This window comes from Sphingobacterium sp. UBA7249, from assembly GCF_002472835.1.
GTDB lineage: Bacteria > Bacteroidota > Bacteroidia > Sphingobacteriales > Sphingobacteriaceae > Sphingobacterium > Sphingobacterium prati.
Genome location: NZ_DKST01000026.1, coordinates 1 through 57,671, shown reverse-complemented (window position 1 = coordinate 57,671; position 57,671 = coordinate 1). Strand labels below are relative to the sequence as shown.

The window sequence follows — 57,671 nt, the reverse complement described above, 5'->3', positions numbered from 1 at the left end:
GCTCCCAAACCATCCCATAAATTATCGAGTGAAAAAATACCTTTTCTATTATCAATTGCCGGCTGATATCGAGGCTGAACGAACGATCGCCCCAGCTCAATTGTAAAGGGTAAATAATCTTTAGCAAACTGGTCAGAAAATTGGAAATAATGAGCTGTAGATAAATTAGGAATACCCTTTGATTCCCCAGCATTAGCACATTTAATGACCCGATAGCCCGCAACAACTTCTTCATCTTCGGGATTCCACGCGATCAATTGATCATAACAATCCTCACATGTATCATTCTCGTCAATATCAATTGAAAGTCCTGTACCTCCTCCTGCGCTACGGAATGTCAACTCTCGTAACCGACCAATTTCACGCATAACATTTGGCGAGTTATGATAATTGATTAAGTATATCTCGTTATTTCCATTGTTGGTATAGCGTAAGAAAACTTCTTTATTCAATTCGGCTTTCAATAGTTCTCTATCAACTGGAGGTATAATTTCTTGCATAAATTCTATTTTTCTTGAGCTAATCCATAAACCCTTCTTTTCACTTCTTCAGCCCAAGTCTTTTCGTTTTTTGATTGATCAAACGCTGTATAAGGGATTCTCTTTCCTACTATAATGTTAACGGTGTGCCCGCGTTGGGCAAACATTTCATCGGGTAAATATAACATTTCAATGTTTACCTTGAGACCTATTTTTTGTCTAAGCCTTGCAAAATTATAAAAAAACTTAGAGTTTTTGCCGTCAATCAGTACCGGAATGATATCTTTTTTATATTTTTTCGCTTTGCTAATAAAACTTTTTTTCCATTCTAGATCTTCGATACGTCCATTATTTTGCTTTCTTGAAACCAATCCTGCCGGAAATACAAGCAGTGCATCATCTGCCCCATACGCTTCCTCAATTGCAGAAATAGCCTGTTTCCCCTGACTTCCCAATTTATTCACCCCCACAAATAAAGGTCTTAAATTACCGATATTTAACAAGATATCATTAACCAAAAATTTCACATCTCGACGGTGCTTACCAATGGCATGCATAAACGCAATGCCGTCCAATCCCCCCAAAGGATGGTTGGAAGCAAAAATTACAGGATCAGACACCGGAATATTTTCCGCACCATATAGGTTGACCTTTACCCCCAAATCATTGATGAGTGCATCCACAAAATCCAATCCTTGCAAATCAGCAAAGCGTGTCATAATATCATTGATTTCATCCTCGTGAATAATTCTCTTCAAATAATTTAGCAGGAAGGATGGAATCCATTTCGCTAGCGTCGCATTTTTTTTGTAGATAACTTCGCGTATATCAATAAATTTTTTATTCTCACTCGTAATCATCAATCTTATTTTTCTGACTAAAAAATCCCTACCTACCCTTTGTAAGCATATATCAAATTGCTGACAAAAATACTAACAGAATACTAATAAAAGTACAATTTTAAACATTAAAATTGTACTTATTTGCAATAATGTGATTACTTACTTTTATTTTATCTGTCAAACTAAAAAAGTCTTTCCCCATTTTAGACAGCTCATCTACAAAAATTTCCCTTTTACATCATTTTTTTTATTAAGTTTGAGTATGTTAATAGGACAATTTCTTTCAAACGCAGATTTCAGCATTCAAAAGACTGATTCAATACAGCTGGCATTGGAAAAACTACAAGACATGCTTTGCAAAGAATTGGTGGTTTTAAATGGCGATGAATATATTGGATTCGTCAATGAATCCAATTTATTGGATGCCGACGATGAACAAGCTCCTATTTCCACCATTAAGATTAATACAGCTCCGATACAGCTTAAATTTAACCAACACCCTTATGATGCGCTGGTAATGACTACCGTATACAATAGTTCATTGGTTCCTATCTTGGATCAAGATAACAAATATATTGGCGTTTCTACACTATTGGATATATTAAAAGCCATCGCTTTAATTCAATCTCAAAACGAATCTGGAGCCATTATTGTATTGTCCATTGGACTACATGACTTTTCGCTCTCCCAAATCGCACATTTAGTCGAGAGTGACAATTGTAGAATTCTTAATTGTGCAACGAAAATAAATCTTGAAAGCGACTCGATTGAAGTCACTTTAAAAGTAGATAAAACCAATATTAATTCATTGCTCAATTCATTCCTAAGGCATAATTATATCGTCATGGAAACACATAATACCGTTGCCGCATTTGATGACACAGCCGAACGCTATCAGCAGCTTATGAATTACATCAATATTTAATGAATTAAGAATAGTTTTTTTCTCATCTTTGCCCCATAAATTCAAAAAAATATGAGAATTGCGATATATGGACGAGAGTTTCAACCCTCCGTTATAGCACATGTGAAGCACTTATTTAAATATCTCGTTGGCAAAAAAGTCGACATTTGGGTTTATGACCCTTTTTATAAGTTCTTGACAACGCAGTTTGAATGTGGATTTAATTTCCTCACCTATCATACGTATGAGGAAATTAAAGACAATATTGATGTCATGCTCAGCTTGGGCGGAGATGGAACAATGCTTTCTGCGGTTTCGCTCATCAAAGACTCCGGCATTCCCATTGCGGGTATTAATTTTGGGCGATTGGGCTTTTTGGCCTCTATCAACAAAAATGATTTTGAATATGCAATAGAAGACATACTAAATCACCGTTACGATATCCAAAAGCGTGTTCTACTATCAGTGGAGTCCGAACAGATCAATTTATTCGAAGGGAACCATTATGCCCTTAATGATATTACGGTATTTAGATATGATAGCTCGGCCATGATTACCGTCAATGCGCAAATCAATGGTGAGCTTCTCAATTCCTATTGGGCTGATGGATTGATTATTGCCACCCCTACTGGATCTACGGCTTACTCATTGAGCTGCGGAGGACCAATCATTATGCCCGAAAGCGGAAATTTTGTCATTACACCAATTTCGCCCCACAACTTGAATGTGAGGCCCATAGTTATCTCAAATCAGTTCACTCTTGAACTTGAAATTGAAAGCCGAAGTGATCAATATATACTTAGCTGTGACTCAAAAAACACGTCTATAGATACGTCCGTTAAATTGACAATCAAGCAAGCACCGTTTGCGATCAACCTAATTCGTCTTCCGCAAGAAAGTTTTTTCAGTACCCTCAGAGAGAAGCTGCTTTGGGGTATTGACGTCAGAAACTATTAATCTTTATCATATTGTACTTCTGAATTTCCAATTAAAAATCGATATTTGGAACAAATAGAGACAGTAACGATACAAAAGGTATCCATGAGGAAGTTTCAAAATAATCAAACGAATCAACCTTTCAAGGTCAAACATTCGCTTGAAGATAATATATAGAAATCAGTAATCTGGTTTTTAACACTCAAATAGGCTGTAACTAGGCTAAAAGTGTTAATTTATTGAAAATAGCAACAATGAGCTTTTTAGATCAAATTGATAAAATTAAATTACCCCAGCATATTGCCATTATCATGGATGGTAATGGCCGTTGGGCAAAACAAAAAGGTAAACTCCGTGTATTCGGACACCAAAATGGTGTGAAAGCAGTGAGAGAGGCATTAGAGGGCTGTGTTCAGGCCAACATCAAATTTCTAACACTCTACGCATTCTCGGCGGAAAACTGGAATCGGCCAAAACTAGAAGTAATCGCATTGATGGAACTTTTGGTCTCCTCCTTAAAAAAAGAAATCAAGACATTTCAGGAAAATGGTGTTAGATTAAATGCAATCGGAGATATCAGCAAACTCCCAACAAATGCACAAAAAAAACTTCAGGAAACTATTGACGCCACCAAAGACAATACACATTGTACATTAACCCTTGCCCTGAGCTATAGTTCACGTCAGGAAATTGTGGAGGCCACCCGAAATTTGGTTAAAAAAGTAAATGCAGGTGAAATAGCTATTGAAGATATCAACGATGATGTCTTTTCCGCTAATCTCTATACCCGAGATCTACCAGATCCGGATTTATTGATCCGAACCAGCGGAGAACTTCGAATAAGCAATTTTCTTCTTTGGCAAATCGCTTATTCCGAACTATGCTTCTTAGATAAGATGTGGCCAGAGTTTACGAAGGAAGATTTATTTAAATCAATTGTAGAATATCAACAAAGAGAAAGAAGGTTTGGAAAAACAAGTGAGCAGTTATAAATGATTTTATTAAATTTGTCAACTGATTTGAATAAAAAGCAAGCTGGTTAAATTTTCTTAATTAACAAAAATTAACAACTGATTGGTGTACTTTAGCGCCAATAATTCAAGATAAATGAAGCGTATACTACCCGTAATACTATTTTTTGGTCTCTCATCAATGCAACTTGTCTACGGACAAGAAAAAGGTGCGTTCAACTTAAATGACCCCGAAAAAATCAGTTATCTCAACCCTAAAAACTATGTAATTAGTGCTGTTGATGTAACCGGAACACAATTTTTGGATAAAAACGTATTAATTACCATATCTAAATTGTCGGTAGGTCAATATTTGGAAGTGCCAAGTGAAGCGACTGCAAAAGTAGTAAAAGATATGATGGCTCAAGGCCTCTTCGATGATGTCGAATTATGGGCAGACAAAATTGAAGGCGAAAACATCTTTTTGACCATCCGCGTAGTAGAACGTCCTCGTTTGACCCGTATTGATATTAATGGACTAAGCAAGAGCCAAACTGAAGAAGTCCGTAAACGTTTAAATAGCAATACCGGTAAAATCGTCAATGAGAATTTGATGAACACCACACGAGCAACAATCCAACGCTTTTTGAAAGAAAAAGCATATTTATATCCGGAGATTAAACTTAAAACAGTCAAGGATTCGGCACAGGCCAACAACGAAATCCTGATTGCTGATGTGGATAAAAAACATAAGGTAAGGGTAAAAAAGATGACCTTTACGGGCAACGAGCATTTTTCACAAAAAGAGCTGCGGAAAATGGCCAAACCAATCAAACAAAAAATGTGGTACCGCATCTTTGGTCCAGGTAAATTCAAGGAAGAGAAATATAAAGAAGGTAAAGAGAACCTAATCAAAAAACTAGCGGCCAAAGGTTATCGCGATGCGGAAATCTTAAAAGATACTATCATCCGAGATGGTGAGAAAAATGTGTTGGTAAATTTTGATATTTATGAAGGCCCTAAATATTACGTTGGTAATATTGTATGGACAGGAAATGCAAAGTATTCGGACACCTTATTAAATAAGATTTTAGGAATCAAACGTGGGGATGTGTTCTCGGAAGAGAAACTAAATACTAAATTATTGGGTGGAGGTCGCAATGCAGATGATATTTCATCTATCTATATGAACGATGGTTACCTAACATTCTCTGTAGATCCTGAGCAGACACGTGTATATAATGATACCATTGATTTAAATTTACGTGTATACGAAGGTGCACAATATACAATTAACAACGTTATTGTGAAAGGTAACGATGTTACTAATGATCGGGTTGTGTTACGTTCCATTTATACCAAACCAGGACAAAAATTCTCAAAAGAACAAATTATGCGAAGTGTTCGCGAAATTGCTCAATTAGGAAATTTTGACGAACAAAAAACAAACCCTGTTCCGACCAACTTAAATTATGCAGAAGGAACGGTAGATATTGTTTACAATGTGACAGAGAAACCCTCTGATCAAGTGGAGCTTTCGGGAGGTTATGGAGCTGGACAGATCATCGGTACGCTTGGATTAACTTTCAATAACTTCTCTACAAGTAACTTCTTTGATAAAAGTTCATGGAAGCCTCTACCTCGTGGTGATGGTCAAAAATTAAGTGTACGTGGTCAGACTTCTGGTAAACGTTACCAATCGTATAGCTTCTCATTCTCTGAACCCTGGTTAGGTGGAAAAAAACCGATCTATTTTGGTTTGAGTGCCTATACCTCAAGTTCATCTTATGGAGGATTTAACTATTATACAGGTGAGCAAATTGTAAAAGATTCGGAGCTTAACCGGATTTGGATGACGGGTATAACCGCGACTTTAGGTAAGCGCTTGCAATGGCCAGACAACTGGTTCCAAGCCAATACTTCATTGTCTTTCCAACGGTATAAGCTTCAAAATTATGGCAATTACTTCTTGTTCGACAACGGTACTGCATATAATATCAACTTGACACAAGAATTTAGCCGTAACTCGATCGATGCTCCAATCTACCCTACATCAGGTTCGAACATCAAGTTCTCGGTACAATTGACACCGCCTTATTCATTGTTCAATAACGTTGACTATAAAAACGGTACACCGCAAGATCGTTACCGCTGGACTGAATACCACAAATGGAAATTCGATTCGCAATGGTATGCAAAAATTGTAGGAAAATTAGTTTTCAAAGCACAGGCACAGTTTGGTTTCTTGGGCAAATATTCCAACAAAACTGAAATTTCAACGTTTGAACGTTTCAAACTGGGAGGTGATGGTATGCAGGGATTTGATTACCTTCAAGGTTCAGAGATTATCGCTATGCGCGGTTATGCAAATGGTGTAATTATTCCAGAGGGTACTCAAAATGTAAACGTAGCACGAAACTCCGGTAGCCCAATCTATACGAAGTATCAAATGGAATTACGTCACCCTGTCATGTTAAATGATCAAGCAACCGTATACGTATTGGCATTTGCCGAAGCAGGTAACACTTGGAACAAATTCACTGAATACAATCCATTTAAGGTACGCCGTTCAGCCGGTGTAGGTGCCCGTATCTTCTTACCGATCTTTGGTATGTTGGGAATAGATTATGGACACGCATTTGACCCTATCCCTGGATTACCGAGCAGTACTTGGAAACAAAACTTCACATTTAGTATTATGCAAAATATGGGGGGATTTTAACCTAGGTGATCCCATCACGAATATAGTCTTAAACGATTTAAAAGCTATCTGCAATTTCTGCGATAGCTTTTTTGTTTACTAAATTTGTCAAATTAATTTTCAGGATTAAGATGGATGTATTATAAATCTTCTTATATTGGAGATAGCTTATTCTAAGTAGCAAAAGTTAGCTATACCGCTCCCTTTAGAAATACATGACCAGAATCGGCCAACAAGTTAAATAGTGTTAAACCCGAGAAATATCTGTTAGATTGCATCTTTTTTGTTATTTTTGAGCCGTAAATTTATGTAGGACGGTTTGCCAGATTAAACTTTTGAGCTTATCCATTGTCATAAAGTAAATTAATGTTAAATAATAAATTATAGTCTATAAAACTTACAGGAAATATGAAAAAAATATTGTTAGTTATAGCTTTTGTAGTCGTAAGTGCTACAGCGACATTTGCGCAGCAGCTTGCATATGTAGATTCAGAATATATCCTAAAACATGTCCCAGAATATACCACTGCACAAAAACAGTTAGATGATCTTTCTAAACAATGGCAGGCGGAGGTAGATCAAAAATATGCTGAAATAGAAAAGTTATATCAGGCTTATCAAAAAGATCAGGTCCTATTAAATGAAGATATGCGTCGTCGCCGCGAAGACGAAATCGTTACTAGAGAAAAAGAGGTAAAAGATTATCAAAAACAAAAATTCGGATTTGAAGGTGAACTTTTCAAAAGACGCGTGCAATTGGTAAAACCTATTCAAGACCGTGTTGCTAAAGCAATACAGGATGTTGCTTCTGCACAAAATCTAGATTTCATTATGGATAAAGGAAACGAGTCAACTTTCTTATATGCGAACCCAAAATTGAATAAAAGTAATGAAGTCATTACAAAATTAGGCTACAAACCCAATCCTAGTCTTGCAAACTAAGCTAGAGTTTGTTATCATTGTGGACACAAGTAATACAAATAGTAATTAATTAGAAAACTAAAAAAATTGCCATAGAGATGGCTTATTAGATTAAAATGAAAAGCATGAAAAATTTATTAAAAGGTGCGGTTGCTATAGTGGCAGTATTTTTCTCAACTCAATTCGCAAATGCGCAGCAAAAGCTTGGTCACATCAATTTTGCTGAAATCATTCAATCCACTTCAGATTATAAAACAGCTGAGGGTCAGTTGAAAACGTTGAGCGACGGTAAAACAAAAGAAATTCAAGATATGGTTACCATTTATCAAACCAAACAAAAAGAGGCTAATGATAAATTGCGTAACAGAAGTGAAGCGAATAAAGAAACTGTTGATCCTGAAATCAACAAACTAGGTCAAGAATTGCAAGATATTCAATCACGTATTCAAACTGCACAACAAGCTGCACAAGAAGAATTGGGCAAAAAAGAAGATGAATTAATTAGCCCTATTCAGAGAAAAGTAGCTGAAGCAGTAAGCGTAGTATCTAAAGAGAAGGGTATGGCTTATGTATTTGATATCTCAAGCACAAACATTCCTTATTTCCAAGGCGGTGAAGATCTAACTGCAGCTGTGAAAACAAAATTAGGTATTTCTGCTACGGCAGCGCCTACAGCACCAGCGAAAAAATAATAACATTATAAAAGATATAAAAAAAGGGANNTCCCTTTTTTTATATCTTTTACCATAATTCAGACCCAACGTAAACAGCTAAGAAAGCTTCCGACCGGCCCCCGAAGACATACTTTAATAGTATGTCAACACGAATAAAAATCTACAACACGATTTACTTGCTTTTACCAGCTAAAATTAAGATATTGTACAAGAAAATACATATCTACCTAATGAAAACTTCATGGGCGTAAATTTGTTTACTAACGAACGAATATGACATCTAATGAAGCTTCGTTGCTAAAAATGTTTAATTGCATGAAATTATCGTGGAGTTAAATCGCCTCAAAGGCTTATACAATTTAATCTATGGTAACTTCAGTGGTATTAAAACCGCCGAAGGCGGCATAATTAATGCCTTTGATAACAAATTGGTAATGAATAAACAAATTATTCTAATGAAAAAGAAAGTAATTGAGGATCATCCAAAGAAACAAAGAAAAGTGACATCTGGCCCTATCCGGGACAAAGAACGTACCAAGGCACGGATGATCGCTGCAGTAGGAAAAGTCATCCAAAAGAAAGGCTACCATGCATTAAACGGCCCCAATATTGCCCTGGAATGTGGCTTGAATAAAGCGCTAATCTGGAATTATTTTGGAGGTCTTGATCAATTGGTGGAAGCGTACCTAACACAAAAAGACTTTTGGCAAATTGGAGACAAAGGCGTGTTGGAGCAAATGATATCAAATCCAGAAGATATTGATGTTGCTTTGATCAACGAACTACTTAAATCACAGTTGAACACATTTTTAAAAGATAAAACCAAACAGAAAATCATCCATTGGGGACTGGGTGAGAAAACAAAAGCACTCAAAAATATAGCTGATCGCCGAGAAGTTCTTGGCGAAGAATTGTTCAAGCACATTGATCCAAAATTTGAAAATTCTGAAACTGATTTAAGGGCTACACTAGCCTTATTGGTTAGTGGGATCTATTATTTAAGTTTGCAAGCTAAATCGACAGGCAGCACGTTCTGCGGTATCGATATCAATACAGAAGAAGGAAAAGCCCGTATTGAAAAAGCAGTTGAAAAGATTCTCAAGCAAACATTTGCGAACGTAGAATAGTTATACAAATGATCTCAGCTTCCAAGAACCACGACAATTCTTGGAAGTTTCCTACACAGCATTTCCCATCTCGGTCAATAAATTCCGACAGAAATGACGTAATAAATCTCATTTTTTGATTTATTTTTATTATGTTAGCATAACAAAAATAATATGGTATATTTGTTATATAACCAATAGTCTAGCATATGATAGGTCAACTAATATTTGCAATTTGTTTTTTTGGTGCACTATTCTTCTTCGCTAAGAATGCACGCCAGATCTATAATAATATCAAATTGGGTAGAGATGTAGATCGTTCAGACAGGCCGGCAGAACGTTGGAAGACAATGATTTTAGTTGCTTTTGGACAAAAAAAGATGTTCAAAAGGGTTACCCCCGCCATTCTACACCTATTTGTCTATTTAGGCTTCGTAATTATCAATATTGAAATGTTGGAAATTATTATCGATGGCTTATTCGGAACCCATCGGATATTTTCGTTTTTGGGAAGTTTTTATAATTTTTTGATTGGTTCATTTGAGTGGCTGGCCCTCGGGGTATTATTATCCTGTCTGGTATTCCTTATTCGAAGAAATGTCATTAAGATAAATCGTTTAAAGAGTAAAGAACTTAATAATTGGCCTAAAACAGACGCTAACATTATTCTAGTTACTGAAATCCTGCTCATGTCGGCTTTCCTTTTAATGAATGCAACTGATCTAAAATTGCAGCTTTATGGTTTTGAACATTTTAAATCGGTTGGTTCGTTTCCAGTGAGTCATTATTTGTTACCTTATCTCCCGACCGCCACAGCTACATTATATACCATTGAAAGATGTTGTTGGTGGTTCCATATTTTAGGTGTATTGGCATTTTTAAATTACCTCCCCTATTCGAAACACCTGCATATTATTCTTGCTTTCCCAAACACATATTTTTCAAGTTTGGATGCCAAGGGAAAATTATCAAATATGGCCGCTGTAACCAACGAAGTTAAAGCCATGCTTGATCCAGCTTTTACTCCACCAAACTCAGATGCAATAGCTCGCTTTGGCGCTAAAGATGTTCAAGATTTAACATGGAAAAACCTGTTGGATGCCTACACATGTACCGAATGTGGCCGATGTACTTCCTCGTGCCCAGCCAATATCACGGGAAAACTATTGTCTCCTCGAAAAATAATGATGGATACAAGGGATAGAGTAACAGAAGTGGGTAACAATATTAAGGTAAATGGCGCCTTTGTAGCCGATGGCAAATCGCTTATTGACACCTATATCAGTAGAGAAGAATTATGGGCGTGCACAAGCTGTAATGCCTGTGTAGAACAATGTCCAGTCAATATTAATCCATTAGATATTATCATAGAACTTCGCCGCTTTGCAGTAATGGAGGAATCTCAGGCGCCAACAAGTATTAATAATATGTTTGGAAATATTGAGAATAATGGCGCTCCGTGGAAGTATGCTCAAATGGATCGTGCAAATTGGACGCAACAACAATAGTTTAATGATGGAAAATGAATTAAAAGTTCCAACAGTCGCCGAACTGTTAGCTAAAGGAGAAACTCCTGATATCTTATTTTGGGTGGGTTGTGCTGGTAGTTTTGACGAGCGTGCCAAAAAAATAACACGTGACATTTGTCGAATTCTCCAACATGTTGGGATCAACTATGCAATCCTTGGAACTGAAGAAAGTTGCACGGGCGATCCTGCCAAACGAAGCGGGAATGAATTTTTATTTCAAATGCAAGCCATGATGAATATCGAGGTATTGAATGGCTATGAAATCAAAAAGATTGTCACCGCTTGTCCGCACTGTTTTAACACGCTTAAAAATGAATACCCTGCTTTGGGAGGCAATTATGAGGTCATCCATCACACACAGTTGATCCAGAGTCTCATCGACGAGGGCAAATTAAAACCAGCTGATAACAACGTATTCAAGGGTAAAAAGATCACCTATCATGATCCATGCTATTTAGGTCGTGCAAACGAAGTTTATGAAGCACCTCGCAAAGTGCTTGAAAGTTTAGATGCACAACTGGTTGAATTGAAACGTTGTAAAAGCAATGGATTGTGTTGTGGCGCTGGAGGCGGCCAAATGTTTAAAGAGCCCGAACCTGGTAAGAAAGATATTAATATTGAACGTATTGAAGAGGTAATTTCGGTACAGCCTCAAGTTGTAGCAGCAGCGTGTCCTTTCTGTATGACGATGTTGAAGGACGGTGTGAAAATAAAAGACAAAGAGTCCGAAATAGAGGTGCTCGATATCGCTGAAATAACAGCCCGCGCAAATAAACTTTAAAATTTTAGTTCGGAAGTTACTATATAACGAAAGAAAGGCTTGATCCGTAGATCAAGCCTTTTTTTTGCTAAAAGAAGACTCCTTTAACATTGGTAAAAAGCTAGCCGCCATAGCTACCCTGCCGGTTAAAATATGGGTGCTATGTACGGCTAGCGACGGACGATATCCACTATCATCCATGCATTAACCATCACCAACCATTTCAAAGGTAGGACTCATATTTTACAAATCAATTGTTCATTTCATATAAAACATTGTTCAAATCATCACTTTTTCAAAATTTACGTCAACTTGCTGTTCATACGCTATTTCTCGACATACGTCCTACGCTGGAACCATCTCAATACATGCTGATTCCTTATACACACTCCATAATGGATTCGCTGATTCTAAGGAATTAATACTCAGATATCATCTTTGCCGATCCACTTGGTTGTTTGCGGTGCTTTATAAAGCTCCATTTTATCTAAGAGTTCCTCTATTGTATTCCCAACCAATAGCATATCCTTGTTTACTTGTTTTAGAAGACCTTCTTGGACCATATGTTCTATAAAATCAAGCAGATGGTCATAGAAACCATCCATATTCAATATTCCTACGGGCTTCTTATGTAACCCCAATTGCGCCCAAGTAATCATTTCAAAAAGCTCCTCAAGTGTTCCAAATCCGCCCGGGAGAGCTATCGCTCCATCTGCATAATCGTTCATGATTCTCTTACGGTCATGCATGTTGTCTACTGTTATCAATTCAGTTATGCCGGTATGTTCCCGTTCCTTCGAATTTAAAAAATGTGGAATTACACCAACCACTTTCCCGCCACTATCCAATACAGCATTTGCTAAAGCGCCCATCAATCCGACCCGGCCGCCACCGTACACGAGACGAACCCCCCGCTGTACGAAAATGTGCCCAACATGTTTCGCCTGTTTCTCATATAAACCAGAGCGACCTAAACTAGAAGCACAAAAAACTACAATACTTTTAATTTTATTCATGTACAAGTATAAAGAATATGGGACTTAAATCCTCACCGATTGAATGGCTCCTGATATATGATTTTTCTTGTCTTATGCAAAGAATAAAAAAACAAAAATGCGTTATAATTGTAAAAGTAAAGTGACATTAAACAATTAAAAAAATATAACTATGCACCGGATTATAAATATGATAGCGATTGCTGGCATCAGTGCCGCACTCCTATCGACAGCCCCAGCAAAACAACAAACTGGACTTCGAAACAATCCTATTGAAGCAATTGAGCGTACTTCGTTCACAGCTGGCCAAGGTACAGATTCTCTATTGCAGTACTTCGATCAAACGACCAAAGAACTCGAAAAACAAATCGCAGGACTTAGTGAGGCTCAGTTACAATTCAAACCTGCTCCAGACAAATGGTCTATCAGTCAATGCCTGGAACATATCATATTGTCTGAACGCATGATATTTGATATGGCAAAGACAGCCTTGACAAAGGCACCTCAGCCCGAGAGAAAAAGTGAAGTAAAAATGACGGATGACAATTTAAAAACGACACTTACGGATCGAAGTCACAAATTTCAGGCCCCTAAAGAACTTCAGCCCAGTGGCGTGTATAAAGACACAAAAACTGCTTTAGCTGATTTTCATGCTGCGCGACAACCAGTCATTGATTACATTAAGAAATCGGATGCTAAAGATCTACGCAACCATATCAACGATTATCCAACAGGCGTCGTAGATGGTTACCAAGGCTTGATGTTTATTGCCGCACATTGTGCCCGACACACCAAACAGATTGCAGAGGTAAAAGCAGATCCTAACTTTCCAAAACAATAAGAAGATGAAAAAAATGAATTATCAGATCACCATCGACGCTCCCGTTGATCAGGTATTTAAAACCATGCTTGGAAAAGAAACATACAAACAATGGACAACCGCTTTTAATCCAACTTCCGATTTCGAGGGCAGTTGGGACAAAGGAGCGAAGATTTATTTTACGGGCATCAACCAAGATGGTGAAAAAGAAGGTATGGTCGCGGAGATAGCCGAAAATATTCCCAATAAATACCTATCTATTCGTCACTACGGCATATTAGACAAGGGCAAAGAAGTTACGGAAGGCCCGGCAGTTGAAGGATGGGCTGGTTCATTTGAAAATTACACCTTTGAGGATCTTGGCAGTAAAACATTATTAAAGGTCGATGTCGATACCAATGAGGAATATTTGGAGTATTTTGACGAAGCCTGGCCAAAAGCTTTACAAATTCTGAAAGAAATCAGTGAAAAATAATTATTGGCAGCACCCATTTATTACACAAGAGCGGATATAATGCTAAAAATGAAAAAAAGGCTAAATCTCCAACTGAGATTTAGCCTTTTTATTTTTAAAGTGCCCAGGAGCAGATTCGAACTGCCACGCCCATACGAGCGCCACCCCCTCAAGATGGTGCGTCTACCAATTTCGCCACCTGGGCGCATATTCGCCTTTGGTACCACAAAAATAAAGATTTTTACTTCTTTTGCAAGGCGAAAAATACTTTTTAATGCTTTATTTCACTAAATTCCTATTGATCAAGGTTCTAATTACACCATCAACCAAACCAACCCGGGGTACAATGATCTGTTTTAGTCTGCCATGCTTCATAATTGTCAAAAAAATCTCACTTGCCGGAATAATGACATCAGCCCTGTCTTCATTGAGCCCCAACAAAATAATACGTTCTTTTAAAGAGAATGAAGCCAAATGCTCATAAACAGCTTTTAATTTAGCATATGACAACGGCTTATCAACTTTTTCATCAGATAGTCGTGCTAGTTTATTGATATTTCCTCCAGTCCCGATGCCAATAACCTGTTTATACATATGGGTATTGCTCCGAACCCACTCCTTGAGTTCATCCCAGGTTTCGGGATTATCCTGATTGTCCAAAATGCGTATTGTACCTAGATTAAAGGACCTGGAATTCACCAAGACACCATTGGCAAATAAAGACAATTCTGTACTTCCGCCGCCTACATCAATATAAAGGTATACCTTGTCCTTTTCAATCTTATTATCCCAATGGCTATTGTAGATAATTTCCGCCTCCTTAGCGCCCTCGATGATATCTATATTGATTCCATTCTTCCGAACTTCCGCAACAATATCAGCTCCGTTTTTAGCGTCGCGCATCGCCGACGTCGCACAGGCCATATAATCTTCCACCTGATATACATCCATCAATTCACGAAATGCTTTCATGGTTTTTATCAAACTCTCTGCCTTTCTAGGGGAAATTTCCTGATGTATAAATGCATCATCGCCCAAACGTAATGGAACCCGCAAAAGTGTATTCTTTTTAAAATTATATTGCTCTTTGTGCCCAATGATATCAGCAATCAAAAGGCGGACCGCATTGGACCCTATATCTATAGCAGCGTATCTCACGTTTTTGTTTCTTTCTATTAGTTGATTAAATCATGCTAAAATAAACACAGTAATTAATAACTGTATTATACGAATGTTAAGTTATTATTAATTTAACAACTCGACAAATCTTTCTTTTCAATTCTTGTATTTCACAAAGCATCTTTCTCTTCTCAAAATAAAGGTCAATTTAAGCATACAGCTAAAGGATAAACTTTGGAGCGACTGCCATTCACGATGATAATTAGGAAAACGAAAGCATAAAAAAAGGAATATTTACTAAGTAAATATTCCTTTTCCAGTATATTAGTTTTACTTAGTGATGGCCATGTTCTTCAACTTTCCCACCAGCCAATTTATAGATTTCTTCAACCTTCTTCAAAGATTCCTCTGAAATATGAATTACCGCTTTGTTCGTATTATGCTCTTCATGAGATAATCTGCTGTTGATCTCACCTTGTTTTTCTACGACCAATGCCAAGAATGCTTTATCATTGAATACCGCAGTACTATCTGATCCTGCAATTGAAACCGGAACTTGAAGCGCTGGTACCCCACGTTGTGCCTCGCCTACATGTAATTCTTTTGCCAAACCATCTAACTCAGGCAATACAGTAGCATAAGCTTCTTTAATTTTAGCTGCTACATTCTTCACCTCTGTTGATGCGGATTGCTTTGCAGCCACATCAGCAAGATTTACTAAATAGTTGCCATTCTCTCCAACGAATTTAATCATGGCAAAGGCATCGCCATCTGCTAAAGATGCATTGGCATATTGACGCTGTCTATTTGCAGCTGTTTCACCGCAAGACGCAAATAAAGTACTCGCACAAGCAGCTACAATAAATAACTTATTAATCTTCATATCAATTTTGTTAATTATACAAAAGTAGATAAAATATACATTCTTCGAAACCTAATCCGTGAAAAGAAACGAAAATTAAGCAACATTTCTTCCTGCATTAATCACACCGAATATTGTTCGGGCAATCAGTTTTGAATAATCCTCACGCTGTGCCTCATCTAATTTATCCGAATTGAGTGCACGAATCGCATAATGTTGGATCACCAGCAAAGGCAATACGATGCTTTCTCGCGCCAAAATGGAAGCACGGTCTACAGGATAATTTTCCATCAATTTAGATGTGCCACTAAGCTTTAATAGATACTCTTTGGTAATCTGGTATTCAGCATAGAGGTTTTTCCAAAATTCACCATACACTTTATCTTCCTTCATATAGGCTGTAATATCAAAATTAGATTTGGTCATGGACATCATACAGTTGTCGATCAAAGTCTGGAAGAATCCCGAGGAAATATACAATTGTTGCACATCCTTCCATAGATTATTTTTCTCGGCCCATTGCAAGGCAGTCCCTACCCCATAAAATCCAGGAATATTCTGCTTCAACTGACTCCACGAAGTGACGAAACTTATCGCGCGTAAATCTTCCAGTCGTAACTCCCGTCCAGAATTCCGTTTTACAGGCCGACTTGAAATATTGATGGATGAAAGTGCTTTCAATGGTGACATCGTTTCCAAATAGGGTAAAAACAACTTATTGGTACGAAGACCCATAAATTTTTGATGACTTAATTCGGCCAATTTATCGATAATCTCTTGTTGATGCTTCGTCAATGTATCGCCTACACGTTGTTTTAAATCGGAAATAATCCCCGCATGCAGAAGCTGTTCTATATTAAAACGGGCTGTATCCAACGAGCCATATTGACTACTGATTGTTTGTCCCTGGATCGTCAATTGGATATGATCATTTGCAATTTCTTTACCCATGGAAGCATAAAAACGCTGCGTTTTACCACCACCACGCGCTGGAGGCCCACCTCTACCATCAAAAAAGACAAGATCAACATCGTATTCTCGGGAAATCGCCGTCAACTCTATTTTCGCTCTATAAATTGACCAATTGGCCATCAAATAACCACCATCTTTTGTACTATCCGAATAGCCCAACATAATGGTCTGTTTATTTCCTCTACGTTTTAAATGTGCCTTATATTCTTTATTGCTGTACAAGGTCTTCATCACATCTGCCGCTCTGGTCAAATCATCCACTGTTTCAAATAATGGAACAAAATCGATCGTCAACGCATCTTTCTTCCAACCGGACCACAAAAATAACTGGCGTAAACCCAGGATATCGCTTGCTTGTTGACAATTACTAATAATAAAACGCTGTGCTGCACGTTCAGAACCTGAACGTTGGATTTGTTTAAGCAATTTGATTACACCCGAAGTATCTTTCGTCAACGGATCTGCATCCTCGCCTACCGTGAGATCCAATTCCTTAAACTTCAACGCCTTCTGCTTATCGACTTCACTCAGTTCCAAATAATTCAATGGCAAGCCAGTAGCCTCCTGATTCCGTTGAATCAGGTAATTCGTTGCTTCCCGGAGGATACGGCTATCCTGCCTGATATCCAATGTCGTGAAGAAACAACCAAATGTCATTACTTTACGAAGCAAATCATCCACAATCTCAACAAAGAGACCATTGTGATATTCTTCCAGCACATTTTTGATTGCCTTTAAGTTTGTAATGATATTATCTGTTTCATCCTCGGGGTTTTCAATAGGATTAAAGCTATTTTCATAAAATAAGGTCTGCAAGTTATCCATATATTCCTCAACCCCTCTGAACGTAATACGGCGTCTAACAATACGAAAATCTCGGTAATAACATCTAAACAAAATAGTACGCAATAAAGCCGCGACTTTCTTGGTACTTTCAACACTGACATTCGGGTTTCCATCACGATCCCCACCTGGCCAAAAGCCCAACTCGATCAGCTGTTTTACCTCCTCCGTATCGACATCCAATTCGTCGTCAATAAAAGACTGTATTTCCGAAGCTACCTTATAAAATACATTTTCCAAAAACCAGGCTAAACTAGCCGCTTCATCTACTGGAGTGGGTTTATTTTTATTGATGAATGGCGTTTTGCCAAGCTGTTGCAATAATAAATGTATACTGTGAAGGTCATTAGTCTTTATCGCATCAATCAAATCATTGATAATCCCCAATACTGGCCCTGGATAAAATTGAGTAGGGTGTGCCGTAAGTACCAAACGAACTGAAAAATCCTTTAATTTAGACACGATTTTCCGTCGCATATCACCGTTGCCTTCGGCATTTTTGATCAATGCACCCAATACATTTTCATCGTCGCCCCGACCAACCATCTGAAATGACGAATCCTCTATTGCATCAAACAATACGACTTGACGCTCTATATATTGGACAAAACGAAACAATAAATCAATACGTTGTTCTTCCGAAGAAAACTCTTCATGCTGATCAAAAAAGCTCTTTATGATCTCATCTGGAGTCAAATGTTGGTCAACACCCTTCTCGCATTGCTTTGCAAAAAATGGCAATAAAGTTCCTGTATCTTTAACACGTTGAAATGGCAATGTTAAAAACAAACTTTTGAAAAGCTCAAAGCGTGTCAATACCTCGTCCTGAAAGACGGCTTCATTTTTACTTTGCTTCATATTTAAATCTTTGAAAATGGTCAAGAGAGTTTAGGTGACTCTTGAATTTTTGTAATATATCTGAAATTACCCTATGCACCAAATATAACAATATTATATTTAAACAAATAAAAATATATAAATTAATCAAAAAAAACATCAAAATATTATAAAGATATTAATGAAATTTCGTATTTTTTTGTTTTTAACATATTATTACCGCAACTCTGGAAACCACGGGCTAATATAGCCTTATCTATGTATATTTGTGCTATACAATATGAAACAGATACAAGAAATAAAAAGTTTTTTCTACAGTCAATATTTTGCAGATGGGCTCCGAATTACCATTGGATGTATCGTACCTGTCCTCATCTTTGCCACCATTGGTCAATTTACCAATGGTACAATCGTTTCCTTAGGTGCCCTTTTAGTTGGACTATCTGATACTCCCGGAGCTCCAAGTCACAGACGCACAGGGATGTTTGCAGGAGCAATACTGACTACGCTGACATTTATTCTGACCAATATTGTCAATCAAAATGTATATCTCCTAGCTATTTTTATTGGAATAGCCTGTTTTATCTTTGCCATGTTTGCAGTATTCAATAGCCGGGCAGCCAATGTTGGCTTAATGTGCATATTGATGATGCTAATCCACGTGCAGACACACTATCCCCTGGATCAAGCCATCAGTTATCTAGGCTTTTACACCCTTGGTGGACTCTGGTATATTGCGATCAGTCTTTCTATTACACAGGCACGCCCCTATCGATTAGCCGAACAGGAACTTGCAGAAACCATTCGTTATGTTGCCGATTATATTCGATTGAAAGCTAATTTTTACGATGCGAAAATTGATAATGACAAAAATTACCTGAAATTGATTGACAAACAAGTTGAAGTGAACCAACATCAGGAAAATGTAAGGGACCTATTATTCCAAAGTAAGAGATCCATTAAAGATACGACTAAAGTAGGCCGATACCTCACCCTGATTTTTAATGATATTGTCGATCTATTTGAACAAAGTATGGCTGCGCATTATGACTACAACACAATCAGCGAACGCTTTGGCCCAACAGGTATCCTGGATGATTTTAAAAATGTTATTTTAAAGTATACAAACGAGTTAGACAATTTAGCCTATCAGCTCAATACCAATATTCAACCCAAACCGCTGTATAATTTTGATGATGACCTCACGGGTCTTCATGCAAAAATTGACCAGCTTGACAAGGATAATCAATATAGTACCTTTGCGCTACGCAAAGTGTTGATCAATTTACGTGATTTAGTCCGTCGCATAAAAAACATTTATGGCTACTCGCACCTGCAGCCTGACGATGTTAAAAGGAAAGAAATTGATGATGCCAAACGTTTCGTCCAAAGCTCTGCAATTGACCTAAAAAAGTTCCGCGAAAACCTAACCTTAAAATCAACGATCTTTAGACACGCCTGCCGTATGGCAATCGTTATGTCAGTCACATATTATATCTTCGAGACCACCAATATCACCAACAACGTCTATTGGATACTATTGACGATCATGGTGATCTTGAAACCAGGATTTGGTCTTACAAAGGAGCGAAATATACAACGTCTTATCGGGACTACCATCGGCGGATTAATCGGCGCCTTTATTCTGCTGACTATACACGATCCGACGATACTGTTCGTATTGCTGGTTTTTTTCTTCCTAACAGCCTACAGTTTATTCAGGGTCAATTATGTCGTTGCTGTTCTTTTCATGACGCCGTATGTATTGATCATGTTCAGTTTCATCAGTTCCAATACCCTAGAAGTAACCAAAGAACGCATCTTGGACACATTTATTGGGGGAATGATTGCTTTCCTCTCTAGCTATATTATTTTCCCGAATTGGGAAAGCATGCAAGTGAAGGAATCTATGCGCAAGCTTTTGATCGCCAATTATAATTATATCTTTCAGGCATTAAAAGAAATTGCGGGCCAAGCCCCATCGATAACAGACTATAAATTAGCCAGGAAAGCCGTGTATGTCGAAACCGCAAATATGGGATCCACCTTTCAACGCATGCTGACTGAACCAAAAAAAAGACAGAAATACAGCAAGGAGGTCAATAAATTTGTGATATTTAACCATATTCTCGCTTCATTTTCCGTCACATTAATGAATCATTTGGACGAAATGGATAACAATTACCTCAACAAAGACCATGTGCGTGCCATTAGAAAAATATTAAACAGTCTGGATCAATCTATTCAACTACTTTATTCTCCGGATTCCAGCGCGGCCTTTTTGCCCATGGAAATCGAAATATCAAATCACCGATTTGACAACAGTGACATTAATTCTGCGGATGGAAAGCTACTGGAGGAACAATTGGAATTCTTGTATAAAATTGCTCAGGACTTAAACAAGATCGTTCAGGATCTCCACGATAAAAGTGCCGCAGAGCAGGCCGCAGAATTATCGAGAATAATAAGCTAATATCCCAAAAATTCACGAAATTTACATGTATGAGTGAAAACATGACAACCTCTTATGACATTATCATCGTGGGAGGCGGCCCCATCGGCCTCGCCTGTGCCCTTGAAGCAAAACAGGCCAATCTCAGTTATCTTATTATCGAGAAAGGATGTTTGGTAAATTCGCTGTATAACTATCCACAAAATATGACTTTTTTTTCCTCTTCTGAGCGGCTGGAAATCGGGGGTATCCCTTTTGTGACAACCAATCCAAAACCTCGAAGAACGGAAGCCCTAGAATATTACAGACGTATCCAACAAAAATTTGAATTGGATACCCACCTCTTCGAAGAAGTATTGGGTATCGAGAAAAATGAATCTGCATATTTTAACGTCAAAACCAGCAAACGAAGCTACCTAACTAAAAAAGTGATTATCGCTACCGGTTTTTACGATATCCCCATGCTACTTCATATCCCCGGCGAAGAACTTAGCAAGGTAAGACATTATTACGATGATCCTCATTATTACAGTGGTCAAAAGGTTATTGTCGTGGGAGCAAGCAATTCATCCATAGATGCTGCATTAGAAACCTTTCGAAAAGGTGCTAAAGTTACATTGATCATACGGAGCAATGAAATCAGCCCTAGAGTTAAGTATTGGGTCAAACCGGATATTGAAAATAGAATTTCAGCGGGAGAAATCGATGTGCTTTATAACAGTCAACTAACAGCTGTTACTGAAACAACTGCGACTGTTCAAACGCCAACAGGTACTCTCGAACTCGAAAATGATTTTGTACTCGCGCTAACCGGATATCGGCCGAATTTTGATTTTCTGAGAAAGATAGGAATTGAAATCCCAAACCAGGCTCCTTGCATCCCTTCTCATAACGAACAGACAATGGAAACAAATATAAAAGGCTTATATTTAGCAGGAGTGGTATGTGGTGGATTAAATACCCATCTTTGGTTTATCGAAAATTCAAGAATTCACGCCAAGCAAATTATTGAACATATAGAGTCCACACCGAATTAACGATATTGATAGCGAAGGCCATTTAAGAAAATTTTCATCATTTTCTTTTGTAAACTAAGGATATGATCAAATTCCTCTTTGGTAGGAAACAGCATATTTTTCATATCTTTCAATATGCCCATACGCATACCAAACAGCGAATACAATAAAATGCGCGCTGTCTCATTCAGATCGTCCACCCGGATTTCCTGGGCATTTATACCAATCTGAAGAATTTTTTCAATGATTTCAACCTCACGCAGATATGATTCTTTGAATACCTGCTCCAACTCATCTGGAAGTTCCTTGACCATCTTCATGGTATACTCAAACAAATTATAGTATTGATTGATTGCTTTGACACGCATATCGATGGAATACATCATAATCTCCTCAAAGTTGCCACCTTTGTCGATGACCGCTTCAATTTCCTCAATCATTTTGTCAATCACATACTCGAATACGGCAGAATACAAACTGTTTTTATCGGGGAAATAATAATAAAGCAGCGCTTTTGAAAAATTAAGATCTTTAGCTATCTCCGACATCGTGGTTTTAGCCATACCAAAGTGTGCAAAACGCCTTGTTGCAGCTTCTAGAATTTTGATCCTTTTTACATCTGCATTACCCATTAAACTTATATTTTTTATCGTTAAATAAACGGTTTATACTATCTTTACCGAATATCAGGCTAAAGATAGCTGATTTTTTTGAATTTCTGAAAACTAAAGTCAATATGGAGTTAAACATTCAATCGAATATTTCGTTGAAACCTTTCAATACATTTGGAATAGAAGAAAAGACAAATTTCTTAATCGAAGTGAATGATAATGAAACACTGACCAAAATTTTTAAAAAAGGACTTTTTAAAGAAAATTTCTTCATTCTCGGAGCAGGCAGCAATGTGCTGTTTACAAAACCATTTAATGGATATATAATCCGAATAACGAGTAAAGGAATTACGGTAAAAATTGAATCGGAGAAAGTCTATGTCAGCGCCAAAGCTGGTGAGGTATGGAACGATTTTGTTTGGTATTGTATCGAACACAATTACGCTGGGATAGAAAATATGGCTCTTATTCCCGGCACTGTTGGCGCTTCCCCTGTACAGAATATAGGTGCTTATGGCACTGAATTAATGGATGTCTTCTATGCTTGTGAGGCCTTTGACACCCTATCGGGTACATTTAATACATTCAAAAAGGAAGATTGTAATTTCTCCTATCGGGACAGTATTTTTAAGACAGCACACAAGGGCCGTTTTATAATTACTGAGGTGACCTATAAACTTAGCCTTACACCCAAAATCAATACAAGTTATGGCGCAATTGCAACGCAGCTCATTAAAGAAAATATAACCCAACCTTCTATCGCCGATATAGCAACCATCGTATCAAAAATTCGCGTAGAAAAATTGCCGGATCCAAGTACCGTTGGCAATGCAGGGAGTTTCTTTAAAAATCCCGTGATCTCTACGAATGACTTTGAACGATTATTGACATTGTATCCAGCGATCCCACATTACCCGATGCAAGACCAACAAATAAAACTTGCAGCTGGCTGGTTAATAGAACAGTGTGGCTGGAAAGGTAAAGAATACGGACAAGCTGGTGTCTGGAAAAATCAGGCACTTGTACTAATAAATAGACAAAACGCTAGTGGACAAGAAATTTATGAACTTTCTGTCCAAATTATTGAAGATGTGAAAAATAAATTTGGGATTGTACTCGAGCGCGAAGTTAATTTATTGTAAAGGATCAAAAAAATAGCTGTGTCTTTTCAGCAATCAAAATAGCAATATTACAGCCTCCATATGGTTTAGATCTCGTATAGACCAAACTTATTTTACTTACGGTTAATATCCATAAATGATTTTAGGTCTTAAAATAATCTTAAAATTATATTAAGAAATTCATTCTTATCAATTTTGGCGCATTATTTGCCTCATACTTAACGAACCGCAATTTATAAACTTACTGTTTTCTAAAAAGAACAGTTGTAATTCATTAAGCTATGACAAAGAATGAATTTGACACCATGGTTATTGAGCAATCTGACTCATTAAAACTCTACGCCAGAAATTTCACCAGCGATTATGAAGATGCGAACGATCTTGTGCAGGACACCATTCTAAAAGCTGTAACCTATTTCAAAAATTTCAAAGAAGGGACTAACCTAAAAGGGTGGCTTTACACCATCATGAAAAATACGTTTATAAATAATTATAGACGGATTGTAAAAACCAACTCTTTCATTACGAAAGATGAAGACATCTCCAATTCAAACTTGTTAATATCCGCTTCAAGTAACCAAGGAGAAAGCAAATTTGTTATGGAGGATATCCACGAAGCCCTATCCAATCTTTCCGAAGAATATTACATCCCCTTTTCGCTCTATTTCGAAGGCTTCAAATATCATGAAATATCAGAACATTTGAACATTCCTATCGGAACTGTAAAAACCAGGATACATGTGGCTCGCAAATTAATGAAACGATCACTATCAGCCTATAAAGTAGCTTAGTTTTTGCTATCTTCACCTTCTTACAGAATATAATGATAAAAGAAGGTTTACCTGAATATAGTAAGAGTCAGCTCGCATTGCGGAATGGACAAGATAAGCCTCAGATTTGGGTGGCTTATAAAAATTACATCTATGATGTGAGTGATAGCAGACTTTGGAAGAATGGCATGCACTATGAACATTGGGCAGGCCAAGATCTAACTGAGGAGCTCATAGATGCTCCTCATTCAGATACCGTATTTTCAAAATTCGAGGTTATCGGAATCTTGAAGAGCAATTAAATAAAACTTATAGACTAAACTGCGACAGCGCGACAAAAGCATTTAGTCGCTTCTGTATGTCTCCATCGGTGAGATCAACGAGACGATCTGTTCCAAACTTCTCCACACAAAAGGAAGCCAATACAGATCCAAAGATCAAGGCATTTTTCATATTGTTGAAATTTATGCTTTTCACCTTGGCAAGATAGCCGATAAAACCACCTGCAAACGAATCTCCTGCTCCTGTGGGATCAAACACATCGGCTAAAGGTAGCGCTGGAGCAGAAAAAATCTGATTTTCACCAAAAAGCAATGCACCATGCTCTCCCTTTTTTATGATCAGGTATTTTGGGCCCATTGCCAAAATAACCTTTGCGGCTTTGACCAGGGAATATTCACCGGATAGTTGCCTTGCTTCGGCATCATTGATTGTCAAGACATCGACTTCCTTGAGCACTTTCTTTAAATCATCTAAAGCAACATTCATCCAATAGTTCATCGTATCCAACACGACTAGTTTCGGTTTTCGTCTCAAACGGCCTAAGGTCGTTAATTGCACCTGCGGAGTTAGATTTCCAAGGAGAAGATATTCGCAATCCTGATAACTATCAGGAATAATGGGATCAAAATTTGCCAGCACATTTAAATCTGTGGCTAGCGTATCTCGGCTATTCATGTCATTATGGTATCTTCCAGACCACCAGAACGTTTGTCCGCCCGGCACAATCTGAACACCTGATACATCAATGCCGCGATCTTTTATAACAGCAAGATTACGACTTCCAAAGTCTTCCCCAATAACGCTGACTAATTTGATCTGGTCACATAAATAGGATGCCGCTAAACTCGCAAAAGTACCGGCACCGCCTAGAATTTTGTCAGTTTTACCGAACGGTGTTTCAATCGTATCAAAAGCCACCGTGCCAATAATTACTAAACTCATAGTTTTTTGATAAGCATGATAAACAAAAAAACCGGCATAAAGCCGGTTTCAATATTGCTCCTGAAGCTGGGCTCGAACCAGCGACCCTCTGATTAACAGTCAGATGCTCTAACCTGCTGAGCTATTCAGGAATTTTAATTTTGCGAGAAAATCCTTTCTCATTGAATGCACAAAAATAGTACATTTTTATAGTATTCGCAAATAATTTTGTTATTTGCTCAATGCTCCTGAAGCTGGGCTCGAACCAGCGACCCTCTGATTAACAGTCAGATGCTCTAACCGGCTGAGCTATTCAGGAATGAAAAATTGAATATTTTAAAAACTCCGGTTATGTAAGTTATTAAATTGCTCCTGAAGCTGGGCTCGAACCAGCGACCCTCTGATTAACAGTCAGATGCTCTAACCTGCTGAGCTATTCAGGAGTATTTTTTCAATTTTTCTGGAGACTCTATCGCGTTTCCGTGATGCAAGTATCGGAAGATTATTAGAATACTACAAATTTTTTCAACACATTTTTTACAACTTCCTAAAATACAACAAGAATAATTTATTTTTCATTTTCCAGATCCTAACCAAAAACCTGCTTCAAGCACCTCAAACAGCATAATGTTTGTATTACTACTGCACCGAGAGGCACATTTAACTCAACGACATCGATCAAACAAGTGCTAAAGCAATACACCTTTGAGAATAAGCGTTGCCACCGTAAAATAAATTAAAAGCCCTGTTACATCGACAAGTGTAGAGACGAATGGTGCCGATGAGCTAGCAGGGTCGGCCCCTAATCTTTTCATTACAAAAGGAAGCATGGAGCCCATTAATGACCCCCAAAGGACAACCCCGATCAAAGACAGCGAAATCACTAGAGCGACCAGCACCCAGTATTCGCCATATGTATGTGCAAAGGATTGCCAGGCCATAATTCTTAAAAACCCTAAACCTCCTAGAATAAGCCCAAGCAAAAGACCCGACACTATCTCCCGTCGCATTACACGCCACCAATCCGAAAGAGTCACCTCCCCCAATGCCATCGCTTGTATAATTAATGTCGAAGCTTGTGAACCACTATTTCCCCCACTGGAGATGATCACTGGCATCAATGCGAATAACATGATTGCACTCGCCATCTCTTCCTCAAAATGCTCGATGACGGTGGCAGTCAACAATTGCCCTAGAAACAGAACAATTAGCCAGCCGGCTCTCTTTTTCACAAGGTTTCTGATAGAGACATCCAGATAAGGCTCATCCAAAGCCTCAGTACCACCAATACGTTGCATGTCCTCGGTATACTCCTCGTTGGCTACCCACAAGATATCATCAACTGTAACGATCCCTATCATTACTCCCTGCCCATCCACAACCGGAAGAGCAACCCTATTGTTCATACGGAAGATATTAATTGCTTCCTCCTGCGGATCATAAGCATTCAAAGAAATCAAACGGTAATCAATCAGGTCCCCTACAATTGTTTCCGGCTCAGCCATCAGCACATCTTTGATCCGGATATCATCGATAAGTTTACCATTTGAATCGATAACATAAAGCACATCAATAGTCTCAGAATCCTTTCCATATCGACGAATATGCCCCAATATTCTTTCAATACTCCAGTGTGCTTTTACCGTAATATAATCCGGCGTCATTAGGCGACCAACACTGTCTTCGGGATAGCCCAACAAAGCTAAAGCTTCTACCCGATCTTTGGGTGGCAAGAGCAAAATTAAATGCTTAATATCATCCTTCATTTCCGAGAAAAAAGAAGTTCGATCATCGGGTGGAAGTTCGTTGATTAACGCACTTATTTTAGCTTTGGAAAGTCGTTTAAAAATTCGATTTTGTGTAGGAAAATCTAGGATCCGAAAAACGTTTACGGCACGATTTAAATTTAAGGATTCAATAAAGAGTGGACCGTGTTCTGGCAGTTCATCAATCAGCTCCTCAACCTCAGAAATATTCAATTCATTTAGAAATTCCTCCAACCCAGCAAAATCACCATTCGCTATCAATTGTTCTATTTGACTTACCTGCATTTCCAGTTCTTCCATATCTTCCTTTCGATTTTAAAATCCTACATCGGTACAAATTATATGTTACAAAAATCGCTTTTTTAAAGTAAATTCTGAATAAAAAAATAAATAATAAAAAGGCATCAAAATAGCAAGGACATTTTACCTTCGACAATACAGCGAACAATACAGCTTATTCAAAAACAAGACATTTTGTCATTAATAAACATTTCATCACACAACCCAAGATTTGACAAGAAAAAACATCAAAACCTTCCGCTCAAAAATGTCCTCGTCTTGATATCCATTTTTATAAAAGCGAACACAAGACAAGAAGAATATAAAAGTAGGATGCGCCCATCACAGCGCTACCATCCGAGCCCATCCATAAAATTTACCGTTATAAAAATATCTAAATTTTTCGCCGCACCCATTATCTTATGGATGAATATTTAAGTATATTCGTCACATACTTCTTTCCATCTGAAGATCGTATTGCATTAAAGAAAACAGAACGCTAAAGTTGATTTATAATCGTAAATAAACAACAAAACAAATAAAAACATTAAAAATATAATAATATAAATATCAATGTTTTATATACTAAAATAAAAATGTAAACTTCATATAAAACCAAAGATATTAGCTAAAAAAAATAGCAAACCACAAATTAACCTCATAAATGAAATATAAAAATATAATTATCAATACTTTAATAGTTTTAATATTAACTATATCTTCAGAAAAAACTTTTGCACAGTTTTTTGAAGACAGCCAAGCACCGCTCAGTCAAAAATGGTTCAAAATTGAAACCCCAAATTTTAAACTTATTTTCCCTAGAGAGATGAAAGGCCAAGCCCCTACCCTAGCTAATCATGTCAACAACTCGCTGCGTATAACAAGTAGGAATTACAAAATTACACCGCGAAAAATCCCTTTCATCATACACAACACTAATCTGCAGACAAATGGTTTTGTCCAGTTATCACCCCGAAAATCTGAACTGTATAGTACCGCCGGAGCTGAGCCAGACAACCAAACTTGGTTGCCCAACTTGATCCTGCATGAGTCTAGACATGTGAGCCAATTTGACAAATTGACAGGAAAATTAAAGGCTCCGTTTTTTGAACAACTAGCACTTGCTTACTATGGACTAACTATCCCTTCCTGGTTCTTTGAGGGCGACGCTACACTAACCGAAACCATTTACTCCAATGGTGGAAGGGGTCGATTGCCATCTTTTGAAATGCCGATCAAAGCCAATTTCTTATCTCAGCAGAATTACAGTTTCAATAAGTACTTACTCGGATCCTTTAAAGATATTGTCCCTAGCTACTACACGATCGGCTACCTTATGACCTCAACAATGAAGTCTGAATTGCCGCCAAATTACGAAGCGGATTTGTTTTCAGAGCTCAACAAACGACCGCTGTATCCTTATAATATCAACCGTGTATTGAAGAAAAAAATAGGTGGAAATAGCAGTTATTTATTTAATAAAACAATAGCGAAATTGGACGCTGTATGGAAAGAGAAAACAGCGGATTATTCAGCCCAAAATTATACTGAAATTAACAAACAAAACGACCGTTATTACAACAGCAATCTATTACCAAAATCAAGCGGAAATTTAATTTATTTTATTAAACAAAATCCAGAAAAAACAAATGCAATTTATACGTATGACAGCAATCAGAAATCGGAATCACAACTTGTAAAAACAGGAATCCAGTTGACTCCACATTTCGATATCAACAGCGAATTCATTGTATGGGACGAGCTCCGAAAAGATCCGCGCTATAATAAGAGAACATATAGTGTGATTAACTTAATGAACCTGAAAACAGGAAAAATCAAAACACTTACCAAGCAGTCCAGGTATTATTCACCTGTATTTAGCCCCGTAAACGAATCTATTGCATGTGTCGAAGTAGATTTATCCAACACAAGCTATCTCACGCTCATAAGCCTTAAAAACGGCTCTGTAATCAAGCGCATAAAAACAGGAGATGATGAGCAACTTCAGCATCCTGCATTTAATACCACAGGAGACAAAATAATTGCAATCCGGCTATCCGAAATTGGGACAGCAATTTGTGAAATTGACCTCAGAAATGACAACATCACGAACCTTACCGCTTGGGGTAACCAACAATATGAACGACCTCAATACCTCCCAGGTATGGATATCCTTATCAAAGCAAACTTCAATGGTATTGATAACATCTACAAGATAGACCGTCAGTCAGGTGCAAAACAACTCTTGACGAAAGCTCCGTTTGGCGCTTTTAATCCATTTTATGATAAGATCACCAAGCAGCTGCTTTTTAACAATTATCAGTATAACGGTTATAAAATTAGTCAGACAGGCGTAGACACTGTCTTTGAAATCAAACCGGAGACCGATTATTTTTCTCATTATTACGCTGCTGCTTTACACAAGGACAGTATATTCAACAGTGCCACCACAGCACCGGATTCAAGCCAAAAATATACCATTACACCTTACAAAGGGTTCGGCCGAACTTTTAACTTCCATAGTCTTTCTCTAAGCAGCAGTAACTTTGAAAGTTTCGACAATTTCAAACCCGGTATTTTTTGGCTTTCAAACAACATTTTAAATACAACCCAAATTGCACTTGGTTATGAATACGATACCGATATCAGAAAGGGTATTTATTCAGCCGAGCTCACGTATAATAAATATTTTCCAAAATTCTCCCTACGTTATGAAAACAGGGGCCAGATCGCAGCGGCAACTATCCCCAACAAACCAGACAGCAGCATCAGGTTCGACTGGAGAGAACATTACCTTTCTTCGCAGATTTCCATTCCATTGTCTTTTTATAGGCTTGATTACAATTATTCAACGGGATTCAATTTTGCAACAGCCTATTTGAAACGATACAACTTAAGCCGTAATGACCTCAAAAACTTTAATTATGAAACTGCATTTCCCTTGACTTACCAGCTTTATTTCAACCGAAATGCCCGTATATCAACAATGGACCAATATCCAAGATGGGGACAGAATTTCAGCATAACCTATAGACATACCCCTTTTGAAAACAAAGCTAAAGGGGAAATTCTTTCTGCACGGTCTGTGTTTTATCTCCCCGGATTCGTGACTAATCATGGCTTTCAGATCCGCTTAAGCGCACAGGCTGGAACAGGTATTTATGAATACATCAACGATATTCCACTCGTCAGCGGATTTAGTTATTATAAATATGAGAAAGTAAAAAATACATTACTGATCAACTATCGCTTTCCTATCGCCTACCCTGATTTTGGGTTAGGTTCACTAGCCTATATAAAACGTATAAAAGGTGGTGTATTTGCAGACTATCAGAATATTCACAAACATAAAGAAGCAGCACCAAAGAGCTTTGGAGGATACTTGTCCTTTGATTTCAATGCTTTTAGATATCCGCTACCCGATTTTGAGTTTGTTGTGAAAGGAACTTACATCAATGATCAAACGACAACGCAGCGTGTAGTCCCAACAGTAAGTTTAAATTACACGTACTAAGGATGAGTGGCCCAATTGAAATTAGCGGCTAATGCATAATGATCTGACAACGGTAAGCCCTTGATGTTCGTAAATAGGTTATTTTCTATATTATAATCACGTGCAGCCAAACTTAGATGGCTGTTGCTACGGTAGAGAATCTTGTCTATTGACTCACTCTGGTTGCCAATTGACAACATATGGGGTGGTTTAAATGCATGTTTCGCTTCAGGCACAAGCCCCCCGTTCTGGAGTTCTACCCAACTGTCCACCAATGTGGTTGACTCCATAAAATCATGTAGGTTATCATCACCAAAACTGTAGTGTGCATTAAAATCCCCCATGACAATTAGTGCATTTTCGCTCGAATTTTCACCTATATAATCGCGTAGCTGATTAAGATTGTCTCTTCTCGCACGAGAAGCCCGCCTACTATTCTGTGCATTTGCATGTACATTATAGACGTCAATCCACACACCCGCAACGATTTCTACCTTGACTATGGTAAAACCTTTCGGTGTTAGAAAATCAGCTCCAGTGCGCTTTTTCCAAGGTACACGCACGACGTCAGACATTGGAAAACGGGACAGGGTATTCAGTCCATCCCCAAAAGGCACCCGTCCTTTTGGTTTGGTACGATAAGGGTGTTGATTTCCACCCCAATAAAGACTATTGTTATAATTGAAATCTTCTTGCACATTCACAATATCGAAAGGATTGATCTTCTTGCCTATTTCAGCAATACTCCTGCTCCTTCCGGTAATCGCAGAGGAAATAAACCCCGGTAATCCCGCCACATTATATGTTAATACTGAAAAAAAGCCCGAACTATCTTTATCTTTTTTGTGATTAGCGCCCATCAATAACTACCTATTAAAATCGTACTGTGATAAATTTAATAAATACAGCAAACACTCACTAGTGATGAACAGATATTTAACAGATAATTGATTAAAAAGTGACATTAGTGGGAAATATAACAAGTTGCAAATAGAGGCACAGGAAAGGCTCTTGCTGATGCTTGGCACTTCAACAAAAAGCAGCTGCATTAAAAGCCCATTTCGTAATTTAATCCCAAATAAAACTTTGTCATTAAATCATTCTCAACGAAAAAGGATCAAATTCTTACGATTTTGATCCTTTTGTACATTTTTAGCCATAGGAAGACTGTATGCTATTAATTCTGATTTGCCCCACGAATTTTAGTTATAATACAGCGTTTTTCTATAACTTTTAAAAGGTATTAATTTTCAAGCGCTTTTACACCTGGAAGAGCCTTTCCTTCCATATATTCTAGCAATGCCCCACCGCCTGTGCTAACATAACTCACATCCTCGGTCATACCAAATTTACTTACCGCAGCAGCAGAATCACCACCACCGATTAATGAGAATGCGCCACTTTGCGTTGCTTCCACAACAGCGTCAGCAACAGCTTTTGTACCTTTTGCAAAAGTATCAAATTCAAAAACTCCCATAGGACCATTCCAAAGCACGGTTTTTGATTCCTTGATAATAGACGCAAAATTTACAGCAGACTCCTGACCAATGTCTAAGCCCTGAAGGTCTGCAGGAATCTGATCATTTGGACCATCATATACATTTGCATCATTAGAAAATGCATCAGCAATCTGTGCATCCGTAGGAATAACCAGGTTTACTCCTTTTTCTTTCGCTTTCTTTACCAATTCATTCGCCAGATCAAGTTTATCGATCTCAACTAATGACCGGCCGATCTCTCCACCTCTTGCTTTGATAAAAGTATAAGCCATACCTCCACCGATCAGCAAATTATCGACTTTATCCAATAAAGCTTCGATCAACTGGATTTTATCTGAAACCTTTGCTCCCCCCATGATCGCTGTAAAAGGTCGAACAGGATTATTCAAAACTTTCTCTGCATTACCCACCTCAGCCGCCATCAGATATCCGCTATATTTCGCGGATGGGAAAAACTGTGCAACAATCGCTGTCGAAGCATGTGCTCTATGTGCTGTACCAAATGCATCATTTACATATACATCACCCAATTTTGAAAGTTTTTCAGCAAATTCCACATCACCTTTTTCCTCTTCTTTATAAAAACGTAAGTTCTCAAGTAATAAAACTTGGCCAGCTTGCAATGCAGCAGCTTTTTCCACAGCTTCTTTTCCAATGCAATCATTGGCAAATTGAACATCTGTACCTAACACCTTAGAAAGATGGGCAACAATATGTTTTAATGAATACTTATCAGTAGGACCATCTTTCGGTCTTCCTAAATGGGACATCAATATCACACTTCCGCCGTCATTCAAAATTTTCTTTATTGTCGGAGCAGCCCCCTGAATACGATTATCATCCGTAATATTGAAATTCTCATCCAAAGGAACGTTGAAATCTACGCGAACCAAGGCTTTTTTACCTGCAAAATTTAAATCGTCTACTGTTTTCATCATATAACTTTAATGTTTTAGGATCTGTCGTTTGCCAAACGAACAGCTAAATATAGAAAAAAGGCATTTATTTTCATCAAATAAATGCCTTTTTATCGGATTAAATTATCATTAATGAATTTCTACAGTGTAAGGTAACCTTGCCTGAATACCGCTTTGCGTAGTTGCCTGCCGCATCACATCGAAATAACGATAGTATTCACCCATTTGTTCTTTCGCGACCCAAGCCTGAACTTTTTCCTTCGAATTGTTCAATATCGAAGTGAGCGGATCTTCCTTCTCAGGATATTGCGTTACTTTATACTTGTTTAGATTAGCCTTTTTGGCTGCTGCCTGAATAGCAGCATCAAGATTACCCAAACGATCAACCAATTTATTACCCAATCCCTGAGCACCTGTCCAAACCCGGCCTTGACCAATGCTATCAACATTGGGCAGGGAGATCTTTCTTCCTTCCGCCACAACTTTTGTAAAGGTAGTATATACTTTATCAACCTCACGCTGGATGATATCCCTTTCTTCGGCTGTCAAAGGACGATCAAAAGTAGTATTCAAATCCGCAAATTTTCCAGTTTTCACACCATCATAATGCACGCCAATTTTATTGTTCATTAAATTCTGAAAATTCGGTATCACGCCAAATACGCCGATTGATCCTGTAATGGTCGTTGGCTCAGCAAATATTGAATCAGCGGCAGCCGATATGTAATAACCGCCAGATGCCGCAACATCCCCCATCGATACGATTACTGGTTTAATTTTTTTTGTCAAAATAACCTCACGCCAGATGATGTCCGATGCTAGAGCTGAGCCCCCTGGTGAATTTACGCGCAATACAACAGCTTTTACAGCATCATCTTCTCTCAACTTACGTAATTCCCTTGAAAATTTATCACCACCAATTTCACCCGGACGAGTTCCTTCGCCATCCACAATCTCTCCAACCGCATAAAGAACAGCCACCTCAGATCCACTACCATCATCCTTCAGCTTCTTATTATAATCTAATAACGAAACAAACGATATTTCTTCCTTATCCCCTACCTTCAGTCGTTTTCTCAAATCAGCCAATAATTCATCTTTATAAATCTTAGCGTCCGCGAGCTTATAGCGCACCGCATCATCTGCACTTCTAACAAGGTAATTGTTCGCTATACCGCGTAACGAGTCCGCCGGAATATTTCGGCTTATCGAAATTTCATTTATAAAAGTATCGTATATACTTCCCAGATATGATGTTACCTGTAGACGATTTGGATCACTCATTTTATTTAAGAAAAAGGGTTCCACAGCACTCTTAAATGTACCTACTTTCACAATCTGCATTTCCACCCCAACTTTTTCCAATAAATCTTTATAAAACATCGTCGAACTGGCAAGCCCCCTAAAATCGATGGTTCCTTGCGGATTGACATACACTTTATCGGCTATACTTGCTACATAATATGCTTTTTGATTGTATCCAGCATTGTAGGCAACTATAAATTTGCCTGTTTTCTTAAATGCTAACAACTCATCCCGCACCTCTTTCAAACTCGCAAAACCAGTTCCGATACTCCCCGCATCGATATAAATCCCCTTAATACTCTCGTCCGTTGCTGCATATTTGATTCTACCCAGGATATCATCCAAACCAATACTCTTTGTAGAATACCCCGGAAGATTTAAGCTTCCAAAAGGATTATTGTCGTTCCGCTCATTGATGTCATAGTCAAAGGATAGAAATAACACCGAATTGCTTTTGACAACGACCTCCTGCTCCGAAGACGCTGAGCTGATAAGCGCCCCAATAATACCCATAAAAACAATAAACAAAATCACAAAAGATATCACAATCCCTGTAATTGTAGCCAATACATACTTAAAAAATGATCTCATATTTTATAATTAATTCCGATTTTTACAATCTTGCAAATGGAATGATTTATTTTACACTAAAGGTAGTGCAATATTTTTTATTCCCCCAGTATTTTATTCCATAAAGCCTTAATTTAGTAGGATGAATAAGATTTTTATATTATTAGGGACCAACTTGGGAGATCGCATGCAGCAACTCGCATTAGCAAGGAAATATCTGGAAGAACGGGTCGGAAAAATTCAAAAAGAATCCACCATTTATGAAACTGCGGCCTGGGGGGTTGAAGACCAACCTTCCTTCCTAAATCAGGTTGTCTTAATAAGTTCGGATTTATCAGCCTTGGAATGTTTAAACTGCACACAGCAGATTGAATTGGATCTGGGAAGAATCCGTCTAAAGAAATGGGGTGAAAGAGCTATTGACATTGATTTACTCTATTTCAACAATGAGATTATTCACTATCCAACCCTAATTATACCACACCCTTTTATTTCAGAACGGCGTTTTACCTTAGAACCCTTAGCAGAAATAGCTCCAGACTACATTCACCCTGTTTACAAAAAAAATAACGTATCTTTATTGAACAATTGCAAGGACGAATTACCCGTAAAGAAAATTAGCAACGATGAACCATATCGACATTGACCTGATCAACCAAAACATGTTTGACAACTCAGATTTGATCAAACAGTTTGTATCAATGTATCTTATCCAGACTCCGGTAGATTTAGACAAGTTGCGAAATGCACTAGCTGAAGGCGATCATCAGAAAATTACCGATGCTGCCCACCATATCAAACCTACGATGGATTATATTGGAGCGTTTCATTTAAAAGCCAAATTTGAAGAATTGGAATTAAGTGCCAAAAATACAGATTCATTAGAGGGACTTCGGGCAACTTTTGAAGTGCTGGATATTGAAATGAAAGAACTGTTATTTGAACTTGAACAATACGAAAAAACGATCTAAGCCAGATCGTTTTTTTTATTAAAGTGCAATGCCGACAGTATAAAATACAAAAGCAGAATAACTGGCAAAGCCATAAATTGCCCGATTATAAATAAGACCAAAGTTAAAAACAGAAAGATAAAGCGAAATTTATTCGTTTTCCAATCCATCGAACTGAATTTCATCGAAAACAACCGAATCTCACTAATCAACAGATAACTGGTCAGTAGCGCACTACAAATCAAAAATATTGGATTTATAATGAGTTCTGGATACTCAACAGCAATATAAGGTAATGAAAGCACATAAAAGGTATTCATTGGTGTATTGAGTCCAATAAAATCGGAAGTTTGTCGTTCATCCAAATTAAACTTGGCCAAACGCAAAGCCGAAAACACGGTCACAATAAATCCCAGATACGGTAGTAAGGAACCATCGGGAAACGCTTTTTGCAGTAATGTAAACATGATCGTACCCGGTAAAAACCCAAAACTGACCATATCTGCCAGTGAATCCAGCTCCTTACCAATAGGTGACTTTACATGAAGGAGCCTTGCAACCATACCATCAAAAAAATCAAATATTCCAGAAGCGAGCACGCATATAGTAACTGCTTGTATGTTCCCATCCAAGGCCATCAATACAGCGATACAACCACTAAAAAGATTCAGGCAGGTCAGCAGATTTGGAATATGTTTTTTCATCTATATGATTTGTTTTCTTATAAAAAAAGCCATCATTCTATTAAAAATGATGGCTAAAATATCAAAATTTGATGGGATTACCCATTCATACTGATCAAAAATTCTTCATTTGATTTAGTACCACGCATTTGCCCTTGCAAGAATTCCATTGCTTCTGTCGAATTCATGTCTGACAAGTGATTGCGAAGCACCCAGATACGTTGTAATGTTTCTTTGTCTGTCAACAGGTCATCACGACGCGTGCTAGACGCTGTAATATCAATCGCTGGGAAAATACGTTTGTTCGCCAATTTACGATCCAATTGCAATTCCATGTTACCAGTTCCCTTAAATTCTTCAAAGATAACCTCATCCATTTTAGAACCAGTATCTGTCAAAGCTGTCGCAAGGATTGTCAATGACCCCCCATTTTCGATATTTCTAGCTGCTCCAAAGAAACGTTTTGGTTTGTGTAATGCATTTGCATCCACACCACCAGATAAGATCTTACCTGAAGCAGGAGCAACAGTGTTATAAGCACGCGCCAGACGAGTGATTGAATCCAATAGGATAACCACATCATGACCGCACTCAACCATACGCTTCGCTTTCTCCAGTACGATATTAGCAATTTTTACATGGCGATCAGCTGGTTCATCAAAAGTAGATGAAACAACCTCTGCACGTACGCTTCTAGCCATATCGGTTACCTCTTCAGGACGCTCATCGATCAATAAGATAATAAGGTATACCTCAGGATGATTCTTGGCGATCGCATTAGCAACTTCCTTCAATAAATTTGTTTTACCTGTTTTTGGTTGCGCAACAATCAGTCCACGTTGACCTTTTCCGATTGGCGTAAATAGATCCATGATACGCGTAGAGTAGTTACCCATGCCCATATCCAAATTTAAACGCTCATCAGGAAACAAGGGTGTCAAATAGTCAAATGGAACACGATCGCGTACCTCTGCAGGATTCTGTCCGTTGATCGCTTCTACCCGAACCAATGGGAAATATTTCTCACCTTCTTTTGGCGGACGGATACAACCACGAACAGTGTCACCTGTTTTCAAACCAAATAATTTGATCTGCGACTGTGATACGTAAATATCATCCGGTGATGTCAGGTAGTTATAATCCGAAGAACGTAGGAAACCATAGCCATCTGGCATAATTTCTAAGACCCCTTCATTAACAATAACATTGTCGAAATCTGTACTAGATGAAGTATTTTCAGCTTTAGGAGTTTGAGGTGTTTTTTCAGGTTGGGTACCTTTATCTGTTGCAGGAGTGGTATCTATAGCGGGGCTGCTTTCCTCACTTTCGACAGCCTCACGTTTTCTTACAGTTACAGGCTCAGCGCTCTTCACTGTTCTAACGCGCTTACGCGTACGTTCACCCTGTTCTTGATTGTCTTCCTCCACTTTAGCAACTTTTTCTGCAGAAGCCGGAGCTGCTTCTTCTTCCCCACCGGTATTGCTAATTCTTTCTATTAATTCTTGCTTACGCAATTTATCAGCATCTGCGATACCGATCAACTTAGCAATCTCGCGCAATTCTGATACGAGTTTAGCGTTTAATTCGTTAATATCCATTAATGTGTTGTGTATGATTTTTGGATTTTCTTTTGAGCTTTATTCTGATTTACACTTAAGCTTGTTTCCTTGTTTAAGTGAATGAAGAACTTAATGATTTCGTTTAAACCCGAAGTGGATTAAATCTTGAGAACCTAGACAAAGAAAAAAACAAATTTTGTTATTTCAAAATATTTCAAAAAAAATATTTACTATTGTAGCTAGTAAAACGATTTAACAACATTTTTAGATTGAATTTTATATTTTTTTTCATAAGTTCGTACCTTTCAAAATTTAAGTTTTTAGATCCCTTATATGGAACAGCAACAAACTAAAACTAATTACCCCGCACTTTACACGCTCATTATTGTGTTTTTCTTTTGGGGGTTTATTGCAGCTGGAAATAGCGTATTTATACCATTCTGCAAGAATTATTTTCACTTGGATCAATTTCAATCGCAATTAATTGACTTTGCTTTCTACACCGCATATTACATTGGTGCATTGCTCTTATTTATCTTTAGTTCAATTGGTGGAAATGACCTTGTTGGAAAATGGGGTTACAAAAAAAGTATCGTTTACGGTCTATTGTTTTCTGCGCTGGGCGCGGCGGCGATGATTATAGCCGTTGAGGTAAATCTGTATGTTGGCATGTTGTTGGGTCTATTCGTGGTTGCACTTGGATTTTCACTACAGCAAACGGCAGCCAACCCTTTCGCCGTCTTATTGGGCGATCCGAAGACCGGGGCGTCCCGTGTCAACCTTGGTGGTGGTATCAATTCCTTTGGAACAACGATAGGACCTTTAGTTATTGGTTTCTCCCTTTTTGGAACATTTGAACCTATATCCGATTCTGAAATTGCCAATCTACCTCTAAATAAAGTAGTATACCTATATGTGGGTGTTGGTTTATTATTTCTTTTAGCTGCGACATTGTTCAACTTTAGCAAAAAAGTTCCAGCTGGAATCAGTAAAGAGCCAATGGAAAAAGCCAATAAGGCACTCCGTACGCTGATCATCATGACAGTGTTATTATTTGGTATGTTTACGCCTGTATTCTTAAGTTATAAGAGCGATCTTGCATTACATATCGAACAATTGCACCAACAGGTATCAGCGCTGACTGACCAAGTTCAGATTGATCAATTAAAAGCACACATTAAGGAAGTTGCCAAACCGCTGGAAACACAACGCATGCTATGGTTAGCAGGTGCTTTAATCGTTGTCATCGGCGGCTTACTTTTCTCTAACCGAAGCGCGAAAAAGAATCCAGAAGGTTGGGGAGCAATGAAATACCCACAATTAGCATTGGGAATGCTTGCATTATTTATTTATGTTGGTATTGAAGTTGCGATTGGTAGCAACTTAGGTGAGTTGTTGACTTTAAAAGAATTTGGCAGTCTACAATCTTCTCAAATAACACCTTATGTGTCCATGTACTGGGGAAGCATGATGATTGGCCGCTGGGCGGGAGCGATTACAGCGTTCAACCTGAGCAAATCCACTAAAAACGGACTTCTAATCATAGTCCCTTTAATTGCTTTCTCCATTATTATCGGAGTGAATACACTCGCTGGTTTCGAGATGTCACACCTTTATTACTATGTGATCTGTATTATTCTACAAATCGTGGCTTTCTACCTAAGTAAAGAAAAACCTGCACGTACATTGATTATTTTTGGTTTATTTGGAATCATTGCCATGTTAATCGGGCTTTTCTCTTCCGGTACAATTGCTATTTATGCATTCTTATCAGGAGGTCTTGCTTGTTCAATTATGTGGTCATCCATCTTCAGTTTATCAATCGTTGGTCTTGGAAAATATACTGCTCAGGGTTCGGCATTCTTGGTTATGATGATTCTTGGTGGTGGTGTCCTTCCTCCTATCCAAGGAAAATTGGCCGATCTTATTGGAATACACAACTCCTATATCCTACCGTTAATCGGATTCTGTTATATTGTTTTCTTTGCTGTATTTGTAAAAGGAATTTTAACCAAACAAGGAATCAATATTGATGAAATCGAAGCTGAAGGAGGGCATTAAAAGCTTCAGCTAATTGTAAATAGTACACTATTTAAACAATTTTATTACACGACTTAAAAACTGGCTTAACAATACTGTTAAGCCAGTTTTTTTATATTATGAACGAATTCGTGAAATTTATTTTTTCAAAAATGCATGGATAAATTATGATATTTAAAATTAAAAAATGTATTTTCGGGGAATTGATTAATGAATTGATTACTCATTTTATAACGATAAACACAATTAAAACTACTCAATAATGATAATCATTGCTGACGGGGGATCAACAAAAACAAACTGGTGTTTGTTAGATGATTCAAATAAAAAAATCTACTTCAATACAGAAGGGTATAACCCTTATTTTGTTGACAGTGAATACATCGTAAACTCCCTAAAAAAAGGATTACCGCAGGATTTACCTTTTGAAAAAATCGCGGAAGTAAATTATTATGGTGCTGGTGTCCATAATAGGGAAAAAGCCCAAATCGTAGTTGATGCCTTAAAACATGTATTTACTACAGCAAAAGTGGAAGTAGGACATGATCTACTTGCTGCTGCAAGAGCATTATTAGGCTCTCAAGCTGGATTTGCAGCTATTTTGGGTACAGGAACAAATTCTTGTCTCTATGATGGTAAAGAAATTACTCTAAATATTGACTCTGGAGCTTATATTTTAGGTGATGAAGGATCGGGTAGTTACATCGGTAAAAAGTTACTTGCGGATTATGTACGTAATTTAATGCCAAAAGATGTCAAAGAAGTGTTTTGGAACACTTACAAAATGACAAAAGATGAAATCATGGATGCGGTTTATACCAAACCAATGCCTAACCGTTTCTGTGCAAGTTTCAGTAAATTCGTGTACGACAACAATGTGAACATTGAGTACACGCGCAATATTGTAGATGAAGCATTTGAAGCTTTCTTCAGAAATTTAGTTAGCAAATACCCTAATTATCAAAGTTATACTTTCAATTGTATCGGTTCAGTCGGTTACAATTTCAGAAATGTATTAGCTGAAAAAGCAGAGCAATATGGTATGAAAGTAGGTAAAATCTTGCGTTCGCCAATCGATGACCTTGTACAGTTCCACATCGATAGAGCAGCAGCAGCGATTGCTAAATAGCAAATATTCGTTAACAGATTAAGAAAAGGTGTCAGATCAACAGATTAGACACCTTTTCTAGCTAATTAAAGCCCAATATTAAATTCTAATAAACTTATTTATATAGTTTTACAGCATATTTTAACGATTTAATAACAGGAATTTCACCGGCATCAAATAAAATTACCTTTTTTTTGTAAAAAGAATATTTATAGTTTATTCCGATGAAAAGAAGCCTTGATATACTTGTACTCTCAGACATACACTTAGGTACATACGGAAGTAGAGCCAAAGAACTTTTACTTTACCTGGAATCCGTCGCGCCCAAGATATTGATCCTTAATGGCGATATCGTCGATATTTGGCAGTTTAAGAAAAGTTACTTTCCGCAAGATCATCTAAAGGTCATCAAGAAGATCATCGATATGAGCTCAACTGGCACCGAAGTCCACTACATTACCGGTAATCATGATGAAATGTTGCGCAAGTTTACCGATCTCAAGCTTGGAAACATCAAACTGAGTAACAAGTTGCTTCTTTCACTCAATAATCAAAAGGTTTGGATCTTTCATGGTGATGTTTTCGATGCATCCATCCATCATTCAAAATGGCTTGCGAAACTTGGCGGATGGGGCTATGATAAGTTGATACAGCTCAACAATGTCATTAATTATTGCCTGGATAAGATGGGCAAAGAGAAATATTCCCTCTCAAAGAAAATAAAAAATTCTGTTAAAAAAGCTGTCAAATACATTTCAGACTTTGAACATACGGCAACGGAATTAGCCATTGAAAAAAACTATGATTTCGTCATATGTGGGCACATTCATCAACCCCAAATAAAAGAAGTTATTAACCGAAAAGGAACATGTACCTATATGAATTCTGGCGATTGGATCGAAAATCTAAGCAGCTTAGAATATAAAAATGGAGAATGGAAACTGTTTTATTTCGAAGAAAATAAAGAGCAGATCCTAAAAAATAAAATCATTGATACCCCCCTTTTCAGCTTAGAAGACCTAAAGAAAATCGTTATATCATCGTAGAACTTACGGATCTTAACAAGATCATCGTAACGGATCAAAAAAAGCCGAGCTCGCTCGGCTTTTTTGCTTTTACAGCGTTATTGTTTCTCCTATTTTTGGAAGAGACAATGAAATATCTTCGTTCTGGAATTTGTCCAAGGCCTTTTGTTTGTCAATTTGAATTGGCGGAAATGAATCGTAATGAATTCCCACTACACGTGTACAATTAATAAACTCTGCCGCTTTTATCGCATCATCGACATCCATTGTATAGTATCCACCAATAGGTAAAAAAGCCCAATCTAATTTCAGGTCAGCCAACAACTTCATTTCCATCGTCAATGCGGTATCGCCGGCAAAATAGATCTTTTTCCCTTGTACATTAAAGACAAATCCGACCGGAAACCCACCATATTGGCCATCAGGCGTACTATTCGTATGTGCAGCATACACCATCTTGACAGTACCAAAAGGCAGCTGTATCGTACCACCGAGATTGAACTCAACCACCTTATCGTCAGGCACACCTTGTCTTCTGACCCATGCCGCTGTTTCTACAATGGCCAGTACCGTAGCATCACTATTCTTTTGGATGGTAGCCATATCTGCGACATGATCCTGATGTCCGTGGCTTAAAAAGATGTAATCGGGCTTAATCGCGTTAACATCAATTGCTTTCGCCAGAGGATTATAAGTTATAAATGGATCCAATAAAACCTTCGTTCCATCAAAATCAAACTCAACACAAGATTGACCGTAATAAGTTGCTTTCATATTGTTATTGATTAAATAGTCCGCCTAGGCCACCTAACATATCTTTACTAGCCGCCTGCATTTCAGCTTGACTGATATTCTCTGCTTGGACTATTGCTTTATTCAACGCAACGACCAACAGTTCCTCTAATTCTTCTTTGTCTGCATTGGACAAAAAGACAGGGTCTATCGTAATCTCTTTGATCTCCTTATTGGCAGTTGCCACCACCCGGATCAAACCACCCTCAGCCTCACCGGATACCGAAATTGTATCTAGTCTTTTCTTAATTTCCTCTGCCTTTTGCTGTGCCTGAAATAATTTGTCAAACATATCTATCACATTTATTTGATGCCAATTTACAAAAATCCTCCAATACCTACTATTGCTAATTTAATTTCGCTAATGCTACCCTTTTTGTATTTTTGCAGCATGCAAAGCAATCAAGAAAAATTAGTTGCCCATTTTTTGGAACAGCTGAATCTAAATAACAGCACTGTCTCAGCAGAAACATACGCTAAGTTAACAGCAAAGCAATCGGCAATCGTTAGCATCGAAGACGTCATTGCTTATATCAATACACTTGCCCGAGAATTAAATAGCGACGAAAATATCAATGAGCTTATTGAAAAAATAGAAGATGAAACCGACATCTTGATTCACAAGCTCAAATTTATAACAGCCAGCGACAGACCCAAAGTATTGGTTTTAGATCAAATTGATCCACTGGAGATCAATGAATCGGCTTATCTACAGGAATCTATCAAAATAGCAGGTGGAATCCCTACGATAGCTGCTAACGAAGCTGATAAAATCATCTTAATTGACAATGACCAAAATGTATTTACCCGTGTCCCGCTTTTATTAAATGATCCAGCAATTGCTCAATCCAAAGCGATTGAACTCGATCAGCTGTTTATTATGACAAAACCTAATTTTGCCACTATTCCAGGATACGATTATCTAATTGAATTGGAATCTCTGGCCGAGATCCTGCAACCGAAATATTTTGTCTATGGTCACGAAGGAAAGGACTGGCTGCAATTTCAATTGAAATAGTTTATCCAATATAAACAATGAGTAGCAACAAAAACAAAAAGCATCTTTACGTAAAGATGCTTTTTGTTTTTGCCGTTAAATAACTAGTTGTACCTTCTTCGCAATACCTCATATAATTTTTCAACTGTATGGGGTTTATCCGCCCATCTGTTCTTAACCGCATAATTGGTTTGCAAAAATGCATCAGCTTCGGCATAACTATTAAATCTGTTCAATAACTCTACCGCTTCGCTATACGCTAAACTATAACCATTAAATAGGTCTTTAATAAATAAAAGTTTATCATTCAAACTTATTCCGGTTTTGATGTCAGTTAGTTTATCCGAACTTCCGGATTGACTGACTTGATAAACCCGGCTCTGCACCCCGGCTTGTTTTTGCTGCGAGATAATCTCATTTAACGTCAATGGCCTCGATGGGACCTCCTCCGCCGCGGTATTGACTTCCTCCTGAGTAAGGTTCTCCTGAACTTCTTCAATGACGACCTGTTTTGGTTCCTCTATAATCTCCTTAACAACCGTAGGTTCTTCATCCACCAAGTCTATCGTGGGTTCATCTATCTCATACTGTTTTTCTTCACTATTTTCGGCAATAACTTCACTCGTCACATCGTTCGTTTCATCGGCTATTGCAGGCGAATAAGAAGCTGCTGCCAATTCATTGCTGTCTTGTACTTCCTGCTTTACTTCAACAGCATCTTCGTTTAATTTTGTAGGTTCATCATTCTCTACATCACTTTTCGCAAGACTTTTAGATTCAGAAAAGCTCTGGCTAGACGCATGTATAGACGAAGGCGGTGTAAAATAATCGTTAAATGCTATTTTTTTACTCTCCAGCACAGATTCTTTCAAGGTATTGTGAGCTTGTCCATCTTTCAATACAGCATCTGTTTTGAGTAAAGTAATGTAAGCCGCAACAGATTGTGCTTTAGCCTCCAGGCTCAGCAGATGGCCTATCTCTGCCTCACCATTCTTCTCTGACAAAGTCAAATATTGCGCATTCAAATCCTGTAGTAAATCTCCTATCCTATTAAAAATTTCCTCTTTAGTACTCATAATTCTAGTTGAAATCGCCCGTTAATCGTTTATAATACCTATACACTCCTTACCTTAAAAAGTGAAAAATTCAATCCTTTGATTTATAATTATTTGGATTTTTACCCACTTTTTTGCTACTCAAATTTAATATTTAATTTCGATATTAGCATTGTCAAAAACAGAATATAGTAGAAGGTTTATTTACAAATAATTCCTTATTTGTTGACCATCCGAAAAAATAATTTAATCAGATGCTTTTTTCCGAACATAATCTAACATTGAGACCAGCTCGATATGGAAGTATTGAGGTTATCTGTGGATCAATGTTCTCAGGCAAAACCGAAGAGTTGATACGAAGGCTAAAACGGGCACAATATGCACGGCTAAACGTTGAAATATTCAAACCTTCTGTCGATAAACGATACGACGAAAAATTGGTCGTTTCCCACGATAGTAATAGCATTCCATCCACTCCGGTTGAAAATTCATCGGCTATACTGCTTTTGAGTTCGGCCACCCAGGTTGTTGGAATAGATGAGGCACAATTTTTTGATGACGGATTGTCAGAGGTTTGTGTCAAATTGGCAAATAATGGTATTCGTGTGATTATTGCTGGACTGGATATGGATTATAAAGGACAACCTTTTGGACCTATTCCAAGTCTGATGGCTATAGCCGAACATGTTACAAAAGTTCATGCAGTCTGCATGCAATGCGGCGCTCCAGCGAATTATTCGTACCGTCTGATAGCAGATACGCAAACCGTGCTACTCGGTGAAAAGGAAGCCTATGAACCCCGCTGTAGGCAATGTTATTATCAGCTAGATCGACAAAACGATTAGAAAGCGTTCCGCTCTCGCCAACAATATCATTTCAATTTTTAATTGATAGATGACATATGCATCATCAGTAAAAGCATTACGGGCTAAATATCGGATCCATATCACTATTATATAACATTTAAAAATCACTGCCAAATAGCCACGTTATCAAATTGGCATAAGATTTGAAATATATGTATAAATAAGAAGACAAACGCTTTCAAAGGCGATAAGATACTTTTCATAATTTAGGTTTATAATTGGTTAGTTTGCACCTCCTTGCCCATCAAGGAGGTGTTTTTTTATGCCATAAAAAACGCCGCTCGTTTTTCAAAGAGCAGCGTTCATTTTATATAACTTAATTCGATTTTAAGGTTGTACGCGGTATTTTATCACTTTTCGGCCAATGTTACCTGTCTGATCCATTCCCTCTACAATCACTTTATAATTACCATTTCCATCCGCATTATAGAATTGGACTGCCGCCTCCCCTGTTTCGGTTACCGTTACTTTTGGATTCCAATAAATGGTAGTCCGCAGATCATTTACCGATTTTTGCTCTGGCGTATCGTATTTTGGCGTGTAGAATTTACGTTCTTTGACATAGCCCAAAGGAAACATATCGATCACATTCGATTTGGGCAACAGTTTCTCAATTTCACTTAAGGCCATCCGAGGTTTCTTAGCCTCCAATTTCTTCGTATAGATAGAGACTACGCCATTGTTCTGATACATTCTTGATACTGTTCCCAGTTCATCACGAAGGAAGATTTCGATCCCCTCAATATCCGCGACGTTGATACTATTCAATCCTGGTTCATCAATGGCCATACCATTTAGGAAAAACTGAACCGGAGTACGTCCACCCGCATTATAGTCACGCGAAACATAATATTTCAATGTTTGAGGATCATATGTTATCCCCGTTAAAACAGTCTGCAGACACATGGTCAACACATTACATCCTGTCAGGCGCTCCGGCTCAATGCGATGTTCAGGCATCGATAAACCCGAAATAGATGGAAAATCTTTATTTGTAATTACCTTTTTTTGTACTCCTGTCACCTCAACTTCATCCAATAAGATAGATTTTCGGTACTCTTTACGACTATTATCCAAATAGGGTGCGAATGCCTGGTCTATATTAGGGACAAAGTAGCTTTTATAACCGTTATTTTTGTCGATTTCGGGATAATAACTCTGGTCCATATTGATGACCAAACTACGGTAATTATCATTCGACCGCGCATTTACCGTAACTTTGGATGAATCAGGAAAAACAAGGTCTTTAAATGTAAAACGACCATTTTGATCCGTGTATACATCCTTTTTGATGTTCCGGGAAGGTACAGAAAGCAACAAACCACCATTTGGATAGGGACGACCTGTATTCATCCGTAAAATCCCGGATAGCTCGATCCCTTGTTCAGGAAGGAAATTGATCTGCGGTAGCTTTTCAGCGATCAATGCGGAATAATCAAAACGGCGATATCCCTGTGTCATTAATAATGCATCCAGTGCTTTTTCACGGTTTGGATTTTTATCATCAAAATAAGCGTTCGGATTTTCGACATTGCCTTTCAGCTCTGAGGTCAATAAAAAATTGCTTACAATTGATAGGTCGGCCTGATCGTTATAAGGAACTTTGGATTCATCGATCACAGAAACCGAATAACTACCGGGATATTTCTGTCCATTATTATCTACTGAAAGTTTCAAATTGACCAGATCCTTCGCCTTATAACTTTGCTTATCGCTTGCGACTTGAATATTGAGTAATTTCTCACTTTGGACAAATGCCAGGCGTTCACTTACTGGTTTGCCATCTGGTGTCATTAAAGTAACCTGGACAATACCGTTTGGTAAGCGGTCTTTTGGAATATTGACCAGAGCAGATGAAGATTTTAAATTCACCTGTGCTCCAAAACAAAGATGGCCATTGGACTGCACCAATACATAGTAGGATTGTGCTTTGTTATTCGAAAAATTTTCTTCGCTGGTGACTACAGCAAACTCAGCATTTGCAGTATCCTGTTTGACGAAAACAATATTCGCTTTATCATTAACCACTGCAGGAAGTTTATATTTACGTTCTTGCCCGTTGGCAAATTTGATGACTGCCTGATAATTTTCTCCAACGAGAGGCAATAAGGAGAAATACCCCATACCCAATCCGAAATCTTCAAATTCCGCAACAGACTTTCCTTTTGAATCCAGAATCGAACCTTTTACTGTCAGGCCCTTTCCGTCGGATCCAACAGCTTTAAAAGCGACCTTTTTGGCAAGTCCGGCAATTAGATCCCCGCCTTCAGGGAAAAACTGTACATCAGCATCCCACAAAGCATTTTTGAGCAGGAAAGAACTGGACAACGGTTTCTCATTTTTATTTTCCTGGATACTGACCTTTAATTGCCCTTTTTCCAAATCAGCCTTCTCTTTTGCCGATAAGTTGATCGTCACTTTCCCCATGGCATCTGTCTCACCTTTACCTTTATCGACAGTTTCCCATCCAGCAACAAATTCCCAGTTGATTTTTGAATTAATCATGGGTTTCCCTGTACGGTCCCTGAACTGTATAACAGCCTGACTTTTATTACCATTAAGATTATTCTGAAACTCTATATGAGTGGTCAATTTTTTATTGATCACATCACCTATTGGAACGATTTTATTGAAAAAGTATGATGCATCAAAGTTTGACATCCATTTTGTATAGGCTCTGAAGCGGTAATTATCCTGTGTCATGAACTGTGGATCAAGGACCATCTGTCCATTTCCGACACCTTTATCCAATGGAATCCGAAAGGTCTGAATAAGCGAATCACGGCTATTCAAAACTTCCACATAGGCTATTTTGCTCGGCTCGTATTCTGGAAGATTACGTGATAAATAGGAAGAAAACCATAATGTGTCGCCTACAGCATAATAAGGTTTATCAAAGTGCAGATGTACTTTTTCCGTTGGGTAACCTTGAAAATATTTTTGAACCCGTTCTACGATCGTATTAATAGGTAATGTAGGTGCAGTCTGTGCATAAGTCGACCCGATTCCTAAAATTCCTATCGATAAAGTCAATAGTTTTATGTGCTTCATTGAAAGTCTTAGAATTAAAAAAGAATAGCTAAATATATTCAATTTTAAGCAAAGACCAATCCTACTAGGGTATTTTTAACATTTATTATACCATTATGCCTTTATTAGACAACCTGCTAAAGTAAAGGCGCCAGCAAACGGCAGATCGAATCGACTCCTCGTTTCCATCGACTTCTTTGCATCCATTTACGGATTGTAATGAGATCTGAAGCTTCAATATCGGCAAGAAATTGATCATGCAAACGTTCACATAACGCTTTGTCTGATACGATCCCAGTTATTTCAAAATTGATGTAAAAACTTCTGATATCCAAATTAGTTGTACCAATATAGGCGAGTTTACCGTCAATGCAGATAGTTTTGGCATGAAGAAATCCCTTGGTATAGAGGTATACGTTTACACCCCTTTCAAGTAGCGGCTTGATAAAAGAAAAGGAAGCATGTTGTACAAAAAAAGAATCAGATTGCGCCGGTAACATCAGGTCAACCCTAACACCCGAAGATACGGCCAGCATCAACGCCGTGGTCAGTTGGTCACTTGGAATAAAATAAGGTGTGCACAATTCCACATATTCCTTGGCTTCATTGATTCCAGCGATGATCGCCTCCATATTGAATGGAGCAGGAGACCCCGGGTCACTGGCGGTAAATCCCACACCACTCGCATCTGTATCAGTGATCGGAAATCTGTTTAAAAAACCTTTGCTCAGTTCAAAAGGTTCCCCATCTGTTTGATTCCAGCTATTCCAAAATTGAATTTGTAATGTATTTACGGCTGCTCCGATAACCATCATTGCCGTATCTCGCCAATAGATATCATTTTTTCCGTTATTAATGTACCGGTCTGAAATATTGATTCCACCTACAAAACCGACCGTTCCATCAATGACAACAATTTTTCTGTGATTTCGGTAATTGCTATTGGCTAATGATGTAAAAGTAACGGGAAGAAAGGCCTCAAATCGAAAATCTGGTCTATGTCTACGCAGGTATTTAATCACATCAGGAGCTCCAAAACTATCCAGTATCAAACGTACCGTCACTCCTGATTTTGCCTTTTCTTCCAAAATTTGCAATATTTCACGTCCGATCTCATCCAATTCCCAGATATAGTACTCCATATGGATGGAATGATTTGCGCTTTTCAACTGCTGGATCAATGTCGGAAACTTTTCTTCGCCATTTATAAACAAAGTCACCTCATTATTCAGGGAGAATGTCGATATTTTTTGATTTTTGAGATAGCGATAGACCATGGCCAAACTACCGATACGATCATTTAGTGTATCAATATTTTCCTCCATAATTTCAGATTCTTTACGCCAGGCATCCAATAATTTTTTTGACTGCTCCCGATACATACGTTTCATCCTTTTGACCTTCTTGAATTTTTGGCCAAAGAAATAATAGATAAGTAATCCGATTACGGGTAGAAAAACAATAACCATAATCCAGGCGATCGTTTTGGCGGGGTTACGGTTTTCAATCAAGATTGTTCCGATTACACCAATATATAAGATAAGTAAAGGAATCCAGTAATATTGTAACGCAATTTGTAAAATATGATGAAGTACCTCCATATAATGTGCTAAGTTTAACACCAAATATAATACTTAGCTCTGACAAATTGTTTGCGCTTAAGCACAGTTTATCGCGCCATCAATATGGATAAGAGGACTTAAATAGGGGATATTTAAATTCGCCCCCCGAAGTATAAACCAGATCCCTAGCAATAAGTATAACAAAGGCATCCATTTTGAAAAGCCAATTTTGAAAAATTTAGAGAAATTCCCCAAAAAAGAAAACAAAAACAACAGTGGGATTGTCCCCAGTCCGAAACACAGCATAAATAAAAAACTCTGTTGTGGACTGTCTGCATTCATTGCAGAAATTAAAGCCATATACACCATACCACAAGGTAATAATCCGTTCAATATACCAGCAAAAAAGCTCCCGCCGGGCCGATACAACCATCTCGACAAAAGCCCGGCGACAGGTTGAACAGCACGGGTCTGCAGGCGAATGACTGTACGATTGTTTTTCCCTATAAGTTGGAACAGTGCAATCAATACCAATAGTATTCCCGTAATCCAGCTCAATGTACGTTGCCAACCCTGAATTTGAGCAATTGTACCTATGGTCCCCAATAGAAAACCAAGACTACCATAGGTCAATATCCGACCGAATTGGTAGAGGATCTTATTCAGGAAAGTACGCCAGGCCAACTCTTGCCTACCCTCGATAGCAAATATTAAAGGGCCACACATGACCGCACAATGTATGCTTCCAAATAAACCCATATAAAATGCAAAGTAGGTATAACTCATGCTCCAGGTTTAAAATAAAATATGCTCCTCAAATAAAAAGTCCTTACCTGCACTTTTCCAATCGATATACAGATTCCACATTCCCTTATCGAATGTCGAAATCGGCAGCGTCAACAGCTTATCCGTTGTCTGGAATGGCAGCTCTCTATCTAATTTGTTATCCGAAGGCTTACGGAATAATAGTCTACCCTTGTTAATTTTCGAGACAAAATGTATATAAAGAGTATCTTTTCTGATCTCAACAGTCGGCATTTCTTTCATGGTCAGTACATTCTGTTTTTTTTCGTAAGCTTGATCGTAATTTAAACCCTGTTCATAATAATCGTCTTCTTCCAAGCTGTCCGAATCGTGAGTGACCATATAAAATCCGGCTGCAACGATGCAAAACATAAACACTGCCAAACTCAAAAAAATTTTTGTACCCCAATTCATTTTTTTATTTGTTAATTCATTCCAGGAGGAGCAATGAAAGTAGTTTTTAAGCTTTCCACTTTTTTGTCCCCTGAATAGATAGATAATTTGATATTACTTTTGTACGTTTCGACATCTTTATTCGCAATAATTAAAAAAAAGCTTAAAGTAGCATGCCCATCTTTGCTGAGCCTCTGAATAGGGTTGACCAGTTGGATCCTGAGTCGCGGGTCTTCGCATACCAATTTAAAAGAAATTTCTTTTCCAGATTTGTTAACTAATTCCAACGCGTAAAGATTGCTTATTGTCTTATCGTCCCGAAGCTGATACGTGCTTCCTTTCGCGCGTAATAATCGGCCATCCACCTCAGAGCGATTGAACAGCAGGAAAGCAAATACCGACATCAACAGCACTAAGACAATTGAGTAAGCGATAGCCCGTATGTTACTTTTCTTCTCGAGCGTGCCTTCAATTTCCCCCATGGAATAAAAGCCGATCAGCTTTTTGGGTTTTCCGATTTTTTCCATGACAGCATCACAAGCGTCAATACATGCAGTGCAACTCACGCATTCCAGTTGTAGACCTTCTCGGATATCAATTCCTGTCGGACATACATGAACGCAAAGCTTGCAGTCAACACAGTCCCCGTGTGACACTGTGGTATTTTTCTGCTGCTTTCCTCTTGGCTCACCACGTCTATGATCGTATTCCACTGTGATACTTTGATCATCCAGCAGCACACCTTGCAATCTCCCATAGGGACAAATCGCGATGCATACAATCTCCCTGACATAAGCAAATACGGCATAAAAAACCAAGGTGAATAAAATGATTGAAATTAGGCCGCCGATATGTTGATCCAATGGGTCGGTAATGATTTTAATCAAAGCATCCGAACCGATGATATAAGACAAAAAGATATTCGAGATCAAAAATGAAATGATCAAAAATATGCTATGTTTCAATACTTTTTTTAACTGTTTCTGATCCGTGTCAGGACCATCATTGCGTTTTTTCTGTTGCTGCCAATCTCCTTCAATCCAATACTCAATCCTCCTAAAAATCAGTTCGAGAAAAATCGTTTGGGGACAGGTCCATCCACACCAGACACGTCCAAATACGACCGTAAACAGTACCACGCAGACCATCACGATCAACATTCCAAAAACGAATATATATAGATCCTGTGGGTAAAAAAGGTTCCCCAGAATAGAAAACTTCCGTTCAATGACATTGAACATTAAGAATGGTTCGCCGTTTACCTTGATAAAAGGAGCGACAAACAAGAACAGTAGTAGCGTATAACCAACCCACTGCCTTTTTTTGTAAAGTGCTCCCTGCGGTTTTTTTGCATAGATCCACTGTCTTTTTTTTGACTTAGGTCTACCACTATTGTCGTTATTAACTACTACTGTACTCATTTCGATATTGATTTATTGTTCAGCTTTCTTCTCTACTTCAGCTCCATCATTTACTTTTGTTGCATCTTTAGCATTTCCATAGATTACTTCTTCCCCTTGTGGTTCCTTTGGATTCGCCGGATGCGTATCCCTTAAGGTGACAATATAACTTGCCACTTGCGCTATTTGAGCGGGACTTAATGTCTGCTCCCAAGGCACCATTCCTTTGTCTGGTACACCATACTTGATCGTTTTGAAAAGATCCTTAATTTCGCCGCCGTGCAACCAAAATTTGTCCGTTAAGTTAGGTCCAATACCCCCCTCGCCATTTCCACCATGACAAGCTACACAGTTTGCCGCGAATATAGCTTTTCCCTCAACAGCCATGTCTGGCTCAAATTCCACCGTATTTTCGTCGACATTGCTGGCAGACGCAGCCAAATACGCCTGTCTTTCCTTTTCTGCGACAACCATTTCATGTGCATATTCTTGATCTTGATTCATACCGATCCCAGAAACCTGGTAGATGAATAAGTACACCAGTCCAAAAAAGATTGTTCCATAGAACAAAAAGTTAAACCAGATTGGAATGGGGTTATCCAGTTCCCGGATGCCATCGTATTCGTGGTCGATGACAATATCCTTTTCTTCCGATATAGGCCTTATTCCCATGATCTTATTCCAAGATCGTTTCAACCATCCTTTTTTTGCCAGTTTCTTAAGTTCTTCTTCTTTGACCAAGTCAGGCATCGTAATCCTAATGATGGATTTCATCGCACGGTTAACCATCAGTGCCGAAGCAAGAAGAGCCAACATTACGACAATCAATACGATAATTAAGATATCTGTGTATAAATTATCCGTACCAAAACCCCAAGTAGATTGGACAAGCTCTACTGTAGTCGGTGCAGTATCTAATAATAAACTCATATACTATATACTTTCAGGTGAATGATTCATTTCCTTTTCAGTTTCCTCTTCCTCCAAAGGCAGTTCCTTCATATAATTTACATAGTCCTTTTTCATGCGGAATAACATGATTGCGACCGAGATGAAGAAAATCAGGAATATCCAAAGTGACACAATAAGGTAAAGCTCACTTCCGTTCAAATTTGTAATTTGTTTAAACATTGCGTTACTGATTTATGTTAACATCCTCAGCCACTTTCGGAGCTGCTTTTATATCCGTCCCCAATCGTTGTAAGTACGCGATTACCGCTATAATTTCCCGATCAGCCAATACGTTTACTTGATTCTGTTTCAGGTCATCCGCAATTTTTTGAGCCTGTTTGTGCAGATCCGGTTCTGCGTTCGCTATTGCCGCATCCGTATAGGGAATTCCCAATTTTCTTAAAGCCTTCATTTTATCTTTCAGAATGGAGTTATCCAATTTCTGATCGATCAGCCAAGGGTAAGAAGGCATGATACTTCCGGGTGAGGTAATTGTGGGATCCAATAGGTGGTCAAAATGCCATTTATTCGGATATTTGGAACCGATACGGTGCAAATCAGGCCCAGTTCGTTTCGACCCCCATAAAAATGGCGTATCATATACAAATTCACCAGCTTTGCTATATTCACCATAACGAGCTGTTTCCGATCTAAATGGGCGGATTGTCTGTGTATGGCAGTTGACACAGCCCTCTCTGACATAGAGATCACGTCCCTGCAGTTCCAGCGCTGTGTAGGGTTGTACACTTGCGATTGTCGGTACGTTTTTTGAAATGGTAAACGTCGGAACCATCTCAACCATACCACCGATGAGGATCGCTATTAGCGCCAAGACCATAAACAATATAGGCTTACGTTCAAGGCGGCGATGCTGAGATTGTTCGTTGACCTGGACCGGTAATAAAGCTGGTGCTTCGGCAGGCTCGTTTGCCAGAAGCCTACCTTGCTTCATTGTTTTAATTAGATTGAACGTCATCAAGAAGACACCTGATAAATAGAGTGCTCCACCCAAAGCCCGCATCATGTGCATTGGCAGAATCTCCAATGTTGTTGCCAAGAAGTTTGGATATTTCAAAACGCCTTCAGGTGTAAACTCCTTCCACATCAAACCTTGCACTACTGCCGCCCAATACATTGGAATTGCATAGAATAAGATGCCTAATGTGCCGATCCAAAAGTGTGTGGATGCTAATTTTTTAGAATAAAGTTCAGTTTTATAAATACGTGGGATTAACCAGTAGAGAATACCGAAGGTCATAAAGCCATTCCACCCCAATGCTCCAACGTGTACGTGTGCAACGATCCAATCCGTAAAGTGTGCGATGGCATTCACTTGCTTCAAGGACAACATTGGACCTTCAAAAGTTGCCATACCGTAACAAGTCAGTGCGACGACCATAAACTTCAGCATAGGTTCTGTACGTACCTTATCCCAAGCCCCGCGCAACGTCAACAAACCGTTTATCATACCACCCCAGCTCGGCGCAATCAGCATGATCGAAAATACCACCCCTAACGACTGTACCCAGCTTGGTAGCGCTGTATATAACAAGTGGTGAGGCCCTGCCCAGATATAGATAAAAATCAGAGACCAAAAGTGAAGAATACTTAATTTATAGGAATAAACCGGTCGATTAGCCATTTTGGGCAAAAAGTAGTACATCATTCCCAGGTAAGGAGTAGTCAGGAAAAATGCTACTGCATTATGACCATACCACCATTGTACAAGCGCATCCTGAACACCTTTATATACATAATAACTTTTCCATCCGGCCACAGGCAATTGAATGGAGTTAACAATATGTAGTACGGCTACAGTAACGAATGTGGCTATATAGAACCAAACTGCGACGTACATATGGCGTTCACGTCGTTTGATAATAGTACCAAACATATTGATACCAAATACAACCCAGATGAGGGTAATAGCAATATCAATCGGCCACTCCATCTCGGCATATTCATGGCTCGAAGTAAGCCCAAGCGGAAGTGTAATAGCCGAAGCGACAATGATCAATTGCCATCCCCAAAAATGAAGTTTACTTAAAGCGTCACTAAACATTCTCGCTTTAAGCACCCGTTGTAAGGAGTAATAGACTCCCATAAAAATACCGTTACCTACGAAGGCAAATATTACTGCGTTTGTATGTACGGGACGTACACGGCCAAACGTTGTAAACTGCAATCCGAAGTTCATTTGAGGCCAGACAAGCTGCGTTGCCACAAGCAATCCGATGGTCATACCAACTATCCCCCAAATAATGGTAGCGATTCCGAAATTTCTGACAATTTTATTGTCGTAATTAAATTGCTCTAACTGCATTACTTAAATTGTTGATTCTGAATCAAAAGTAAGCAGCATTTTATGACAATCTAATGATGTACAATGCGTACAAAAGTGATGTACGTCACTTTATTAAATAGCATCAATCCATATTTCAAAACCATTTGAGTATTGATTCCATGGCAGTTAAATCAACAAAAATAGCTCGCAATGGTTAATGCTATAAATATTAAGAATAAAAGTGATGTCGATCACTTTCGTAAATGGGATGGATACGTTCCCTTTGAGGTCAAGCGATAGCTAATTAGACGTTTTCATACAGATTGCTTACCGGAAATTATTTAACAAACAAGAGGCGTTACGTAAATGCTATGCATCCTAATCGCGGTATTATAGTACAGGAAGTGATTATCCTTTAAAGCGCTATAAATAATAGAATTGGGGATATCCAAACGCAAGAAGCCCT

The 57,671-nt window shown here is 38.2% G+C and carries 49 protein-coding genes and 4 tRNA genes (1 of these 53 running past the window's edge); 24 read left to right on the top strand and 29 right to left on the bottom strand.

Annotated elements, in window-relative coordinates; all coding sequences use genetic code 11:
- On the bottom strand, positions 1–500 hold the 5' portion of the coding sequence (locus B4A24_RS18425; RefSeq protein ID WP_293946479.1) for a GNAT family N-acetyltransferase. It extends 460 nt beyond the left edge of the window; 500 of the gene's 960 nt are visible here — the first part of the coding sequence; the start codon lies at positions 498–500; its stop codon lies beyond the left edge, outside the window.
- A gap of 5 nt (positions 501–505) precedes the next feature.
- Positions 506–1,339, bottom strand: a complete 834-nt coding sequence (locus B4A24_RS18420; RefSeq protein WP_293946478.1) for a 1-acyl-sn-glycerol-3-phosphate acyltransferase — start codon at positions 1,337–1,339, stop codon at positions 506–508.
- Positions 1,340–1,583: 244 nt separating this feature from the next.
- Here B4A24_RS18420 and B4A24_RS18415 point away from each other — a divergent pair, with 244 nt between their 5' ends.
- The 9 genes from B4A24_RS18415 to B4A24_RS18375 all read left to right on the top strand — a co-directional run bounded on the left by B4A24_RS18415 (position 1,584) and on the right by B4A24_RS18375 (position 11,823).
- The gene (locus tag B4A24_RS18415; RefSeq protein WP_293946477.1) at positions 1,584–2,246 is read left to right on the top strand and encodes a CBS domain-containing protein; all 663 of its coding nucleotides are present in this window, start codon (positions 1,584–1,586) and stop codon (positions 2,244–2,246) included.
- 51 nt (positions 2,247–2,297) lie between these two features.
- Positions 2,298–3,182 carry an NAD kinase gene (locus B4A24_RS18410; RefSeq protein ID WP_293946476.1) on the top strand — a complete coding sequence of 295 codons (885 nt, stop codon included), beginning with the start codon at positions 2,298–2,300 and terminating at the stop codon, positions 3,180–3,182.
- Positions 3,183–3,415: 233 nt separating this feature from the next.
- Positions 3,416–4,153 carry an isoprenyl transferase gene (locus tag B4A24_RS18405; RefSeq protein WP_293946475.1) on the top strand — a complete coding sequence of 246 codons (738 nt, stop codon included), beginning with the start codon at positions 3,416–3,418 and terminating at the stop codon, positions 4,151–4,153.
- 115 nt (positions 4,154–4,268) lie between these two features.
- The gene (bamA, locus tag B4A24_RS18400) at positions 4,269–6,833 is read left to right on the top strand and encodes an outer membrane protein assembly factor BamA (RefSeq protein WP_293946474.1); all 2,565 of its coding nucleotides are present in this window, start codon (positions 4,269–4,271) and stop codon (positions 6,831–6,833) included.
- A gap of 387 nt (positions 6,834–7,220) precedes the next feature.
- Positions 7,221–7,754, top strand: coding sequence for an OmpH family outer membrane protein (locus B4A24_RS18395; protein ID WP_288812340.1), 534 nt, complete (start codon positions 7,221–7,223; stop codon positions 7,752–7,754).
- Between the two features lie 104 nt (positions 7,755–7,858).
- Complete coding sequence (locus B4A24_RS18390) at positions 7,859–8,425, top strand: OmpH family outer membrane protein (RefSeq protein ID WP_293946473.1); 567 nt, start codon at positions 7,859–7,861, stop codon at positions 8,423–8,425.
- A 437-nt stretch (positions 8,426–8,862) separates the two neighbouring features.
- Positions 8,863–9,534, top strand: coding sequence for a TetR/AcrR family transcriptional regulator (locus tag B4A24_RS18385; protein ID WP_293946472.1), 672 nt, complete (start codon positions 8,863–8,865; stop codon positions 9,532–9,534).
- 188 nt (positions 9,535–9,722) lie between these two features.
- A complete protein-coding gene (locus B4A24_RS18380) occupies positions 9,723–11,021 on the top strand; it encodes a (Fe-S)-binding protein (protein ID WP_293946471.1) in 1,299 nt (432 codons plus the stop codon).
- 7 nt (positions 11,022–11,028) lie between these two features.
- On the top strand, positions 11,029–11,823 hold the full coding sequence (locus tag B4A24_RS18375) for a (Fe-S)-binding protein (protein ID WP_293946544.1): 795 nt from the start codon (positions 11,029–11,031) through the stop codon (positions 11,821–11,823).
- 404 nt (positions 11,824–12,227) lie between these two features.
- Here the strand turns inward: B4A24_RS18375 and B4A24_RS18370 are convergent, their stop codons facing one another.
- Positions 12,228–12,818, bottom strand: coding sequence for a TIGR00730 family Rossman fold protein (locus tag B4A24_RS18370; protein ID WP_293946470.1), 591 nt, complete (start codon positions 12,816–12,818; stop codon positions 12,228–12,230).
- Positions 12,819–12,987: 169 nt separating this feature from the next.
- On the opposite strand from B4A24_RS18370, the gene B4A24_RS18365 reads away from it, so the two are divergent.
- Positions 12,988–13,638 carry a DinB family protein gene (locus B4A24_RS18365; protein WP_293946469.1) on the top strand — a complete coding sequence of 217 codons (651 nt, stop codon included), beginning with the start codon at positions 12,988–12,990 and terminating at the stop codon, positions 13,636–13,638.
- A 4-nt stretch (positions 13,639–13,642) separates the two neighbouring features.
- The gene (locus B4A24_RS18360; protein ID WP_293946468.1) at positions 13,643–14,092 is read left to right on the top strand and encodes an SRPBCC family protein; all 450 of its coding nucleotides are present in this window, start codon (positions 13,643–13,645) and stop codon (positions 14,090–14,092) included.
- Between the two features lie 100 nt (positions 14,093–14,192).
- Here the strand turns inward: B4A24_RS18360 and B4A24_RS18355 are convergent.
- The 4 genes from B4A24_RS18355 to B4A24_RS18340 form a co-directional block, all read right to left on the bottom strand.
- Positions 14,193–14,276 (bottom strand) — tRNA-Leu (locus tag B4A24_RS18355).
- Between the two features lie 74 nt (positions 14,277–14,350).
- Positions 14,351–15,229, bottom strand: coding sequence for an exopolyphosphatase (locus B4A24_RS18350; protein ID WP_293946467.1), 879 nt, complete (start codon positions 15,227–15,229; stop codon positions 14,351–14,353).
- 295 nt (positions 15,230–15,524) lie between these two features.
- Positions 15,525–16,073 (bottom strand): hypothetical protein, encoded by a 549-nt coding sequence (locus tag B4A24_RS18345; protein ID WP_293946466.1) that lies wholly within the window; start codon positions 16,071–16,073, stop codon positions 15,525–15,527.
- A gap of 75 nt (positions 16,074–16,148) precedes the next feature.
- Positions 16,149–18,725 carry a phosphoenolpyruvate carboxylase gene (locus B4A24_RS18340; protein WP_293946465.1) on the bottom strand — a complete coding sequence of 859 codons (2,577 nt, stop codon included), beginning with the start codon at positions 18,723–18,725 and terminating at the stop codon, positions 16,149–16,151.
- A gap of 259 nt (positions 18,726–18,984) precedes the next feature.
- Between B4A24_RS18340 and B4A24_RS18335 the strand changes: the two genes are divergently transcribed.
- Positions 18,985–21,177: an FUSC family protein gene (locus tag B4A24_RS18335; RefSeq protein WP_293946464.1), complete on the top strand. Its 2,193-nt coding sequence runs from the start codon at positions 18,985–18,987 to the stop codon at positions 21,175–21,177.
- Positions 21,178–21,206: 29 nt separating this feature from the next.
- Positions 21,207–22,193, top strand: coding sequence for a YpdA family putative bacillithiol disulfide reductase (locus B4A24_RS18330; protein WP_293946463.1), 987 nt, complete (start codon positions 21,207–21,209; stop codon positions 22,191–22,193).
- Here B4A24_RS18330 and B4A24_RS18325 read toward each other — a convergent pair.
- Positions 22,190–22,804: a TetR/AcrR family transcriptional regulator gene (locus tag B4A24_RS18325; RefSeq protein ID WP_293946462.1), complete on the bottom strand. Its 615-nt coding sequence runs from the start codon at positions 22,802–22,804 to the stop codon at positions 22,190–22,192. The genes B4A24_RS18330 and B4A24_RS18325 overlap by 4 nt on opposite strands.
- Positions 22,805–22,908: 104 nt before the next feature.
- Between B4A24_RS18325 and murB the strand changes: the two genes are divergently transcribed.
- From murB to B4A24_RS18310, 3 genes are all read left to right on the top strand, one after another.
- A complete protein-coding gene (gene murB, locus B4A24_RS18320) occupies positions 22,909–23,925 on the top strand; it encodes a UDP-N-acetylmuramate dehydrogenase (RefSeq protein ID WP_293946461.1) in 1,017 nt (338 codons plus the stop codon).
- A 260-nt stretch (positions 23,926–24,185) separates the two neighbouring features.
- Positions 24,186–24,695 (top strand): RNA polymerase sigma factor, encoded by a 510-nt coding sequence (locus tag B4A24_RS18315; protein ID WP_120260597.1) that lies wholly within the window; start codon positions 24,186–24,188, stop codon positions 24,693–24,695.
- A 32-nt stretch (positions 24,696–24,727) separates the two neighbouring features.
- The gene (locus tag B4A24_RS18310; protein ID WP_293946460.1) at positions 24,728–24,976 is read left to right on the top strand and encodes a cytochrome b5 domain-containing protein; all 249 of its coding nucleotides are present in this window, start codon (positions 24,728–24,730) and stop codon (positions 24,974–24,976) included.
- 7 nt (positions 24,977–24,983) lie between these two features.
- On the opposite strand, the gene B4A24_RS18305 is transcribed toward B4A24_RS18310, so the two are convergent.
- From B4A24_RS18305 to mgtE, 5 genes are all read right to left on the bottom strand, one after another.
- Positions 24,984–25,898 (bottom strand): PfkB family carbohydrate kinase, encoded by a 915-nt coding sequence (locus tag B4A24_RS18305; protein WP_293946459.1) that lies wholly within the window; start codon positions 25,896–25,898, stop codon positions 24,984–24,986.
- 57 nt (positions 25,899–25,955) lie between these two features.
- Positions 25,956–26,029, bottom strand: a tRNA-Asn gene (locus B4A24_RS18300).
- Positions 26,030–26,122: 93 nt separating this feature from the next.
- Positions 26,123–26,196, bottom strand: a tRNA-Asn gene (locus tag B4A24_RS18295).
- A gap of 50 nt (positions 26,197–26,246) precedes the next feature.
- Positions 26,247–26,320: transfer RNA gene (locus tag B4A24_RS18290), tRNA-Asn, on the bottom strand.
- Positions 26,321–26,566: 246 nt separating this feature from the next.
- Positions 26,567–27,943, bottom strand: a complete 1,377-nt coding sequence (gene mgtE, locus B4A24_RS18285) for a magnesium transporter (protein ID WP_293946458.1) — start codon at positions 27,941–27,943, stop codon at positions 26,567–26,569.
- Between the two features lie 805 nt (positions 27,944–28,748).
- Between mgtE and B4A24_RS18280 the strand changes: the two genes are divergently transcribed.
- Positions 28,749–31,436, top strand: a complete 2,688-nt coding sequence (locus B4A24_RS18280) for a hypothetical protein (RefSeq protein ID WP_293946457.1) — start codon at positions 28,749–28,751, stop codon at positions 31,434–31,436.
- Here B4A24_RS18280 and B4A24_RS18275 read toward each other — a convergent pair.
- From B4A24_RS18275 to sppA, 3 genes are all read right to left on the bottom strand, one after another.
- Positions 31,433–32,275, bottom strand: coding sequence for an endonuclease/exonuclease/phosphatase family protein (locus tag B4A24_RS18275; RefSeq protein ID WP_293946456.1), 843 nt, complete (start codon positions 32,273–32,275; stop codon positions 31,433–31,435). The two genes, B4A24_RS18280 and B4A24_RS18275, sit on opposite strands and share 4 nt — an antisense overlap.
- 383 nt (positions 32,276–32,658) lie before the next feature.
- Positions 32,659–33,849, bottom strand: coding sequence for a phosphoglycerate kinase (locus B4A24_RS18270; RefSeq protein WP_293946543.1), 1,191 nt, complete (start codon positions 33,847–33,849; stop codon positions 32,659–32,661).
- Between the two features lie 111 nt (positions 33,850–33,960).
- On the bottom strand, positions 33,961–35,727 hold the full coding sequence (gene sppA / locus B4A24_RS18265) for a signal peptide peptidase SppA (protein ID WP_293946455.1): 1,767 nt from the start codon (positions 35,725–35,727) through the stop codon (positions 33,961–33,963).
- Positions 35,728–35,848: 121 nt separating this feature from the next.
- Here sppA and folK point away from each other — a divergent pair, with 121 nt between their 5' ends.
- Positions 35,849–36,352: a 2-amino-4-hydroxy-6-hydroxymethyldihydropteridine diphosphokinase gene (gene folK / locus B4A24_RS18260; RefSeq protein ID WP_293946454.1), complete on the top strand. Its 504-nt coding sequence runs from the start codon at positions 35,849–35,851 to the stop codon at positions 36,350–36,352.
- Positions 36,333–36,677, top strand: a complete 345-nt coding sequence (locus tag B4A24_RS18255; protein WP_293946453.1) for an Hpt domain-containing protein — start codon at positions 36,333–36,335, stop codon at positions 36,675–36,677. Before folK ends, B4A24_RS18255 begins: the two co-directional genes overlap by 20 nt.
- Here B4A24_RS18255 and pssA read toward each other — a convergent pair.
- Both pssA and rho read right to left on the bottom strand, forming a co-directional pair.
- Complete coding sequence (pssA, locus tag B4A24_RS18250; RefSeq protein WP_293946452.1) at positions 36,674–37,360, bottom strand: CDP-diacylglycerol--serine O-phosphatidyltransferase; 687 nt, start codon at positions 37,358–37,360, stop codon at positions 36,674–36,676. The genes B4A24_RS18255 and pssA overlap by 4 nt on opposite strands.
- A gap of 77 nt (positions 37,361–37,437) precedes the next feature.
- Positions 37,438–38,937 carry a transcription termination factor Rho gene (rho, locus tag B4A24_RS18245; RefSeq protein WP_293946451.1) on the bottom strand — a complete coding sequence of 500 codons (1,500 nt, stop codon included), beginning with the start codon at positions 38,935–38,937 and terminating at the stop codon, positions 37,438–37,440.
- Between the two features lie 294 nt (positions 38,938–39,231).
- On the opposite strand from rho, the gene B4A24_RS18240 reads away from it, so the two are divergent.
- From B4A24_RS18240 to B4A24_RS18230, 3 genes are all read left to right on the top strand, one after another.
- Positions 39,232–40,959, top strand: coding sequence for an MFS transporter (locus B4A24_RS18240; protein WP_293946450.1), 1,728 nt, complete (start codon positions 39,232–39,234; stop codon positions 40,957–40,959).
- A 241-nt stretch (positions 40,960–41,200) separates the two neighbouring features.
- The gene (locus B4A24_RS18235; protein WP_293946449.1) at positions 41,201–42,067 is read left to right on the top strand and encodes an N-acetylglucosamine kinase; all 867 of its coding nucleotides are present in this window, start codon (positions 41,201–41,203) and stop codon (positions 42,065–42,067) included.
- A 203-nt stretch (positions 42,068–42,270) separates the two neighbouring features.
- On the top strand, positions 42,271–43,092 hold the full coding sequence (locus B4A24_RS18230) for a UDP-2,3-diacylglucosamine diphosphatase (RefSeq protein WP_172395014.1): 822 nt from the start codon (positions 42,271–42,273) through the stop codon (positions 43,090–43,092).
- Positions 43,093–43,161: 69 nt separating this feature from the next.
- Here B4A24_RS18230 and B4A24_RS18225 read toward each other — a convergent pair whose 3' ends face one another.
- Positions 43,162–43,845, bottom strand: coding sequence for a metal-dependent hydrolase (locus B4A24_RS18225; RefSeq protein ID WP_293946448.1), 684 nt, complete (start codon positions 43,843–43,845; stop codon positions 43,162–43,164).
- 4 nt (positions 43,846–43,849) lie between these two features.
- Positions 43,850–44,155, bottom strand: coding sequence for a YbaB/EbfC family nucleoid-associated protein (locus B4A24_RS18220; RefSeq protein WP_104380803.1), 306 nt, complete (start codon positions 44,153–44,155; stop codon positions 43,850–43,852).
- A gap of 99 nt (positions 44,156–44,254) precedes the next feature.
- Here B4A24_RS18220 and B4A24_RS18215 point away from each other — a divergent pair, with 99 nt between their 5' ends.
- Positions 44,255–44,881, top strand: coding sequence for a hypothetical protein (locus B4A24_RS18215; protein ID WP_293946447.1), 627 nt, complete (start codon positions 44,255–44,257; stop codon positions 44,879–44,881).
- A gap of 83 nt (positions 44,882–44,964) precedes the next feature.
- Here the strand turns inward: B4A24_RS18215 and B4A24_RS18210 are convergent, their stop codons facing one another.
- The gene (locus tag B4A24_RS18210) at positions 44,965–45,936 is read right to left on the bottom strand and encodes a hypothetical protein (RefSeq protein WP_293946446.1); all 972 of its coding nucleotides are present in this window, start codon (positions 45,934–45,936) and stop codon (positions 44,965–44,967) included.
- A 233-nt stretch (positions 45,937–46,169) separates the two neighbouring features.
- Here B4A24_RS18210 and B4A24_RS18205 point away from each other — a divergent pair, with 233 nt between their 5' ends.
- On the top strand, positions 46,170–46,760 hold the full coding sequence (locus tag B4A24_RS18205; protein WP_172395010.1) for a thymidine kinase: 591 nt from the start codon (positions 46,170–46,172) through the stop codon (positions 46,758–46,760).
- A 348-nt stretch (positions 46,761–47,108) separates the two neighbouring features.
- Here B4A24_RS18205 and B4A24_RS18200 read toward each other — a convergent pair whose 3' ends face one another.
- The 8 genes from B4A24_RS18200 to ccoN form a co-directional block, all read right to left on the bottom strand.
- Entirely contained in the window at positions 47,109–49,832 is a 2,724-nt protein-coding gene (locus B4A24_RS18200; RefSeq protein ID WP_293946445.1) for a carboxypeptidase regulatory-like domain-containing protein, read from the bottom strand.
- 116 nt (positions 49,833–49,948) lie between these two features.
- The gene (cls, locus tag B4A24_RS18195) at positions 49,949–51,412 is read right to left on the bottom strand and encodes a cardiolipin synthase (RefSeq protein WP_293946444.1); all 1,464 of its coding nucleotides are present in this window, start codon (positions 51,410–51,412) and stop codon (positions 49,949–49,951) included.
- Between the two features lie 57 nt (positions 51,413–51,469).
- Positions 51,470–52,159, bottom strand: a complete 690-nt coding sequence (locus B4A24_RS18190) for a sulfite exporter TauE/SafE family protein (protein ID WP_293946443.1) — start codon at positions 52,157–52,159, stop codon at positions 51,470–51,472.
- 9 nt (positions 52,160–52,168) lie between these two features.
- A complete protein-coding gene (locus tag B4A24_RS18185) occupies positions 52,169–52,591 on the bottom strand; it encodes a FixH family protein (protein ID WP_293946442.1) in 423 nt (140 codons plus the stop codon).
- 11 nt (positions 52,592–52,602) lie between these two features.
- Positions 52,603–53,991, bottom strand: coding sequence for a cytochrome c oxidase accessory protein CcoG (ccoG, locus tag B4A24_RS18180; RefSeq protein WP_293946441.1), 1,389 nt, complete (start codon positions 53,989–53,991; stop codon positions 52,603–52,605).
- 12 nt (positions 53,992–54,003) lie between these two features.
- The gene (locus B4A24_RS18175; RefSeq protein ID WP_293946440.1) at positions 54,004–54,900 is read right to left on the bottom strand and encodes a cbb3-type cytochrome c oxidase N-terminal domain-containing protein; all 897 of its coding nucleotides are present in this window, start codon (positions 54,898–54,900) and stop codon (positions 54,004–54,006) included.
- Positions 54,901–54,903: 3 nt separating this feature from the next.
- Entirely contained in the window at positions 54,904–55,101 is a 198-nt protein-coding gene (locus B4A24_RS18170; RefSeq protein ID WP_172395004.1) for a hypothetical protein, read from the bottom strand.
- A 4-nt stretch (positions 55,102–55,105) separates the two neighbouring features.
- Complete coding sequence (ccoN, locus tag B4A24_RS18165; RefSeq protein ID WP_293946439.1) at positions 55,106–57,244, bottom strand: cytochrome-c oxidase, cbb3-type subunit I; 2,139 nt, start codon at positions 57,242–57,244, stop codon at positions 55,106–55,108.
- Between the last annotated feature and the right edge of the window lie 427 nt (positions 57,245–57,671).

Bases quoted from the DNA above. Each gene is read 5' to 3' on its own strand.
- B4A24_RS18345 (WP_293946466.1), bottom strand. From the start codon at position 16,073: ATGAAGATTAATAAGTTATTTATTGTAGCTGCTTGTGCGAGTACTTTA.
- ccoN (WP_293946439.1), bottom strand. From the start codon at position 57,244: ATGCAGTTAGAGCAATTTAATTACGACAATAAAATTGTCAGAAATTTC.
- bamA (WP_293946474.1), top strand. From the start codon at position 4,269: ATGAAGCGTATACTACCCGTAATACTATTTTTTGGTCTCTCATCAATG.
- B4A24_RS18395 (WP_288812340.1), top strand. From the start codon at position 7,221: ATGAAAAAAATATTGTTAGTTATAGCTTTTGTAGTCGTAAGTGCTACA.
- B4A24_RS18210 (WP_293946446.1), bottom strand. From the start codon at position 45,936: ATGAGTACTAAAGAGGAAATTTTTAATAGGATAGGAGATTTACTACAG.
- B4A24_RS18220 (WP_104380803.1), bottom strand. From the start codon at position 44,155: ATGTTTGACAAATTATTTCAGGCACAGCAAAAGGCAGAGGAAATTAAG.
- sppA (WP_293946455.1), bottom strand. From the start codon at position 35,727: ATGAGATCATTTTTTAAGTATGTATTGGCTACAATTACAGGGATTGTG.
- B4A24_RS18240 (WP_293946450.1), top strand. From the start codon at position 39,232: ATGGAACAGCAACAAACTAAAACTAATTACCCCGCACTTTACACGCTC.
- B4A24_RS18385 (WP_293946472.1), top strand. From the start codon at position 8,863: ATGAAAAAGAAAGTAATTGAGGATCATCCAAAGAAACAAAGAAAAGTG.
- B4A24_RS18225 (WP_293946448.1), bottom strand. From the start codon at position 43,845: ATGAAAGCAACTTATTACGGTCAATCTTGTGTTGAGTTTGATTTTGAT.
- B4A24_RS18340 (WP_293946465.1), bottom strand. From the start codon at position 18,725: ATGAAGCAAAGTAAAAATGAAGCCGTCTTTCAGGACGAGGTATTGACA.
- B4A24_RS18175 (WP_293946440.1), bottom strand. From the start codon at position 54,900: ATGAGTTTATTATTAGATACTGCACCGACTACAGTAGAGCTTGTCCAA.
- B4A24_RS18325 (WP_293946462.1), bottom strand. From the start codon at position 22,804: ATGGGTAATGCAGATGTAAAAAGGATCAAAATTCTAGAAGCTGCAACA.
- pssA (WP_293946452.1), bottom strand. From the start codon at position 37,360: ATGAAAAAACATATTCCAAATCTGCTGACCTGCCTGAATCTTTTTAGT.
- B4A24_RS18275 (WP_293946456.1), bottom strand. From the start codon at position 32,275: ATGGGCGCTAATCACAAAAAAGATAAAGATAGTTCGGGCTTTTTTTCA.
- murB (WP_293946461.1), top strand. From the start codon at position 22,909: ATGGAGTTAAACATTCAATCGAATATTTCGTTGAAACCTTTCAATACA.
- B4A24_RS18410 (WP_293946476.1), top strand. From the start codon at position 2,298: ATGAGAATTGCGATATATGGACGAGAGTTTCAACCCTCCGTTATAGCA.
- B4A24_RS18370 (WP_293946470.1), bottom strand. From the start codon at position 12,818: ATGAATAAAATTAAAAGTATTGTAGTTTTTTGTGCTTCTAGTTTAGGT.
- B4A24_RS18205 (WP_172395010.1), top strand. From the start codon at position 46,170: ATGCTTTTTTCCGAACATAATCTAACATTGAGACCAGCTCGATATGGA.
- B4A24_RS18365 (WP_293946469.1), top strand. From the start codon at position 12,988: ATGATAGCGATTGCTGGCATCAGTGCCGCACTCCTATCGACAGCCCCA.
- B4A24_RS18315 (WP_120260597.1), top strand. From the start codon at position 24,186: ATGACAAAGAATGAATTTGACACCATGGTTATTGAGCAATCTGACTCA.
- B4A24_RS18335 (WP_293946464.1), top strand. From the start codon at position 18,985: ATGAAACAGATACAAGAAATAAAAAGTTTTTTCTACAGTCAATATTTT.
- B4A24_RS18230 (WP_172395014.1), top strand. From the start codon at position 42,271: ATGAAAAGAAGCCTTGATATACTTGTACTCTCAGACATACACTTAGGT.
- ccoG (WP_293946441.1), bottom strand. From the start codon at position 53,991: ATGAGTACAGTAGTAGTTAATAACGACAATAGTGGTAGACCTAAGTCA.
- B4A24_RS18330 (WP_293946463.1), top strand. From the start codon at position 21,207: ATGAGTGAAAACATGACAACCTCTTATGACATTATCATCGTGGGAGGC.
- B4A24_RS18185 (WP_293946442.1), bottom strand. From the start codon at position 52,591: ATGAATTGGGGTACAAAAATTTTTTTGAGTTTGGCAGTGTTTATGTTT.
- B4A24_RS18305 (WP_293946459.1), bottom strand. From the start codon at position 25,898: ATGAGTTTAGTAATTATTGGCACGGTGGCTTTTGATACGATTGAAACA.
- rho (WP_293946451.1), bottom strand. From the start codon at position 38,937: ATGGATATTAACGAATTAAACGCTAAACTCGTATCAGAATTGCGCGAG.
- B4A24_RS18270 (WP_293946543.1), bottom strand. From the start codon at position 33,849: ATGAAAACAGTAGACGATTTAAATTTTGCAGGTAAAAAAGCCTTGGTT.
- B4A24_RS18310 (WP_293946460.1), top strand. From the start codon at position 24,728: ATGATAAAAGAAGGTTTACCTGAATATAGTAAGAGTCAGCTCGCATTG.
- B4A24_RS18255 (WP_293946453.1), top strand. From the start codon at position 36,333: ATGAACCATATCGACATTGACCTGATCAACCAAAACATGTTTGACAAC.
- B4A24_RS18420 (WP_293946478.1), bottom strand. From the start codon at position 1,339: ATGATTACGAGTGAGAATAAAAAATTTATTGATATACGCGAAGTTATC.
- B4A24_RS18200 (WP_293946445.1), bottom strand. From the start codon at position 49,832: ATGAAGCACATAAAACTATTGACTTTATCGATAGGAATTTTAGGAATC.
- B4A24_RS18190 (WP_293946443.1), bottom strand. From the start codon at position 52,159: ATGAGTTATACCTACTTTGCATTTTATATGGGTTTATTTGGAAGCATA.
- cls (WP_293946444.1), bottom strand. From the start codon at position 51,412: ATGGAGGTACTTCATCATATTTTACAAATTGCGTTACAATATTACTGG.
- B4A24_RS18405 (WP_293946475.1), top strand. From the start codon at position 3,416: ATGAGCTTTTTAGATCAAATTGATAAAATTAAATTACCCCAGCATATT.
- folK (WP_293946454.1), top strand. From the start codon at position 35,849: ATGAATAAGATTTTTATATTATTAGGGACCAACTTGGGAGATCGCATG.
- B4A24_RS18235 (WP_293946449.1), top strand. From the start codon at position 41,201: ATGATAATCATTGCTGACGGGGGATCAACAAAAACAAACTGGTGTTTG.
- B4A24_RS18380 (WP_293946471.1), top strand. From the start codon at position 9,723: ATGATAGGTCAACTAATATTTGCAATTTGTTTTTTTGGTGCACTATTC.
- B4A24_RS18390 (WP_293946473.1), top strand. From the start codon at position 7,859: ATGAAAAATTTATTAAAAGGTGCGGTTGCTATAGTGGCAGTATTTTTC.
- B4A24_RS18170 (WP_172395004.1), bottom strand. From the start codon at position 55,101: ATGTTTAAACAAATTACAAATTTGAACGGAAGTGAGCTTTACCTTATT.
- B4A24_RS18360 (WP_293946468.1), top strand. From the start codon at position 13,643: ATGAAAAAAATGAATTATCAGATCACCATCGACGCTCCCGTTGATCAG.
- B4A24_RS18375 (WP_293946544.1), top strand. From the start codon at position 11,029: ATGGAAAATGAATTAAAAGTTCCAACAGTCGCCGAACTGTTAGCTAAA.
- B4A24_RS18280 (WP_293946457.1), top strand. From the start codon at position 28,749: ATGAAAGGCCAAGCCCCTACCCTAGCTAATCATGTCAACAACTCGCTG.
- B4A24_RS18215 (WP_293946447.1), top strand. From the start codon at position 44,255: ATGCAAAGCAATCAAGAAAAATTAGTTGCCCATTTTTTGGAACAGCTG.
- mgtE (WP_293946458.1), bottom strand. From the start codon at position 27,943: ATGGAAGAACTGGAAATGCAGGTAAGTCAAATAGAACAATTGATAGCG.
- B4A24_RS18415 (WP_293946477.1), top strand. From the start codon at position 1,584: ATGTTAATAGGACAATTTCTTTCAAACGCAGATTTCAGCATTCAAAAG.